At 71.4% G+C, this 56308-nt stretch carries 56 protein-coding genes, 1 pseudogene and 1 riboswitch (2 of these 58 running past the window's edge); of the genes and pseudogenes, 29 read left to right on the top strand and 28 right to left on the bottom strand.

Annotation, left to right across the window (positions count from 1 at the left end; all coding sequences use genetic code 11):
* The 3 genes in view from FB453_RS15000 to FB453_RS14990 are tightly spaced (each overlapping or abutting the next) and all read left to right on the top strand, a layout consistent with a single transcriptional unit that may run on beyond the window.
* Positions 1-606 carry the 3' portion of an ABC transporter substrate-binding protein gene (locus FB453_RS15000; RefSeq protein WP_145790722.1) on the top strand. The gene continues 447 nt to the left of window position 1, outside the view, so only the last 606 of its 1053 coding nucleotides appear in the window; its start codon lies off the left edge, out of view; the stop codon is at positions 604-606.
* A complete protein-coding gene (locus FB453_RS14995; protein WP_145790720.1) occupies positions 606-1424 on the top strand; it encodes an ATP-binding cassette domain-containing protein in 819 nt (272 codons plus the stop codon). The genes FB453_RS15000 and FB453_RS14995 overlap by 1 nt, the downstream gene beginning before the upstream one ends.
* Positions 1421-2440 (top strand): aldo/keto reductase, encoded by a 1020-nt coding sequence (locus FB453_RS14990; protein ID WP_486480272.1) that lies wholly within the window; start codon positions 1421-1423, stop codon positions 2438-2440. The genes FB453_RS14995 and FB453_RS14990 overlap by 4 nt, the downstream gene beginning before the upstream one ends.
* Before the next feature lie 10 nt (positions 2441-2450).
* On the opposite strand, the gene FB453_RS14985 is transcribed toward FB453_RS14990, so the two are convergent.
* Both FB453_RS14985 and FB453_RS14980 read right to left on the bottom strand, forming a co-directional pair.
* Positions 2451-3173 carry a FadR/GntR family transcriptional regulator gene (locus FB453_RS14985; protein WP_112589820.1) on the bottom strand — a complete coding sequence of 241 codons (723 nt, stop codon included), beginning with the start codon at positions 3171-3173 and terminating at the stop codon, positions 2451-2453.
* Positions 3174-3184: 11 nt separating this feature from the next.
* Complete coding sequence (locus FB453_RS14980; protein WP_112589817.1) at positions 3185-4582, bottom strand: enolase C-terminal domain-like protein; 1398 nt, start codon at positions 4580-4582, stop codon at positions 3185-3187.
* Positions 4583-5012: 430 nt separating this feature from the next.
* Positions 5013-5229: riboswitch (cobalamin riboswitch) on the top strand.
* A gap of 192 nt (positions 5230-5421) precedes the next feature.
* Here FB453_RS14980 and FB453_RS14975 point away from each other — a divergent pair.
* Both FB453_RS14975 and FB453_RS14970 read left to right on the top strand, forming a co-directional pair.
* On the top strand, positions 5422-7743 hold the full coding sequence (locus FB453_RS14975; RefSeq protein ID WP_486480292.1) for a ribonucleoside-diphosphate reductase subunit alpha: 2322 nt from the start codon (positions 5422-5424) through the stop codon (positions 7741-7743).
* Positions 7744-7799: 56 nt separating this feature from the next.
* Entirely contained in the window at positions 7800-8795 is a 996-nt protein-coding gene (locus tag FB453_RS14970; protein WP_112602787.1) for a ribonucleotide-diphosphate reductase subunit beta, read from the top strand.
* On the opposite strand, the gene FB453_RS14965 is transcribed toward FB453_RS14970, so the two are convergent.
* A complete protein-coding gene (locus tag FB453_RS14965; protein ID WP_145790716.1) occupies positions 8792-9706 on the bottom strand; it encodes a MerR family transcriptional regulator in 915 nt (304 codons plus the stop codon). The two genes, FB453_RS14970 and FB453_RS14965, sit on opposite strands and share 4 nt — an antisense overlap.
* A 118-nt stretch (positions 9707-9824) precedes the next feature.
* On the opposite strand from FB453_RS14965, the gene eno reads away from it, so the two are divergent.
* Positions 9825-11090, top strand: coding sequence for a phosphopyruvate hydratase (eno, locus tag FB453_RS14960; RefSeq protein ID WP_145790713.1), 1266 nt, complete (start codon positions 9825-9827; stop codon positions 11088-11090).
* Here the strand turns inward: eno and FB453_RS14955 are convergent.
* Positions 11072-11248: a hypothetical protein gene (locus tag FB453_RS14955; protein WP_186718282.1), complete on the bottom strand. Its 177-nt coding sequence runs from the start codon at positions 11246-11248 to the stop codon at positions 11072-11074. The genes eno and FB453_RS14955 overlap by 19 nt on opposite strands.
* Between FB453_RS14955 and FB453_RS14950 the strand changes: the two are divergent.
* Positions 11230-12312, top strand: a pseudogene (locus FB453_RS14950) (FAD-dependent oxidoreductase); the annotation flags it as partial. The gene FB453_RS14955 and the pseudogene FB453_RS14950 overlap by 19 nt on opposite strands.
* A 195-nt stretch (positions 12313-12507) precedes the next feature.
* On the opposite strand, the gene FB453_RS14945 reads toward FB453_RS14950, so the two are convergent.
* Positions 12508-12861, bottom strand: coding sequence for a TraR/DksA family transcriptional regulator (locus FB453_RS14945; protein WP_091406793.1), 354 nt, complete (start codon positions 12859-12861; stop codon positions 12508-12510).
* Positions 12862-12979: 118 nt separating this feature from the next.
* Between FB453_RS14945 and FB453_RS14940 the strand changes: the two genes are divergently transcribed.
* Together FB453_RS14940 and FB453_RS14935 are read left to right on the top strand one after the other, a co-directional pair.
* The gene (locus FB453_RS14940; protein WP_186718280.1) at positions 12980-13570 is read left to right on the top strand and encodes a TetR/AcrR family transcriptional regulator; all 591 of its coding nucleotides are present in this window, start codon (positions 12980-12982) and stop codon (positions 13568-13570) included.
* 122 nt (positions 13571-13692) lie between these two features.
* Positions 13693-14043, top strand: a complete 351-nt coding sequence (locus tag FB453_RS14935; protein WP_112697721.1) for a DUF1330 domain-containing protein — start codon at positions 13693-13695, stop codon at positions 14041-14043.
* Positions 14044-14106: 63 nt separating this feature from the next.
* Here FB453_RS14935 and FB453_RS14930 read toward each other — a convergent pair whose 3' ends face one another.
* The 4 genes from FB453_RS14930 to FB453_RS14915 form a co-directional block, all read right to left on the bottom strand.
* Complete coding sequence (locus FB453_RS14930) at positions 14107-15318, bottom strand: ferritin-like domain-containing protein (protein WP_145790707.1); 1212 nt, start codon at positions 15316-15318, stop codon at positions 14107-14109.
* Complete coding sequence (locus FB453_RS14925; protein WP_145790704.1) at positions 15315-16160, bottom strand: PhnD/SsuA/transferrin family substrate-binding protein; 846 nt, start codon at positions 16158-16160, stop codon at positions 15315-15317. Before FB453_RS14925 ends, FB453_RS14930 begins: the two co-directional genes overlap by 4 nt.
* On the bottom strand, positions 16160-17329 hold the full coding sequence (locus tag FB453_RS14920) for an acyl-CoA dehydrogenase family protein (protein WP_145790702.1): 1170 nt from the start codon (positions 17327-17329) through the stop codon (positions 16160-16162). Before FB453_RS14920 ends, FB453_RS14925 begins: the two co-directional genes overlap by 1 nt.
* 90 nt (positions 17330-17419) lie before the next feature.
* The gene (locus FB453_RS14915; protein ID WP_112602543.1) at positions 17420-18367 is read right to left on the bottom strand and encodes an ion transporter; all 948 of its coding nucleotides are present in this window, start codon (positions 18365-18367) and stop codon (positions 17420-17422) included.
* Between the two features lie 220 nt (positions 18368-18587).
* On the opposite strand from FB453_RS14915, the gene FB453_RS14910 reads away from it, so the two are divergent.
* On the top strand, positions 18588-19274 hold the full coding sequence (locus FB453_RS14910; protein ID WP_145790700.1) for a helix-turn-helix domain-containing protein: 687 nt from the start codon (positions 18588-18590) through the stop codon (positions 19272-19274).
* A 90-nt stretch (positions 19275-19364) separates the two neighbouring features.
* Here the strand turns inward: FB453_RS14910 and FB453_RS14905 are convergent, their stop codons facing one another.
* On the bottom strand, positions 19365-19829 hold the full coding sequence (locus tag FB453_RS14905; RefSeq protein WP_222431352.1) for a GNAT family N-acetyltransferase: 465 nt from the start codon (positions 19827-19829) through the stop codon (positions 19365-19367).
* Positions 19830-20008: 179 nt separating this feature from the next.
* Positions 20009-20866 carry an SDR family oxidoreductase gene (locus FB453_RS14900; RefSeq protein ID WP_145790696.1) on the bottom strand — a complete coding sequence of 286 codons (858 nt, stop codon included), beginning with the start codon at positions 20864-20866 and terminating at the stop codon, positions 20009-20011.
* Positions 20867-20962: 96 nt separating this feature from the next.
* Here FB453_RS14900 and FB453_RS14895 point away from each other — a divergent pair, with 96 nt between their 5' ends.
* Positions 20963-21358, top strand: coding sequence for a winged helix-turn-helix transcriptional regulator (locus FB453_RS14895; protein ID WP_196924914.1), 396 nt, complete (start codon positions 20963-20965; stop codon positions 21356-21358).
* Here FB453_RS14895 and FB453_RS14890 read toward each other — a convergent pair.
* A complete protein-coding gene (locus tag FB453_RS14890) occupies positions 21355-22311 on the bottom strand; it encodes a DMT family transporter (RefSeq protein ID WP_145790694.1) in 957 nt (318 codons plus the stop codon). The genes FB453_RS14895 and FB453_RS14890 overlap by 4 nt on opposite strands.
* Between FB453_RS14890 and FB453_RS14885 the strand changes: the two genes are divergently transcribed.
* The gene (locus FB453_RS14885) at positions 22310-23698 is read left to right on the top strand and encodes an aminotransferase-like domain-containing protein (protein WP_145790692.1); all 1389 of its coding nucleotides are present in this window, start codon (positions 22310-22312) and stop codon (positions 23696-23698) included. The two genes, FB453_RS14890 and FB453_RS14885, sit on opposite strands and share 2 nt — an antisense overlap.
* 42 nt (positions 23699-23740) lie before the next feature.
* Here FB453_RS14885 and FB453_RS14880 read toward each other — a convergent pair whose 3' ends face one another.
* Entirely contained in the window at positions 23741-24703 is a 963-nt protein-coding gene (locus FB453_RS14880; protein ID WP_145790690.1) for a helix-turn-helix transcriptional regulator, read from the bottom strand.
* 420 nt (positions 24704-25123) lie between these two features.
* On the opposite strand from FB453_RS14880, the gene FB453_RS34880 reads away from it, so the two are divergent.
* Both FB453_RS34880 and FB453_RS14870 read left to right on the top strand, forming a co-directional pair.
* Complete coding sequence (locus tag FB453_RS34880) at positions 25124-25786, top strand: hypothetical protein (protein ID WP_486480271.1); 663 nt, start codon at positions 25124-25126, stop codon at positions 25784-25786.
* A gap of 234 nt (positions 25787-26020) precedes the next feature.
* On the top strand, positions 26021-27532 hold the full coding sequence (locus FB453_RS14870) for a CehA/McbA family metallohydrolase domain-containing protein (protein ID WP_145790688.1): 1512 nt from the start codon (positions 26021-26023) through the stop codon (positions 27530-27532).
* A 92-nt stretch (positions 27533-27624) separates the two neighbouring features.
* On the opposite strand, the gene FB453_RS14865 is transcribed toward FB453_RS14870, so the two are convergent.
* Entirely contained in the window at positions 27625-28227 is a 603-nt protein-coding gene (locus tag FB453_RS14865) for a MarR family winged helix-turn-helix transcriptional regulator (protein ID WP_145790686.1), read from the bottom strand.
* 114 nt (positions 28228-28341) lie between these two features.
* Between FB453_RS14865 and FB453_RS14860 the strand changes: the two genes are divergently transcribed.
* The 3 genes from FB453_RS14860 to FB453_RS14850 all read left to right on the top strand — a co-directional run bounded on the left by FB453_RS14860 (position 28342) and on the right by FB453_RS14850 (position 31860).
* Positions 28342-29913, top strand: a complete 1572-nt coding sequence (locus FB453_RS14860) for an LLM class flavin-dependent oxidoreductase (RefSeq protein WP_145790683.1) — start codon at positions 28342-28344, stop codon at positions 29911-29913.
* 64 nt (positions 29914-29977) lie between these two features.
* Positions 29978-30598: a helix-turn-helix domain-containing protein gene (locus tag FB453_RS14855; protein ID WP_145790680.1), complete on the top strand. Its 621-nt coding sequence runs from the start codon at positions 29978-29980 to the stop codon at positions 30596-30598.
* Entirely contained in the window at positions 30595-31860 is a 1266-nt protein-coding gene (locus tag FB453_RS14850; protein ID WP_145790678.1) for an MFS transporter, read from the top strand. Before FB453_RS14855 ends, FB453_RS14850 begins: the two co-directional genes overlap by 4 nt.
* 231 nt (positions 31861-32091) lie before the next feature.
* Here FB453_RS14850 and FB453_RS14845 read toward each other — a convergent pair whose 3' ends face one another.
* The 5 genes from FB453_RS14845 to FB453_RS14825 form a co-directional block, all read right to left on the bottom strand.
* Positions 32092-32787: an alpha/beta hydrolase gene (locus FB453_RS14845; protein ID WP_145790676.1), complete on the bottom strand. Its 696-nt coding sequence runs from the start codon at positions 32785-32787 to the stop codon at positions 32092-32094.
* Between the two features lie 40 nt (positions 32788-32827).
* Positions 32828-33208, bottom strand: a complete 381-nt coding sequence (locus FB453_RS14840) for a VOC family protein (protein ID WP_145790674.1) — start codon at positions 33206-33208, stop codon at positions 32828-32830.
* 75 nt (positions 33209-33283) lie between these two features.
* The gene (locus FB453_RS14835) at positions 33284-33883 is read right to left on the bottom strand and encodes a DUF4291 domain-containing protein (RefSeq protein WP_112589848.1); all 600 of its coding nucleotides are present in this window, start codon (positions 33881-33883) and stop codon (positions 33284-33286) included.
* Positions 33884-33984: 101 nt separating this feature from the next.
* Positions 33985-35022 (bottom strand): L-dopachrome tautomerase-related protein, encoded by a 1038-nt coding sequence (locus FB453_RS14830; RefSeq protein WP_145790672.1) that lies wholly within the window; start codon positions 35020-35022, stop codon positions 33985-33987.
* A gap of 152 nt (positions 35023-35174) precedes the next feature.
* A complete protein-coding gene (locus tag FB453_RS14825) occupies positions 35175-35597 on the bottom strand; it encodes an MmcQ/YjbR family DNA-binding protein (protein WP_145790670.1) in 423 nt (140 codons plus the stop codon).
* A gap of 148 nt (positions 35598-35745) precedes the next feature.
* Here FB453_RS14825 and FB453_RS14820 point away from each other — a divergent pair, with 148 nt between their 5' ends.
* Entirely contained in the window at positions 35746-37548 is a 1803-nt protein-coding gene (locus tag FB453_RS14820; RefSeq protein ID WP_145790667.1) for an acyl-CoA dehydrogenase, read from the top strand.
* A 16-nt stretch (positions 37549-37564) separates the two neighbouring features.
* On the opposite strand, the gene FB453_RS34215 is transcribed toward FB453_RS14820, so the two are convergent.
* Both FB453_RS34215 and FB453_RS14815 read right to left on the bottom strand, forming a co-directional pair.
* Entirely contained in the window at positions 37565-37741 is a 177-nt protein-coding gene (locus FB453_RS34215) for a hypothetical protein (RefSeq protein ID WP_167457781.1), read from the bottom strand.
* A gap of 96 nt (positions 37742-37837) precedes the next feature.
* A complete protein-coding gene (locus tag FB453_RS14815) occupies positions 37838-38557 on the bottom strand; it encodes a polyamine aminopropyltransferase (protein ID WP_112697686.1) in 720 nt (239 codons plus the stop codon).
* A 183-nt stretch (positions 38558-38740) separates the two neighbouring features.
* Here FB453_RS14815 and FB453_RS34875 point away from each other — a divergent pair, with 183 nt between their 5' ends.
* Genes FB453_RS34875 through eccB form a run of 3 tightly spaced genes read left to right on the top strand, consistent with a single transcriptional unit; the run spans position 38741 to position 41649 of the window.
* The gene (locus FB453_RS34875; RefSeq protein ID WP_266302799.1) at positions 38741-38869 is read left to right on the top strand and encodes a hypothetical protein; all 129 of its coding nucleotides are present in this window, start codon (positions 38741-38743) and stop codon (positions 38867-38869) included.
* On the top strand, positions 38866-40239 hold the full coding sequence (tnpB, locus tag FB453_RS14810; RefSeq protein ID WP_145790665.1) for an IS607 family element RNA-guided endonuclease TnpB: 1374 nt from the start codon (positions 38866-38868) through the stop codon (positions 40237-40239). The genes FB453_RS34875 and tnpB overlap by 4 nt, the downstream gene beginning before the upstream one ends.
* A 24-nt stretch (positions 40240-40263) precedes the next feature.
* Entirely contained in the window at positions 40264-41649 is a 1386-nt protein-coding gene (gene eccB / locus FB453_RS14805; protein ID WP_145790662.1) for a type VII secretion protein EccB, read from the top strand.
* Between the two features lie 121 nt (positions 41650-41770).
* On the opposite strand, the gene FB453_RS14800 is transcribed toward eccB, so the two are convergent.
* The 4 genes from FB453_RS14800 to FB453_RS14785 are packed head-to-tail and all read right to left on the bottom strand — an operon-like array spanning position 41771 to position 45644.
* Complete coding sequence (locus tag FB453_RS14800; protein WP_112589720.1) at positions 41771-42376, bottom strand: class I SAM-dependent methyltransferase; 606 nt, start codon at positions 42374-42376, stop codon at positions 41771-41773.
* 54 nt (positions 42377-42430) lie between these two features.
* Positions 42431-43297, bottom strand: coding sequence for a carbohydrate ABC transporter permease (locus FB453_RS14795; protein WP_091406739.1), 867 nt, complete (start codon positions 43295-43297; stop codon positions 42431-42433).
* Positions 43297-44253, bottom strand: a complete 957-nt coding sequence (locus FB453_RS14790; protein ID WP_091406737.1) for a carbohydrate ABC transporter permease — start codon at positions 44251-44253, stop codon at positions 43297-43299. The genes FB453_RS14795 and FB453_RS14790 overlap by 1 nt, the downstream gene beginning before the upstream one ends.
* Positions 44250-45644: an extracellular solute-binding protein gene (locus FB453_RS14785; RefSeq protein ID WP_145790660.1), complete on the bottom strand. Its 1395-nt coding sequence runs from the start codon at positions 45642-45644 to the stop codon at positions 44250-44252. The genes FB453_RS14790 and FB453_RS14785 overlap by 4 nt, the downstream gene beginning before the upstream one ends.
* Before the next feature lie 116 nt (positions 45645-45760).
* On the opposite strand from FB453_RS14785, the gene FB453_RS14780 reads away from it, so the two are divergent.
* From FB453_RS14780 to FB453_RS14755, 6 genes are all read left to right on the top strand, one after another.
* Positions 45761-46801 (top strand): zinc-dependent alcohol dehydrogenase, encoded by a 1041-nt coding sequence (locus tag FB453_RS14780; RefSeq protein WP_145790657.1) that lies wholly within the window; start codon positions 45761-45763, stop codon positions 46799-46801.
* A complete protein-coding gene (locus tag FB453_RS14775; protein WP_112589707.1) occupies positions 46798-47619 on the top strand; it encodes a sugar phosphate isomerase/epimerase family protein in 822 nt (273 codons plus the stop codon). The genes FB453_RS14780 and FB453_RS14775 overlap by 4 nt, the downstream gene beginning before the upstream one ends.
* A 92-nt stretch (positions 47620-47711) precedes the next feature.
* A complete protein-coding gene (locus tag FB453_RS14770; RefSeq protein WP_145791068.1) occupies positions 47712-49067 on the top strand; it encodes an MGH1-like glycoside hydrolase domain-containing protein in 1356 nt (451 codons plus the stop codon).
* A gap of 51 nt (positions 49068-49118) precedes the next feature.
* The gene (locus tag FB453_RS14765; RefSeq protein ID WP_091406729.1) at positions 49119-49517 is read left to right on the top strand and encodes an NUDIX hydrolase; all 399 of its coding nucleotides are present in this window, start codon (positions 49119-49121) and stop codon (positions 49515-49517) included.
* A 40-nt stretch (positions 49518-49557) separates the two neighbouring features.
* Positions 49558-50109 (top strand): DUF2267 domain-containing protein, encoded by a 552-nt coding sequence (locus tag FB453_RS14760; RefSeq protein ID WP_145790655.1) that lies wholly within the window; start codon positions 49558-49560, stop codon positions 50107-50109.
* Positions 50110-50222: 113 nt separating this feature from the next.
* On the top strand, positions 50223-52997 hold the full coding sequence (locus tag FB453_RS14755; RefSeq protein WP_145790653.1) for an ABC transporter permease: 2775 nt from the start codon (positions 50223-50225) through the stop codon (positions 52995-52997).
* A 19-nt stretch (positions 52998-53016) separates the two neighbouring features.
* Here the strand turns inward: FB453_RS14755 and FB453_RS14750 are convergent, their stop codons facing one another.
* A complete protein-coding gene (locus tag FB453_RS14750; protein ID WP_145790651.1) occupies positions 53017-54258 on the bottom strand; it encodes a serpin family protein in 1242 nt (413 codons plus the stop codon).
* Positions 54259-54284: 26 nt separating this feature from the next.
* Complete coding sequence (locus FB453_RS14745) at positions 54285-54800, bottom strand: NUDIX domain-containing protein (RefSeq protein ID WP_145790649.1); 516 nt, start codon at positions 54798-54800, stop codon at positions 54285-54287.
* A gap of 50 nt (positions 54801-54850) precedes the next feature.
* Between FB453_RS14745 and FB453_RS14740 the strand changes: the two genes are divergently transcribed.
* Positions 54851-55342, top strand: coding sequence for a type II toxin-antitoxin system PemK/MazF family toxin (locus tag FB453_RS14740; RefSeq protein WP_030336385.1), 492 nt, complete (start codon positions 54851-54853; stop codon positions 55340-55342).
* A 97-nt stretch (positions 55343-55439) separates the two neighbouring features.
* On the opposite strand, the gene FB453_RS14735 is transcribed toward FB453_RS14740, so the two are convergent.
* Positions 55440-56084: a flavodoxin family protein gene (locus tag FB453_RS14735; protein WP_091406723.1), complete on the bottom strand. Its 645-nt coding sequence runs from the start codon at positions 56082-56084 to the stop codon at positions 55440-55442.
* 125 nt (positions 56085-56209) lie between these two features.
* Here FB453_RS14735 and FB453_RS14730 point away from each other — a divergent pair, with 125 nt between their 5' ends.
* Positions 56210-56308, top strand: the beginning of a protein-coding gene (locus FB453_RS14730; RefSeq protein WP_145790646.1) for an aminoglycoside phosphotransferase family protein. Its footprint extends 924 nt past the window's final position; 99 of the gene's 1023 nt are visible here — the first part of the coding sequence; the start codon lies at positions 56210-56212; its stop codon lies beyond the right edge, outside the window.

Genomic DNA, 56308 nt, shown 5'->3' with positions numbered 1-56308 from the left:
CCGTCGAACGTGCCCCTCTTCGCCACCGACAACCGCGCGTCGGCGACCGAGGCGGCGAAGCTGCTCGCCACCGAACTCGGCCCCGGCAACCACGAGGTGGCGCTCGTCGAGTTCCAGCCCGGATCGCAGACCAACACCGAGCGGGTCGACGGCTTCAAGGCCGGCCTCGCCCAGTACCCCAACCTGAAGCTGGTCGGCCAGCAGCCGAGCCGCAGCGACGTCAACGAGGCCCGACGGGTCACCGAGAACATCCTCACCGCCAACCCCAAGCTCGCCGGCGTCTTCGCGGCCAACGAGCCGAGCGTGCTCGGTGCCGCCCAGGCCATCCAGGCCGCCGGCAAGTCCGGCAAGGTGGTCATCATCGGCTGGGACGCGGCCCCAGACGAGATCGCCGGGGTGCGCAACGGCCAGATCTCCGCGCTGGTCGTGCAGAACCCGTTCAAGATGGGCTACTTCGGCGTCGACAAGATGGTCAAGCACCTTCGGGACAAGGCGCCGCTGGCTTCGGCCGACACCGGCGTCACGTTCGTCACCAAGGAGAACATCGACTCGGCGGAGATCAAGGCGGTGCTCGAGCCCAGCTGCGCCAACCCGCCGGTGCAGTGATGGGCGCGCTCCCCACTGCCACCGCGGACAGCCATCGGCAACCCACCGACGCCGAACCGCCGGTCCTCGAAGCCCGCGGCATCGTCAAGCGGTTCGGGCACGTCGAGGCGTTGCGTGGCGCCGACTTCACGGTCCGTCGAGGTGAGGTCGTCGCGCTGATCGGTGACAACGGCGCTGGCAAGAGCACCCTGATCAAGACCCTGTCCGGTGTGCACCCACCCGACGAGGGCGAGATCCGGGTCGGCGGCCGCCCTGTCCAGTTCTCCACTCCGGTCGATGCCCGACGGGCGGGAGTGGAGACGGTCTACCAGGACCTCGCCGTCGCCGACGACCTCAGCGTGGCCGCCAACCTGTATCTCGGCCGGGAGATCCTCCGCTCCGGACCACTCGGCCGGCTCGGGCTGCTGGACAAGCGCGCCATGCGCCACGGCGCTGCCGCCGCCCTCGACGAACTCGGCGTACGGATCCCCCGGGTCACCACCCCGATCGCGATGCTCTCCGGTGGGCAGCGGCAGTGCGTGGCGGTGGCCCGCGCCATCATCTGGGCAACCAACGTGGTCATCCTCGACGAGCCCACCGCGGCCCTGGGTGTGGTCCAGACCGGGCGGGTGCTCGACGTCGTTCGGCGTGCCCGTGACGCCGGCATGTCGGTGGTGCTGGTGAGCCACAACATGCCGCAGGTGCTCGAGATCGCCGACCGGGTCGAGGTCTTGCGCCTCGGTCGGCGCGCCGCCCAACTCCGCGCCGACGAGGTCACCACCGACGATCTGGTCGCGGCGATGACCGGCAGCACCAACGTGGATCGGGACGAGCGGTGACGGCTGTCGCCCAGCGGGGCGCGCGCGATCCCGCCCGTCCGGCGACCCGCAGCGGCGTCGGTTCGCCGCTGCGGCTGAGTCCACTGGGCTTCGGCGCCTCCCAGGGCGGCAATCTCTACCGCGCGACGTCGGACGAGCAGTTCGCCGCCGCGGTGGACACCGCGTGGGCAGGCGGCGTCCGATACTTCGACACGGCACCGCACTACGGGCTGGGCCTGTCCGAACGGCGCCTGGGCGCGGCCCTGCGCGCCCGCCCGCGCGGCGAGTACGTGGTCTCAACGAAGGTCGGCCGGCTGCTCGTGCCGTCACCGGAGACGGCGCACCGGCGTGATCCGGAGGGGTTCGACGTTCCCGCCGACCATCGCCGGGTCTGGGACTTCAGCCGCGACGGCGTACACCGTTCCCTGCAGGCCAGCCTTCGGCGCACCGGCCTGGACCGGATCGACGTGGTGTATCTGCATGACCCGGACGAGCACTGGGAGCAGGCCGCGCGCGAGGCGATCCCGGCATTGGTGGAGCTGCGGGAACAGGGCGTGATCGGTGCCGTCGGGGCCGGGATGAACCAGTCCGCGATGCTGGCCCGCTTCGTGGCGGAGACCGACGTGGACGTGGTGATGTGCGCCGGCCGGTACACCCTGCTGGAGCAGGGCGCCCTGACCGACCTGCTGCCCCTCGCGCAGGCCCGCCACGTCGGCGTGGTGGTCGCCGGCGTCTACAACTCCGGGCTGCTGGCCCGGGACATGCCGCCGACCGACGCCGTCTACGACTACCGGCAGGCGCCGGCAGAGGTGATTGATCAGGCCCGCCGGATAGCGCGGGTCTGTCAGATGTACGGCGTCACGCTGCCCCAGGCGGCGTTGGCGTTCGTCCGTCGTCACCCGGCCGTGGTCTCGACGGTGGTCGGCATGCGCGACGAGGCCCAGGTGACCGAAACCCTGCGTCGATCTGCTGTCGACGTCCCGGATCAGCTCTGGACGGCGTTGTACGACGAGGGGCTGCTCGACGTGCAGCCGTGAGGATCGGCCGTCACGACCGGGCCGTCTCGATGCTGGCGTCAGCGTCGTCGGGTAACCCCTGCAACGACTCCTCCACGCCGATCAGGTGGTTGGCCATCCGGGTGCGCGCCCGCTCCGGGTCGCGCGCCACGAGGGCCTTCAGGATCGCCACGTGTTCGTCATGGGTCCGCAGGTCCGCGCCCTCCTCGTGCAGACTCCGCCAGAGCCGGCCACGGATGGTGCGCCCGGCGAAGGCTTCGATCAGGCCGACCAGCACCGGATTCTCGGCGTGCACCGCGATGATCCGGTGAAAGGCGATGTCGATCTCCATGATCCGCTCGTGGTCCGGCGGTGACTGGCCGATCAACCGGGCCGCCTCGTCGAGCAGGTCACCCGCCTGGGTCAGGGCCTCGTCGGTGATCCTGGTCGCCGCCAGGCAGGCGGCCTCGCACTCCAGCAGACGGCGAACGGTGTGGATGTGGCGGGGGTCGCCCTGGCCCTGGAAGTCCACCACGAAACCCATCGGGGCCAGCAGTTGTGGCGCGTCGAGGTTGGTGACGTAGGTGCCGTCGCCCTGGCGGATGTTGACGATGCCGAGGATCGACAGGGCCGACATCCCCTCGCGCAGGGACCCCCGCGAGACACCGAGCTGCTCGGCGAGGTCCTTCTCGATGGGCAGCCGGTCCCCGGGCCTGAACTGCCCTTCGAGGATCATCCGCTTGATGCCGTTGACCACTTCGTCAGTGCGAGACATGACCGACCCCCCTAGCGGCCGGCGGGGGTGGCCTTCCCACCCGCGATCACGTACGCCGCCTCCGGAGATGACACGGTAGTCGGGTCTGTCGCCGCCCAGTAGTGGCCGTCGGGAAACCGGTAGAGCGCCACCGACTCCTGACGCATCCGGGTGGAGTAGCCGGGCTGGCTGGGCAGGACGTATCCGCTGCCGGAACCGGTGTCCCGGATGATGCAGGGATCGGTGAAGTGCTCGTGCAGGTGGTCGACGAACTCGGTGACCCGGTTGGTGAGGTCCCCCGAGATCGCGACGTAGTCGAGCACCGACACGTGTTGGACCATCTCGCACAGCCCGACACCGCCGGCGTGCGGGCACACCGGGACGTCGAACTTCGCGGCGAGCAGCAGCACGGCGACGATCTCGTTGATGCTGGCCAACCTGCCGGTGTCGAGCTGGCAGAAGTCGATGGCCTCGGCCTGGAACAGCTGCTTGAACATCACCCGGTTGTGGCAGTGTTCGCCGGTGGCGACGCCGATCGGCGCGACGGCGCGGCGGACGGCCGCGTGGCCCAGGATGTCGTCGGGGCTGGTCGGCTCCTCGATCCACAGTGGCGTGAACTGGGCGAGGGCGGTGACCCACTCGATGGCCTGACCGACGTCCCACACCTGGTTGGCGTCGATCATCAGGTTGCGATCCGGCCCGAGGATCTCGCGCGCGATCGCGCATCGGCGGATGTCGTCGTCGAGGTTGGCGCCCACCTTGAGCTTGACGTAGCCGTAGCCGGTGTCCACCGCTTCCTGACAGAGCCGGCGCAGCTTGTCGTCGCCGTAGCCGAGCCAACCCGCGGATGTGGTGTAGGCGGGGTAGCCGGTCCGGTCGAGCTCGGCGAGGCGGGCGGCCTTCGTGCCCTCCTTGGCCCGCAGGATGGCCAGTGCCTCGTCGCGGGTCAGCGCGTCGGAGAGGTAGCGCAGGTCCGCGATGTCGACGAGTTGCTCGGGGGACATGTCGACGAGCAGCCGCCACAGCGGCTTGTCGGCGAGCCGGGCGACCAGGTCCCACGATGCGTTCAGCACGGCGGCCAGGGACAGGTGGACGACGCCCTTCTCGGGGCCGAGCCAGCGCAGTTGCGAGTCGGAGGTGAGGAGGCGGTAGACCGCGCCCATGTCCGCTGCCATCGTCGCCACGTCCAGGCCCACCAGGAGCTGTGCCTGGTGGACCGCCGCCGCCGCGACGATGTCGTTGCCTCGACCGATGGTGAAGGTCAGGCCGTGCCCTGCGAGTGGCGCGCCCACGCCGTCGACGCCGTCGGTGTGCAGGACGACGTAGGCCGCCGAGTAGTCGCCGTCCTTGTTCATGGCGTCTGACCCGTCAGCGGTCAGGGAGGTGGGGAAGCGGACGTCTTCGACGGTGACGGCGGTGATCTGCGGCATGCGCTCCTCGCCCGGCTAGGCTAAAGATCAGATGATCACTGGGAGTATACGGAGGGCCGCTCCGGCGCGTCAACGATGTCGATCATCGCAGGCCCGCAGACATATGATGTTTGCCTCGCCGTGCTGATCCGCCTTGCCGCCCATCATGCCGGTTGACGGGTGAAGGTGGCGGGAGTGGCGGTCCGTGGAGATTGGATGTTCCATCCCATCACGGGGCATTGACGGTGGCGTATGAGTGCGGCCTGCGCCACCCTGGTCTCGATACGTCAAATCTCTGTCGACTGTCGACACCCGCCCGAAGAGCCCGTCTCCGGTGCCGGGCGTCGGTCGGCCTGGCGTGGCCGGCCGGGGTGGTGACGGTGGTCACCGAGTCGGCACCGACACGCCCGAGAACGACATGTGGGGTGTGACAACGGCTGCGTCCCTATATATGGTGTCGAGCGCAGCTGGTTCGGCCGCTCATCCGGGGTGGTCGAGGCAACAGGGAACCCGGTGGAAATCCGGGACTGTCCCGCAGCGGTGAGTGGGAACGACCGCCGTCAACAGCACTGGGCCACCAATCGGCCTGGGAAGCGACGGCCAGTAGGAGACCGGCGACACCGGTCGTGCCCGCGAGTCCGAAGACCTGCCAGCGCGCCGCGTACCCGTACCCGGGTGGGCGGCGGTCCGAGGCCGCGTGGGACGGCTGACGCCCCCTGACCCACGCCGGGCTGGCGTGGCGTCCGTTGGTGTCTGTCCCCTCGCGTCCGGGCCACCAGGTCTCGAACTCCGAGGAGCGAGTGGTGACAGTCACCGAGGTAGTCCCGACCAGCGGCGACGCGACAGTGCGGCGGACGCCGATGCAGGTCCGCAAGCGCGACGGCGGCACCGAACCCGTGGACGTGAACAAGATCGTCCGAGCGGTTGAACGGTGGGCCGACGACCTGACCGACGTCGACCCGATGCGGGTGGCCACCCGTACCATCAGCGGCCTCTACGACGGCGCGACCACTGCCGAACTGGACCGGCTGTCCATCCAGACCGCGGCCGAGATGATCGGTGAGGAGCCGCAGTACTCGCGCCTCGCCGCGCGGCTGCTGGCCGGTTACGTCGACAAGGAGGTGCGTCGACAGGGCATCACCTCGTTCAGCGCGGCGATCCGGGTCGGCCACGCCGAGGGCCTGATCGGTGACGACACCGCCGCGTTCGTCGCCGCGCACGCCGCGACCCTCGACCACGCCATCGACCCGGACGGCGACCGCCGGTTCGAGTACTTCGGCCTGCGCACCGTGTACGACCGCTACCTGCTGCGCCACCCCACCAGCCGACTGGTGCTGGAGACCCCCCAGTACTGGCTGCTGCGGGTGGCCTGCGGTCTGTCCCGGACGGCCGACGAGGCGGTCGACTTCTACCGGCTGATGTCCAGCCTGGCCTACCTGCCCAGCTCACCGACCTTGTTCAACTCCGGCACCCGGCACACCCAGATGTCCTCCTGCTACCTGGTCGACTCCCCGCTCGACGAGCTGGACTCGATCTACCAGCGGTACGCCCAGGTCGCCAACCTGTCCAAGTTCGCCGGTGGCATCGGCATCGCGTACTCCCGGGTCCGCTCCCGGGGCGCGCTGATCCGGGGCACGAACGGGCAGTCCAACGGGATCGTGCCGTGGCTGCGCACGCTGGACGCGAGCGTCGCCGCGGTGAACCAGGGTGGCCGGCGCAAGGGCGCGGCCTGCGTCTATCTGGAGCCGTGGCACCCGGACATCGAGGAGTTCCTGCAACTGCGGGACAACACCGGCGAGGACGCCCGACGTACCCACAACCTCAACCTGGCCAACTGGATCCCGGACGAGTTCATGCGCCGGGTCGAGGCCGACGAGCTGTGGTCGCTGTTCGACCCGCACGAGGTGCCCGAGCTGCCCGACCTGTGGGGGGAGCGGTTCGACGCCGCGTACCGGGAGGCCGAGGCGCACTGTCGCTACGTACGACAGGTCCCGGCACGGGAGCTGTACGGGAAGATGATGCGGACCCTCGCCCAGACCGGCAACGGCTGGATGACCTTCAAGGACGCCGCCAACCGGCTCTGCAACCAGACCGCCGAGCCCGGCAACGTGGTGCATCTGTCGAACCTCTGCACCGAGATCGTCGAGGTGTCCAGTGACACCGAGACCGCCGTGTGCAACCTCGGCTCGGTGAACCTCGCCGCCCATCTCACCGACGGCGGCATCGACTGGGAGCGACTACGCGCCACGGTGCGGACCGCGGTGACCTTCCTCGACCGGGTCATCGACATCAACTACTACCCGACCGCGCAGGCGGCGGCGAGCAACCCCCGCTGGCGGCCGGTCGGACTCGGGCTGATGGGCCTCCAGGACGTCTTCTTCGCGCTGCGGCTGCCGTTCGACTCGCCGGCCGCGCGGGAGCTGTCCACCCTGATCAGCGAGGAGCTGTACCTGACCGCACTGGAGACCTCCGCCGACCTGGCGCGCGACTTCGGCGCGCATCCGGCGTATCCGCAGACCCGGGCCGCGCGGGGCCAGCTCCAGCCCGACCTGTGGGGTGTCGAGGGTACGCAGACCGCGCGGTGGGACGCGCTGCGCGAGCGGGTCGAGGCGTACGGGCTGCGCAACTCGCTGCTCGTGGCGGTCGCGCCGACAGCGACCATCGCCTCGATCGCCGGGTGCTACGAGTGCATCGAGCCGCAGGTGTCCAACCTGTTCAAGCGCGAGACTCTGTCGGGGGAGTTCCTCCAGGTCAACACCGCTCTGGTACGCGAGCTGAAGGCCCGCGGTCTGTGGACCGAGCGGATCCGTTCGGCGATCAAGCGGGCGGAGGGTTCGGTGCAGGACATCGCCGAGCTGCCGGCCGGCGTACGGGAGCTGTTCCGCACCGCGTGGGAGCTGCCGCAGCGGGCGCTGATCGACCTGGCCGCCGCCCGCGCCCCGTTCATCGACCAGTCCCAGTCGCTGAACCTGTTCCTGGCCGCGCCGACCATCGGCAAGCTCTCCTCGATGTACCTGTACGCCTGGAAGGTCGGGCTGAAGACCACCTACTACCTGCGCTCGCGCCCCGCGACGCGGATCCAGCAGGCCACCGTCAGCGCTGTCGCGCCCGCCGTCGCGGTTGACGCGGAGGCGCTGGCCTGCTCGCTGGAGAACCCCGAGTCGTGCGAGGCCTGCCAGTGACTCCCGCCGACAGCGCCACCACCGACGCCACCACCGCCGACACGAGGACCACGCACATGCTGCTCGACCCCGGGATGGACCTGACTCTCCGCCCGATGCGCTACCCGCACTTCTTCGACCGGTTCCGCGACGCGATCCGCAACACCTGGACGGTCGAGGAGGTCGACCTGCACGCCGACCTCGCCGACCTGGACAAGCTGTCGCCGGCCGAACGGCACCTGGTCAGCCGCCTGGTGGCGTTCTTCGCCACCGGTGACACGATCGTCGCCAACAACCTGGTGCTCAACCTCTACCAGCACGTCAACAGCCCGGAGGGTCGCCTCTACCTGTCCCGTCAGCTGTTCGAGGAGGCCGTGCACGTCCAGTTCTATCTCAACCTGCTCGACACGTACGTGCCCGACGAGACGGAGCGCTTCGAGGCCTTCGCCGCCATCGAGAACATCCCCTCGATCCGTCGCAAGGCCGAGTTCTGCTTCCGATGGATCGACTCCCTGAACGACCTGCGGGAGCTGCGGTCCCGCGAGGACCGGCGGACGTTCCTGCTCAACCTGATCTGCTTCGCCGCCTGCATCGAGGGGTTGTTCTTCTACGGCGCGTTCGCGTACGTCTACTTCCTGCGCTCCCGCGGCCTGCTGCACGGCCTCGCCTCGGGCACCAACTGGGTGTTCCGCGACGAGTCCATGCACATGGCGTTCGCGTTCGACGTCGTCGACACCGTCCGTGCCGAGGAACCGGACCTGTTCGACGACGACCTCGCCGACCAGGTTCGCCGGATGCTCACCGAGGCGGTCGAGTGTGAGGTGCAGTTCGCCGAGGACCTGTTGGGCCATGGTGTGCCCGGTCTGACGTTGGCCGACATGCGGGAGTACCTCCAGCACGTCGCCGACCGCCGCCTCGCCCAGCTCGGCATCGCCCCGCACTACGGGTCGAGCAACCCGTTCGGCTTCATGGAGTTGCAGGACGTCCAGGAGCTGTCCAACTTCTTCGAGCGGCGGGTGTCGGCGTACCAGGTCGGGGTGACCGGCACTGTCGCCTTCGACGACGATTTCTAGGCGGCAACCGATCCGGGGGCCTGGCGTCGCTTGGTGAGCCACCGCATCACGTGCAGTGGGTGCGACGCCGGGTCCGGGATCGGGTGGAAGACGTGTTCGACAGCGCCGTCGGCGACGATCAGCGTCAGCCGCTCGTAGAGCGTCATGTCGCTGGCGGTGCGGGTCGGCAACCGCAGCGCGTCGGCCAGGGTCAGCCTCGGGTCGGGGATCAGCGGGTAGGGCAACCGCAGTCGGTGCGCGAGTTCTCGCTGGTACCCGGTCGACTGCGCGGACAGGCCGTACACCCGGGCGGCGCCGGCCGCGCGGAGCTCGGCGTGGTGGTCGCGGAACCAGGCGGCCTGCTCGGTGCTGCCGCGCGCGCCATGGATCTCCAGCAGCCCGTTGGGCAGGTCGACGCCCGGTCGTCCGGTCAGCGGGTAGACGAAGATGACGCTGCGGCCGGGGCCGAGCGCGCCGAGATCGACCGGGCGGCCGTCGGTGCCGTAGAAGGACAGCGGTGGCAATCTGACGCCGACCAGCGCGATGGGGTCGGCGCCTTCGGCGGGACTGCCGGGTACGACCTGGGTCGCGGCGGCGTCCAGGCGCGCGTCCAGCGCGTCCCGCTGGGCGGTCAACTTGCCGATCCGCTCCTGGAGGTTGGTGATGGTGCTGCGGTACGTGGCCACCGCCGCCGCGCACACGTCGGTGTCGTCGGAACCATCGGCGATCGACTCGACGAACGGGCGGGTCTCCTCGACGGTGAGGCCGAGCGCCATCAGCTCCCGGATCTGCGCCACCAGGCGCACCGCGATCGGGTCGTACTCGCGGTAGCCGTTGCCCAGCCGCCGGGGTACGACCAGCCCGGCCGACTCGTAGTACCGCAGTGCCCGGACCGTAGTTCCGGTCCGGCGTGCCAACTCACCCACCCGCATCCCGCGACCCTAAACCCGCACCCCGGGGTACGGGTCAACGTGTCCATCGTCGCGGTGTCAGGGCCGCCGTTTCCTGCCAGTCTGGCTGCGAACAGGCAGCTTGAGCAGGGAGTGTGTGATGACGGCAATCAGTCGGGTGCGTGCTCGGCAGATCCTCGACAGCAGGGGCAATCCGACAGTGGAGGCCGACGTGGTCCTCGCCGACGGGTCGACCGGCCGGGCGGCGGTTCCGTCCGGCGCGTCGACGGGGGCGAACGAGGCGGTCGAGCTGCGTGACGGGGACCGGACGCGTTTTCACGGCAAGGGCGTCAGCACGGCCGTCGCCGCGGTCAACGGCGAGATCGCCGACGCGGTGCTCGGGCTCGACGCGGAGGACCAGGCCCTGATCGACGAGACGATGATCGCTCTCGACGGTTCCAAGGACAAGGGTCGACTGGGCGCCAACGCGATCCTGGCGGTGTCCCTGGCGACTGCGAAGGCGGCGGCGTTGGCCCACCGGCAGCCGCTGTACCGCTACGTCGGTGGCGTCGGCGCCCGCCTGCTGCCGGTGCCGATGATGAACATCATCAACGGTGGCGCGCACGCCGACAATCCGCTCGACTTCCAGGAGTTCATGATCGCCCCGGTCGGAGCGCAGACCTTCGCCGAGGCGGTCCGGATGGGCGCGGAGGTCTTCCACACCCTCAGGGCGTCCCTGGCCGCCGCCGGGCACAACACCAACGTCGGTGACGAGGGCGGCTTCGCGCCGAACGTCACGGACGCCGACGAGGCGCTGCGGTTCGTGCTGCGCGCCATCGAGGACTCCGGTTACCAGCCCGGCGTCGACGTGCGGATCTGCCTCGACCCGGCCAGCTCGGAGTTCTTCCGCGCGGGCGTCTACGACTACGTCGGCGAGGGACGCCGGCGCACCGTCGAGGAGCACATCGACTACCTGCTCGACCTGGTCTCCCGGTACCCGATCAGCTCGATCGAGGACCCGATGGCCGAGGACGACATCACCGGCTGGAAGCGGCTGACCGCGGTGGCGGGGGAGCGCGTGCAGCTGGTCGGCGACGACGTCTTCTGCACCGACGTCGACCGGCTGCGCGACGGGATCGACGGCGGCTACGCCAACGCGATCCTGGTCAAGGTCAACCAGATCGGCACCCTCACCGAGACCCTGGCGACGGTGGACGCCGCGCACAAGGCGGGGTACCGGGTGGTGATGTCGCACCGATCCGGGGAGACCGAGGACACCACCATCGCCGACCTGGCTGTGGGCGTCGGCTGCGGTCAGATCAAGACCGGCTCGCTGTCGCGCTCCGACCGCACGGCCAAGTACAACCAGCTCATCCGCATCGAGGAGGAGCTGGGCGAGCGCGCCCGCTACGCCGGAGGCCGCTGAGGGGTCTGCCTCGGTCCGGTGACGAGGTTCAGGTCGGTGAGGAGCTTCTCCACCCGGTCCCGGATCTCGTCGCGGATCGGGCGCACGGCGTCGACGCCCCTGCCGGCCGGGTCGTCGAGCTTCCAGTCCTCGTAGCGCTTACGTGCGGTACGGGGCACGCGTCGAGGCGATCAGCCGGCTCGGCCTCGACCGGCTGCGTACCGCCGGACGCGACACCGCACCGTTCCTGCTCCGCCTCGCCGACGGCGACGAGCTGGTCGCCCGCGCCGTCATCGACGCCTCCGGCACCTGGAACACGCCGAACGTCCTCGGCGCGTCCGGTCTGCGCGCGCGAGGGGAGGCCGACGCGGCGGCGTACCTGGAGCACGCGCTGCCGGACGTCCTCGGCGCCGACCGGGGTCGGTTCGTCGGACGGCACACCCTGGTGGTCGGCGCCGGTCACTCGGCCGCGAACACCCTGCTGTCCCTGGCGGAGCTGGCCGCCGTCGAGCCCGGCACCGAGGTGACCTGGGCCATCCGGGCCGCCGCGCCGACGCGTACCTACGGCGGCGGGGACGCCGACGCCCTCCCGGCGCGGGGCGCGCTCGGCGTACGGCTGCGTGCGCACGTCGACGCCGGACGGATCCGGCTGCTCACCGGCTTCTCCGTGCAGACGCTCACCCCGACGGGCGGCCGGGTGAGTGTGGCCCTACGGCACGGCGACGGCAGGGTCGAGTCGATCACCGTCGACCGTGTGGTCGCGGCCACGGGCTTCCGCCCCGACCACAGCATCGCCGCCGAGCTGCGGCTGGACCTCGACCCGGTGCTGGGTGCCACCCGTGCCCTGGCACCGCTGATCGACCCCAACGAGCACTCCTGCGGCACCGTGCCGCCGCACGGCGTGGACGTACTCGCCCACCCGGAGCAGGGCTACTACGCCGTCGGCATGAAGTCCTACGGCCGGGCACCAACGTTCCTCATGGCCACCGGCTACGAGCAGGTCCGCTCCGTGGTCGCCGCGCTGGCCGGTGACTGGGCCGCCGCCCGCGACGTCCAGCTCGACCTGCCCGAAACCGGTGTGTGCAGCAGTGACTCCGCCGTCTCGGCGGGCGGCGACGACTGCTGTGGGCCGCAACCGACAGGGCGCGGACTGTCGACCGGCATCTCCGGAGGGCTGCTGTCCGCACCGATCAGCCTCATCGCCCTCGACGCCGCGCCCGCAGGAGGTTGTTGCGCCAGCTGATCACCGGTTACGACGGTGCTCCTGGAGGTTGCACCGTGATGAGCGGTATACCTGTGGGTCATATTTATGAGCCAGAGGTATACCGCTCGGCAGAGCGAGACGCCGGGCAGCCCGCGCAGTCGGACGGTTCCCCCGAAGTGAGACTCCCTCCCGCCGGCGGCGCGGCCGGGCGGACCACCGCCAAGGCAGGCACCGTCACCGTCGGCTGGCACAGGCGACACACGTACGCGCGGACGGGCGGGCGACGAGTCGCTCGGCGGGAATCGGCCGGGCGCACCGTTCGCACACGCCGTAGCTGCCGTCGTCGACCCGTCGCAGCGCGACGTCCAGCTCGGCCAGGCGTCGGCGGGTGGCGTCCAGGACGGCGGTGAGCTGCGCGCGTTCGAAGGCGATCGTGCTGCCCTCGGGGTCGTGCTCGTCATCGGCGTTGGACGACCGGGACGCCTCGAAAAGACTCCGAAGGTCGCCGTCCAGGGCGGTGGCCTGGATTTCGGTCTGCTCGCGCAGCCGCAGCAACTCCTCGCGCACGGCGCTGGAATCCCTGTTCATGGCCGTTCCACAGTACCTGGGGGATGACCGTGGTCACATCACTGGCATTCCGAGACGACCGGTCATATCGTGGTGTCTCTCAGTCAGCCGGAACCCCGGGCGAGAGGAGTGCCACGAGATGCCACGAACGAAGTCGCCGGCCTCCGCCGGGACCCGGCAACGATTGTCCGACGCCGCGTTGGATCTGTTCCACCTGCGGGGCTACAACGGGACGAGCGTCCAGGACATCGTCGCTGCGGCCGGGGCGCCCAAGGGCACCTTTTACAACCACTTCGCCAGCAAGGAGGACCTCGCCCTCGACTCGGTGGCGAGATACTCCGCGGCGATGGGGCTCGAGATGCTCGACGAGAAGCGGGGCGGCACCCCGCTTGAGCGGATCACCGCTCATCTGAGGTACATCACCGGCCTCGGCGACACCATGGGTGACCGCGGATGCCTGCTCGGCAACTTCGCCACCGAGATCCCAGCGCACAGCGATCTCCTGCGCAACGCCGTCGACGCCGGCTTCGGCCGCTGGGTCGCCGCGCTCGCCACGGCGATCGAGCAGGCGCGGGCTGCTGGTGAACTGCACGGCGACGAACCCGCCACTGATCTCGCCGGCTTCGTCGTCTCCAGCTACGAGGGCGCGGCAGCGCGGGCGAAGGCATCCGGTGACCCGGCCGCCCTCCGGGAGTTCTTCACGATCACCACGGCCCGGATCCTCACCTGATCCGCGTCTGGTCCCCTCGGTAACAGTCCGCGTCGTTCCTTTCGACCCGGCCCGTACCCAATCCAAGACGACCGGTCGTACGCCCGCGACCGGGAAGCAGCACCTGCAATGAGGAGTGAGACATGAGCACGTACCTGATCAATCATTTGCGTATCCCGGGCGGAGTGCCGACCGAGGAGTCCCTGCGTTACCTGGAGCAGGTGCAGGCCACCACCGAGGCGTACGGCGCCAGGTGGCTCGTCCTGGATGCCCAGGTGCAGGTCCTCGAGGGCAGCTGGCCCGGTTCGGTCGTGCTCATCGAGTTCCCGGACGCGGAGACCGCCATGACCTGGTACAACTCGCCCGAGTACCAGGCGATCCTGGCGCTGCGCGTCGATCACACCATCAACGACCTGGTCCTGGTGGACTCCGTCGGCCCGGACTTCACTGTGGCCGGCTACGCGCGTCAGATCCGCACCCTGCTCGGCCAGTGACCAGCGCCCGCTGACCTGCCGTACCGCGATCCCCGCGCACGCCGCGCCGTGCGCGGGGATCGGCTACATGAAGTTGCGGGTGTGCAGGGCGGAGAGCGCCGCCGCCTCGTCGGGCCGGAAACCCAGGCGGACGAGGCGGCGCTGACGGCCCTGATCCATCGCGTGTTGCAGAGCCTGCACCCGGTCGAAGCCGGCGGACACGTCGTCCGGATGCCAACCACCCGCCGCGAGCAGCACCAGCGCGTCGAAGACGTCCGCGTTGAGCCCCGCCGTGTCGACCAGCGCGTCGTGGCGGCGGTGGATGGCCGCCCGCAGCCGGTCCCGCAGCAGCGGATCCAGCCGCGCCTGATGCTCCAGGTGTGCCATGCCGAACACCACGTGCCGGCGCTCGTCCTGCATGGCGAGCCAGCAGATCCTGCGGGTGACCGGGTCCGGGGCGTTCTCGTGCAGGAACGAGAGCAGGTCGACGAAGCTGCCCTCGCCGAGCACGGAGAGCAGGAACGACGCCAACGCGAAGTCCGACTCCGCGACGAGGGTGAACAGCGACTGCCGACCGCCCGCGGATGACGTGCCCATCTCGGCGCCCCGTAGCAGCGCCCGCCGGCTGAAGACCTCCATGTGCCGGGCCTCGTCGGCCATCTGCACGGCGAGAAGCTGCACCACCTCCCGAAAGTGCGGATGGATGCGCCCCACGAAGCGGGCCGGCACGACGAGGGCGGCCTGCTCGTTCTCGACCAGGTAGGTCATCACCTGCACCACCGCTGCCTCGACGTCGGCCGGCAGCGCGAACGGGTCGTTCCACGGCACCGCGGTCTGCGGGTCCCACTGTCGGGCGGCAGCCTGCGCGTACAGGTGGGGGACGATGTCGGCCCAGACCAGGTCGCGGTCGTCCAGGTCGAACCGGGCCTCCGGACCACCGGCTTCGAGCAGCGCGCCCCGGGCGCCGAGCCCCCACCTTGCGGGTGGACGACTGCTGAGCGCCGACGGCAGGGCCGGCCCGGCCCGCTCCGCGCCGAACCAGCGGTCGTCATCCGCCGACCCCCGGACCACCACCGCCACCAGCTCGTTCGCCTCGCCCCGATCCGGCCATTCGACCCGATGGCCCCGGCCACGACACCAGGCGGGCAGGTGGACGCGCAGCGCCGGGTCGCGTCCGGAGACCGCCAACCGGCCGCCGGGCGGCAACCCGGCCAGGGCGCGCTGCACGAGCAGGTGCGCGCCCCGGCCGAAACCCAGGTCACCCAGGTCGACAGCGGCACCCGGTGTCGCGCTCACGGCCGGTAGTCCGTGGCCGTCACCCGCCCGTCGGGGGAGTAGAAGCCGCTGGTGTCGACCGCATCGGCGAGGGCGTCATACCCCGTGGTGCGGCCCTCCCGCCAGGCCGTCAGCCCCTCCAGGTCGAGCAGCGGACGCACCTGCGGATCGGCGTACGACATGCCGAGCAGCAGCGTGCCGAAGAGCCGGACCCCGTCGGACTCCGGCGCGCGGACCGTCATGTTGCAGTGGTCGTAGCGTGGGGTCTGCGCCACGATCCGGGTGCTCTCGGGCGGTAACGTGCCCTCCTGGACGAACGCCAGGTGGTTGGCGTCGATCATGCAGGCGGCGTCGACCTCCCCGCCCACCAGGGCGCGGGCCGCGTCGCGCTCGCCGCCGATGTGGTCGCCGTGCAGGCCGACACCCACGTCGAAGCGGCGTACGTCGACAGTGACCCCGGCCGCCGCGAGGTGGTCCAGCGGAATCAGCGTCGCCTGTGGACTGTCGACCGCCCCGACGGCGACCACCCGTCCGGTGAGGTCCGCGATCTGGTGCACCGGTGAGTCCGCGCGAACCACCACGACCGAGGTGAGGTCCTGGTCGGTGTCGCGCATGGTGAGCGCGCGTACGGCCGTGCCGTTGGCTGCCGCCAGCCGCTCGGCCCGTACCCAGGCCAGGGGAGAGTTCCAGGCCGCGTCGAGCCGCCCGGCGAGGAGGTCCTCGACCTGTCGCTCGTAGTGGGAGTAGAGGACGAAGTCGAAATCCAGGCCCCGCCCGCGCAGCCAGGTGCGGAAGCCCTCCCAGATGGTCACCACCTTTGGGTCGTACGCGACCGCGCCCATGAGTACGGTTGGCGCGGGCATCAGCGGTTGGCCTCGTCCAGCAGCGGCAGCCCGGTGGCGAGCCGACCGACGAAGTCGTGCAGCGCGTCGGTGGTCGGCGCCATCACCCGGGCCGCGCGGGCGTCCCGGAAACGGCGCTCAAGGCCCAGCTCCTTGCGGAAGGCGCTGCCGCCGCAGAGCTGCATCGCGCCATCGGTCACGTCGGCGACGGTCTCGCCGGCGAGCGCCTTGACCTGGAGCACCCGCAGCATCGCGTCGTCACGGCCGGTCTCCAGTGCGGTGAGCGTGTCGCCCAGGAAGGCGCGCAGCGCGTCGGTGCGGATCATCAGCCGGGCGAGGTCGCGTCGGGTGACGGGCGCGTCGCGCAGGGCGGCGCCGGTGTGCGTGAGCGTGGTCCGGGTGAGATGTCGGCCGGCCTCGGCCACCGCGCTGTCGGCGAGACCGAGGCAGAAGGCGGCGTTGAGCACCAGGAACCAGGGCAGGACCGCACCGAGCGCGGTGTCGAGCCCGGCCCCGTCGGCCGCCATCCTCGCCGTCGCCGGCACCCGGAGTCCGTCGGCGGTCATCGGCCGGGAGCCGTTGCCCCGCAGGCCCAGCCCGTCGAAGTCGCCAGTCACGCTCAGGCCGGCGCTGTCGGCCGGCACCAGCCACAGCGTCATCGGGCCGGCGTCGCGGGTCAGCGGAAGGCTCGACCAGACGTAGCTGTTGGCCTCGCCGGCCGAGGTGACCCAGCTCTTACGGGCGTCCAGGCGGACGGTGTCGTCGTCGGCGGCTGTCGCGGTGCCGGTCGGCGACCAGAAGTGGCTGCGCGAGCCGTACTCGGAGAACGCCAACGTGGTGAGGTGATCGCCGGTGGCGATGGCCGCGCGGACGTCGTGCGGGCCGTGCGCCTCGATGACGGCGGTCGCCGCGTAGTGCATGAGCACCACCATCGCGGTGGACCCGCACTCGGCGGCCAGCCGCTCGATCACCTCGGCGACCGTCCGGATGCCGTGGCCGGCGCCGCCGACCTCGGTCGAGGAGGCCAGGCCGAGCAGGCCGGCTGCGGCGAGAGCGTCGACACCCGGACGGGGGAAGGCCCCATCCCGGTCGACGATCGGCGCCTGTGGGCGGATCACGTCGTCGATCACCGTGCCGAGCGTGTCCGCGGGATTGGTGGCGGTCTGGGCATTGTCGACAGTGGTCGTCATGCTCGGAACCCCTCAAGGCAGGCCGATGGGACCGCCGTCGACACTATCCGAACCCGAACCCGAACCCGAAGACGCAGCGCGAGCGTCGGATCACCGTCTGGCGCGGGCGTTGTCCCGGTGGGGTCGGCCGTGCCCGTCGTCCCGGTCGATGCGCAGCTCGCGCTCCAACTCGGTGATGACCGCCCGCAGGTCGTCCAGCCGTTGGGTGAGCGCGATCCGGTCCACCTCGTCCGGTACGCCGTCGCCGTCCTCGTCGTACCCGGGAGCCAGGCGCTCGGTCATCTCCAACCGGCGGGCCTCCTCCATGGAGTTCACGATGACCGCGATGAGGATGTTGAGCAGCAGGTTGACGGTGATGACCACGTAGCTGACGTAGTAGAGCAGCGTCCATGGTGAGATCGCCATGCCCTGCTCGATGAGGTCCGGCAGCGTCTCCAGCGACAACAGCACGAACAACGTCAGCAGCGATCGGCCGATGTCGCCGTACTCCTCCGGATACCTGTTGCCGAAGATCAGCCAGCCGGCCATGCCGTACACGTAGAGCGTCACCACGGCCAGGGCGAGGAACCCGGTGACGCCCGGCAGGCTGCGCCACAGCGCGGAGACGATGGTCCGCAGACCCGGTGAGAACCGGACCAGGCGGACCATGCGGGCGACCCGGACGACCCGCAGCAGCGCCGGGTCGCCGTGCAGGCCCGGGATGAAGATCGCCGCGATCACCACGAAGTCGAAGACGTTCCAGCCGTGCCGGAAGAAGTCCTGTGGGCGCCTGCCGTAGGCGGCCAGCCGGACGGCGATCTCGACGACGAAGACGGCCCGGAAGAACAGCTCCAGCGCGTGCAGCGCGGTGCCCGCCGGGCTCAGATCGTCGTACGTCTCCAGGCCGAGAACGATGCCGTTGGCGAGGATGACCACGACGATGGCGACCTCGAAGGGCCGCGACCGGGCGAGCCGGTCGCAACGGTCGGTCCAACCCGAGCGGTGCGGCGGCGGTGTGGACGGACCACCCCGCTGGGCGGGCGCGGGTGCGTCACTCACCAGGCGGCCGGCTCGATGGGGCGCGCCGGGGCCGGGGCCCACCTCCGGCCGTCGTCGTGGCGGTGCGGCTGGTGTGCGGGCATGCCCACCAGCCTAGCCAAGATCAACGACGCTGCGCGACCACGCCGTCCGTGCAGCGTGACTCGTTCGCTGCGCGTCGGTGCCATCCGTGCGGCGACGACACAAATCGCGAACGACGTTTGCGGTTTACAGTAAATCAGTGAGTGACACAGCCCCGAGCGGCCCCGAGCGGCAGCCGATCTGGAGCAGGCCCGAGCGCGGCAGCCGCGGCCCCGCTCCGGCGCACAGCCGCGACGCCATCGTCGTGGCCGCCATCACCCTGGCCGACACCGAAGGGCTGGCCGCGGTGTCGATGCGCGCCGTGGCCGCCGCGCTCGGCACCGGCGCCGGTTCCCTCTACCGCTACCTGTCGTCCCGCGACGACCTGCTGGACCTGATGACCGACCGGGCCGTGGGGGAGCTGCGCCCGTACCCGCAGGTGGAGGGCGACTGGTTGGAGACGATGGTGCTGCTGGGGCGCCGGCAGTTGGCGGTGTTCGGTGCCCACCCGTGGCTGCTCGACGTGATCCACCGGCCGTCCGGCATCGGCCCGCAGAGCCTGGCCTGGTTCGACAACTGCATCCGGATCCTGGAACCCGTGCGCTGCCCCGTCGCTGCCAAGTTCGAGACCATCGCGATGATGACCGGCGTGGTGAGCCTCTTCGCCCGCCGCGAGTCCGCCGCCGGGGCGTTCAGCTTCGCCGGAGTGGACCTTGCGGCATACCCGCACCTGGTCGCGGCGTTCAGTCAACCCTCCGGACCGGCACCCCGGGCGGACCTCGTCGAACGGACCCTGCGCAGTCTGCTGACCGGCCTGCTGCTCGGGGAGTCGACCGAGGCGGGCTGACCGCCTCCGGCGTACCGGTGGAGTCTGCCGTTCTTCGAACGCCGTTTCGTTGGCGGCGGAAGCGGGACGCGGGAGCGCCCGCGCCCGGGGTCACGTCGCGGTGGTGAGATATCGGCGGTAACCGAGAGCGGACTGCGCGAACCCGATGGACGCGTAGAACCGGTGGGCGTCGACACGCGCGGCGTTCGACACCAGTTGGACCTTGTAGCAACCGGCCGCCGTCGCCTCGTCGAGCGCCGCCAGCATGAGGGCCCGGGCGACTCCACGACGGCGCCAGCCGGGCGCGACCACAACGTTCTCCACCACCATGTACGGTCGCGCGCCATGGGTGAGGTTGGGGGCGACGAGGGTGTCCAGGGTGCCCACGAAGGTGTCCCCGGCGACGGCCAGCAGGAGGCGGCGGCCGGCTTGGGCGTGCAGGTCGCGCCAGGCGGTGGCGAGCCGAGCGGTGTCCGGCCGTGCGTCGTCGGGAGCGAGTTGCCACAGCACGTCGAAGACCAGCTCGGGGTCGTCCTGCGCCACGGCGGCGCGGACGACGAAGTCGCCGCCGCTCACCGGGCCGACGCCGCAGTGTCCAGGTCGGACCGCATAGCGTGCCGACATGGTGACCCGACGGGCCGGGAGAGCTGCTCATCGACGTGCCTCACCATGGCGTCGAGGATACGTGTGCGGCTTCAGCGCTTGGCGGGCGACGGCGACCGGGGCCCCGCCGCCCGCTTCGGCGATGAACCCGGTCAGGCCCGCGCAGCCCGGATGGCGTCGCGCAGCGGGGTGCTCGGCCGGCCGAGCAATCGGCTGAGGTCGTCGCTGTCGGTTGCCAGCTCGCCATTGGCGATCGAGTGGTCGAGCGCGGCGACGAAGCCGGCGGTGCCCGCGTCCAGGCCGACGTTCTCCAGGGCCGAGGCCAGCTCGGCGGCGGACATGTCCTGGTGGACGACGGTGGTGCCGGTCACCTCGGTGACGGCCTCGGCCAGCTCGTCGAAGGTGAACGCGGTGCCGCCCAGTTCATAGACGGCGTTGCCGTCCTCCTCCCGGGTCAGCGCGGCCACGGCCGCCCCCGCGTAGTCGGCCCGGGTCGCCGCGGAGATCTTGCTGCCGCCGGTGGCGCCGAGGATCGTGCCGGACCCCAGGTACTGCGGGAGCTGGTCGGTGTAGTTCTCGGTGTACCAGCTGTTGCGCAGCACGGTGTAGGTCAGACCGGACGCGGCGAGGACCTCCTCGGTGGCCTTGTGCTCCGGGGCGAGCGGGTTCGCGGTGGTGTCGGCCCTCAGGATGCTGGTGTAGACGAGACGCTCCACCCCGGCGAGCTTGGCGGCGTCGATGACCGCGGTGTGCTGCGCGACGCGCTGACCGGGAGTGTCGCCGGAGATGAGCAGCAGGCGGTGTACGCCGGCCACGGCGCCGGGCAGCGTCGACGGGTCGTCGTAGCTGGCCTTACGGATCTCGACTCCGCGTGCGGCCAGGTCGGCGGCCTTCTCCGGGCTGCGGACGATGGCGGCGATCTCGGCGGCGGGTACGCCGCTGTCGAGCAACTGCTCGATCACCAGGCGGCCCAGCCGGCCGGTGGCGCCGGTGACGGCATAGGTGGGCATGGGAACCTCCGGAGGGTGGGAACGAATCAGTAAGCACTTACGAATCTACAGCACTAACCGATAGGCGGCGTGAGATAGGCTGGTGAGGTGAGCGACATGCCGGCCCAGGACCCGGCGGGGCCTACCCAGGAATTCGTCAGCGATGTCTTCGCGCGGGGTTGCACCTCCCGTGCGGCCTTCGAGGACGTCACCTCGAAGTGGGCCTCGCTGGCCCTGTTGGCGCTCGGCGAGGGCCGCTACCGGTTCAACGCGCTGCGTCGCCGCATCGACGGGGTCAGCGAGCGGATGCTCTCCCAGACCCTGCAGACCCTCGAACGCGACGGAATGCTCACCCGCGAGGTGCTCACCGCGATCCCACCGCGCGTCGAATACTCGCTGACCCCGCTCGGCGCCCGGGTCGCCGAGCAACTGCGTGGCCTCGCCGATCTGCTGGAGGCCTCGGTGCCCGAGTTGCAGACCGCCCGCGACAGCCGCGAGCGCGACCGGGGCTAGGACGCTCCCGCGCCGGCTTCGCTTCGCGCCACGACCGTCCGTGGGCTCTGGCGGATGCGCTGGCTCGCCACGACGCATCCCAGCACCACCAGCGCCGCCGCGATCGAGGCGGGGGAGACCACCTCGCCGAGCAGCAGCGCCGACCACCCCAGGGTCAGCACCGGTTGGGCGAGTTGGACCTGGCCCACCTGCGCTATGCCGCCCCTGGCCAGGCCCGCATACCAGGCGAAGAAGCCCAGGAACATCGAGACCCCGGTGAGATAGCCGAACGCCGACCAGCCGAGAGCGTCGGCCCGGGGCGGACTGGCGGCGGCGGCAACGGCCGTGATGGGAACGGTGATGGGCAGCGAGAGCAGCAACGCCCAGCAGATCGTCCGAGCGCCGCCCAACTCGCGGGCGAGCGCGCCGCCCTCGGCGTAGCCAAGGCCGCAGAGCACGACCGCCGCGAGTAGGAACAGGTCGGGCAGGGTGAGGGCCCCGCCTACCGCGCCGCTGGCGCCGAGAAAGGCGAGCACCGCCAGCAGTCCGCCGGCGCTCACGATCCAGAACAGCGGCGGCGGGCGTTCGCCGGCCCGCAGCACCGCGAACACGGCCGTCATCGCGGGCAGCGCGGCGATGACGACCGCGCTGTGCGCGGAGGTCTGGGTGAGAAGCGCCATCGAGGTGAACAGGGGAAAGCCGACGATGACTCCGAGGGCGACGATCGGCAGCCGTTGCCACTGACCGCGGGTAGGCCGCGGTGCGCCGGTGACACGCAGGTACGCCCATGCCAGCAGCCCCGCGCCGACAGCCCGGCCGAAGGCGACGAACCACGGGTCGAGTTGCTGCACGACGATGCGGGTGGCGGGAAGCGACAGGCTGAAGCCGAGCACGCCCAGGGCGCCGAGGCCGAGCCCGACGATCCGATCCGCTGTTACCGTGGTTCTGGCAGTAGCGCTACTCTTGTCCCTCATGGAAAACGGTAACGCAGCTCAGCGCGTTATCCAAGATCTGCGGAGTCTCGCGGCCGCCGCCGGTCCCGGTGCCCGGCTGCCCTCGGTACGCGAGCTGACCGCCCGACATCAGGCCTCGCCGGTCACCGTCGCCGAGGCGATCCGTCAGTTGGCGGCCGAGGGGCTGATCGAGGCGCGACCCGGCCGAGGCACCTTTGTGGCCACGCCACCGGAAGAGCCGGGCGTACCCGACCTGTCCTGGCAGACCGTTGCGCTCGGGCCCCGCCGGTTCGGTCAGGATGAGATGCAGGCGCTGTTGGCGCTGACGCCCGCCGGAACGATCCCGCTGTCCGGTGGCTACCTCCACGCCGACCTGCAGCCTGCCGCTGCGCTCGGTGCCGCCCTCACCCGAGCCGCCCGCCAGCCCGCGAGCTGGCAGCGTGGGCCGGTCGAGGGTCGCGCGGACCTGCGCGCCTGGTTCGCCCGCGAGGCCGGGGCGGGGCTGCACGCCGAGGACATGATGATCTGCCCCGGTGGGCAGGCCGCCCTGTCGTCGGCGTTGCGGGCGCTCACCGCGCCCGGCGACGCCCTGCTCGTCGAGTCGCCGACCTACCTGGGTGCGTTGGCCGCGGCCCGCGCGGCCGGGCTGCGGGTGGTGCCCGTGCCGGCTGACGCCGACGGGGTACGGCCCGACCAACTCGCCGCCGCGTTCGCCCGCACCGGCGCCCGGCTCTTCTACTGCCAGCCCCTGTACGCCAACCCGCACGGCGCGACGCTGGCGGAGCACCGTCGGGCGCAGGTCGCCGAGGCCGTACGCGACGCCGGGGCGTTCCTGATCGAGGACGACTACGCCCGTGACCTCACCATCGACGATCCGGCTCCGCCACCACTGGCCAGCGATGATCCCGACGGTCACGTCATCTACCTGCGTTCGCTGACCAAGTCGACCGCCCCCGGGCTGCGCGTCGCCGCCATCGGAGCCCGTGGCCCGGCCGGGGCGCGACTGCGCGCTGCGCGGCTGCTCGACGACTTCTTCGTCGCCGGACCACTGCAACAGGCGGCGATCGACTTCCTCACCTCTCCGGCGTGGTCGCGGCATCGCCGGGCACTGCGCACAGCCCTCCGGACGCGCCGTGACGCGTTGCTGACCGCACTACGCCGGCATCTGCCAAGCCTCGCTCCACAGTCGATCCCACGCGGCGGCATGCACCTCTGGGTGCGCCTCGCGGCCGGCACCGACGACGCGGCACTGGCCGCTGCCGCGGCGGCCGAAGGCGTCGCCGTCTTTCCGGGCCGGCCCTGGTACGCGGCCGAACCGCCGGCCCCGCACCTACGCCTCACCTACGCGGCAGCCGCGCCCGAACTCATGGACGAGGCCGTTCGACGCCTCGCCCGCGTCCTCCGTTGAACACTGGGGACGCCTGGCTGGGTGGCGTCGTGCGCGCGGGTCTCAGGTGTTCAGCGTCTCGCGTGGCGGCACACCGAAGCTGGCGTGGTATCGCGCGGTGAACCTGCTGTGGCTGGCGAATCCCCACCGACTGGCGATCGCCGAGACCGTCTCCTGTCTCGGGTCGGCGCGTACCAGGTCGTGGTGTGCCCGCACGAGCCGGACCCGACGCAGGTAGGCCATCGGGGTGGTGCCGAGGTGACGGCGGAAGGCGAGTTGCACGGCCCGGAGGGAGACGCCGGCGGCGCCGGCGATGTCGGCAGCGCTGATGTCCCGGTCGGCGTGTTCCTCCAGAAACGTGATCGCCCGTCGCAGCGTGGCGGTGGTGGCGTCGTTCCGGTCCGCGGCGGTCGGTTCGGTGAACGCGGTGTTGGGGAAGATCGCCAGCGCCGCCGCGGCCAGCATCCGGGCGGCGTTGCCGATCACCAGCGACTGCGCCCCGGCGACCGGGCTGTTCAACACCACGTCGCGGACGAAGCTGGTGGTGTTGCGCCACTGCCGGGCGAGGGCAGTGTTGGCGGCACCCAGCTCGGTGAACTCGATCCGACCGGGCCGGCGAGCCGGCGCGGTGGTGGCCACCTGCGCCAGCACCGACAGGTCCAGCACGCACAGCTCCACCTCACCGGGATGCCAGTGGACGGTGCACGGCTCCTCCGGCCTGGTGACGAGGAAGACCTCGCCGGGGCCGAACCGGTGGGCCGATCCGGCGCAGGAGCGATCAACGTGCGCGGTGCGGGTGCGACCGATGACCAGCCCGCCGAGGGTGCTGGCATCGATCTCGAGGTACCCGGTCTGGCGGGTGGTCGCGATGGCGAAGGGGCCGGTGTCGACGCGGTGGTGGGTGAGCCGGTATCCGTTCCTGCTCTGAATGCGCAGCTTCGGGTCGTACGTGGCGGACAGGAATTCCTGGATCGTCGCCGGGTCACGGCTGTCGAACTCGTGGGTCTGCACTGGCGATGACGTCATCCGCTGTCTCCGTCCGGTGGAGGTGCCGCCGGGTGCTGGAACGGGTGCCGACGGCAGGTTCGGGACGTGCCGGGGTGCTCGGCGGTGACCCGGCACATCGTTGGCCGGCGGCGCGGTGGGATGGAACGTCGCGAGCGGGACGGCAGCGACCGGTTGAGCGTGTCGGATCTGGTCTGACCATTAAGCGACTGGGACGCAATATCTGTAGATGGGAATGTCACCATACGACAATCACCGACGCGCCGTCCTGCGAATCACTGTGCTGTGTCGGCAGCTCGACTTCGTTTTCCGGCTAGCGCGCCAAATGGCTCTACGTCTGCTGTCCTAGCCACCCTCGTGGCCGACAGCGAAATCTTGTTCATGATTCGTCGGAGGACGACCGGGTCACTGCCGGGAGGCCGACCCACGGAGGGGGAAGCGTTGGACAGTACCGATCCTGACCGCGTCGCTCGGCTGGCCGTCGCCGAGGCGCTGGCCCGGGTGGCGGACGAGGACAGCCTGGGTCTGGGCGAGGGAGACGCGCTGGAGAGGCTCGGGCGTGGGCTCCGTGAGGTGCTGCGCCGCGCACTCGACGACCGGGTGCCAGTGACCACACCCGAGTTCGTCGACCTCTGCCGCGACCTGGGTCTGCACCGTGACGCCTTCGACCTGCTGGGGCACTATCTGATGACCGCGTTGCTGACCCAGCACGTCGGACCGGACGCCCTGATCCGCGTCGGGGTGCTCTTCGGCACCGTCGGGCGTTACCTGCCCGGTGCCCGTCCGGTGGCCCACCACAACGAAAGTCCCGCGGCACGGCGACGCGACGTGCGCTCGGACAACAGCGTCGTCGGTCGGTACCGCCGGACCAAGCTGCCGGAGCACCTCCCCAACCCGCCGAGCTGGACCTGTACCGGATGCGGCCGAGAATGGCCCTGCGCCACCAAGCAGAGCCAACTGCTCGCCGAGTTCGGTGGCGCGCGCGCCTCCCTCGCGGTCTATCTCGGTTCCTGCCTCGTCGCCGCCGCTGAGGACCTGCCCACGTTGCCGCTACCCCGGGTCCGGCTCCGATTCCTGGGCTGGTTGCCGCGCGCCCGGATCTGACCGGGTCGTCGACAGGCACCGGTCGTCCGGTGCCCTGAACCGGACAGCTCGGTGCCGGTGCCGACTGGACACTGCGCGAGCACGGGGTGACCCGCTGCTGCCCGACCCGGCGTTGCACGCAGGTCGGGGCAGGGTGTTCATCGTGCGCACCCGCTGCGTACGGCGGCTGTTCACCGCCTTCTCCGAGGCTCCTTGATCGAAAGAGCATTCGCTTGATCGAGGAGAGGCTCTCAGGTGAGAGACAAGCATCCCGAAGAGACCGAGCACGCGCAGCTGTCCCGGCGCAAGCTGGTCAAGTACGCGGGCGTCGGCGCGACGCTGGCTGCGGCCAGCCCACTGGTCGGGGCGGGCGCGGCCTGGGCGGACGAGGACCGCCGGCCGGGTGACGACGACAAGACCGACCGGGGCAACTCCAAGAACCGGGCGTGGCGTGCGGGCGACCACCACATCCACTCCGAGTACAGCGGCGAGTTCGACACCACGAAGTCCCCGATCGTCTTCCACAAGGGCGCGGACGCGGTCTACCCGATCGTCACCAACGCCATCATGGCGAAGAACTTCGGTCTGACCTGGGCGATGTGCACCGACCACGGTGGACCGACCCACTCGAAGGTGAACATCGAGCAGGCTTACCCCGACCTGCTGCGGTCCCGCAAGCTGGTCCCCGAGGTGCTCCAGTTCTGGGGCATGGAGTTCGACGCGCCATCGCTGGACCACCACACGCTGATGATCCCGCGCCACGAGGACGAGGCGAAGCAGCTCTTCGAGCTGGAGAGCCGGTTCGCCAAGTACGACGCGTTCCCCACCGATCCGGCCCGCGACACCGAGGCCAAGATGGTGGAGTTCCTCAAGGTCGCCCGGGGCATGCCGCACAAGCCGCTGGTGATCGCCCACCACGCGTCCCGTTCGGCGCCCGGTCTCGGCGTCTACGGCCAGGACACCCCGCGCGAGTTCCGCAACGGCAACAACGCCGCGCCGGACGTCTACATCGGCTTCGAGGGCGCGCCCGGTCACCAGGCCGGCCCGCTCAACAGTGGCAAGCGGGGCGGCTACGGCAACCACCCCACCTACGGCGGCTTCGACCAGATGACCGCCCGGGTCGGCGGCCTGTGGGACTCACTGCTCGGCGAGGGCCGGCGCTGGTGGATCACCGCGACCTCGGACTCGCACGTGCACTGGACCCGGGGCGGCTCCGACTTCTGGCCGGGCGAGTACAGCAAGACCTACGTGCACGCCCGCCAGGACTACGGCGACATCATGGACGGCCTGCGCAACGGCCGGATCTGGGTCACCACCGGTGACCTGATCCGCAGCCTCGACGTCACCGCCACGTCCCAGGGCAGGACCGCCGAGGTGGGCGAGACGATCACGGTGAGCCGTCGCAGCCGTACCGATGTCGAGATCGAGATCACCTTCCGCCCGCTGGGTGGGGTGAACGCGAACGGCGACCGGCCCGAGGTCCGCAGGGTCGACCTGATCGTCGGCCAGATCACCGGCCCGAGCGCCAGCCTGGACGCCGACACCAACCCCAGCACAACTGTGGCGGCCCGGTTCGGCCCGCGCGACTGGCGTCGGCAGGGCGACACCTACGTCATCCGGCACACCTTGCGCAATGTCGAGGCGGACACCTACGCGCGGGTGCGTGGCACCAGCACCGACGAGGCCGAGCCGCTCGCCGACGGGCTGGAGAGCCCGTGGGACGACCTGTGGTTCTACTCGAACCCGGTCTTCGTGCACGTGCGCTGACCGAGCTCGGTAGCGACATCGCTGGCCTGTCCGGCACCGCTCGACGGGCGACGTCGGGCGGTGCGGGGCGGCCCCGCCCCGCCGCATCCAGGTCAGTCGGGCCTGCTGCGGCGGGCTCGGGGGGTGGCGGTTCGCCCGCTCCGCGCCGTCGCGGCGCCGGTCCGGCGCGCAGCGGGCGCCGCCGTCGCCGAATCGGCCTGGACCTGTGTCACCACCTCGCAGAGGTCGCGCAACGGGTCCACCGCCTGGGCCGAACAGGCGACCTTCTGGAGCAGTGACCGCAGCGTCGCCGACTCGGTCGGAGTGAGCGCCCCCAGCAGGTGCGACTCGACCTGCCGCAGTGCCAACCGCCGCTGCTCCCACGCGGCACGGCCGGCGTCGGTGACATCGACCAGCCGGTTGCGTCGGTCGGCCGGGTCCGCGCGCCGGGCGACGAACCCGGGCCGCTCCAGGTCATCGATCAGGTACGTGAGGACGGTGCGGTCGATGCCGATCTCCTCGGCGATCGCGCCCTGGTTTCGGGCCGGCCCGTTGCTGGCCGCGGTGAGCAGTTGGTAGCCGCGCGGGCCACCGGGGAAGTCGGCGAGCGCGTGCTCGGCCGCCCGGACGTAGCCGCGGAAGACGATCCCGAGCATCCAGCCCAGGTCGTCGTCGAGCGGATCGGGCCGGTCCGGCCGGTGAGAGGCACCCGTCATCCCCCGACAATAGCGCAGTGAGCCAGACCTTGTTGGCAGAAGATGTTCTGTGTGGCATAAGGTTAAGGTTGCGACGCATCGTCCGAGGCGTCGGGGAAATCGGGAGGCTCGCAGATGAGCGACTACGGCCACGACCTGGTCTTCGGCTCCTTCGTCACGCCCAGCGCTGACAATCCGGGCCGCGCGGTCGGTGTCGCTGTCCTGGCCGAGCAGGTCGGGTTTGACCTGGTCACCTTTCAGGATCACCCCTACCAGCCGGCGTTTCTCGACACCTGGACGCTGCTGAGCTTCGTGGCGGCCCGCACCAACCGGGTGCACCTGGCGGCGAACGTGACGAACCTGCCACTGCGTCCGCCGGCGGTGCTCGCCCGCAGTGTGGCCAGCCTGGACCTGCTCAGCGGTGGCCGGGTCAACCTCGGCCTCGGGGCGGGGGCGTTCTGGGATGCCATCGAGGCGATGGGCGGCCGGCGGCTGACCCCCGGCCAGGGCGTACGAGCGCTGGAGGAGGCCATCGAGGTCGTCCGTCAGCTCTGGGACGTCGAAACGCGCGGCGGAGTGCGGGTCGACGGCGAGTTCTACCGGGTCGTCGGCGCCAAGCGTGGTCCCGCTCCCGCCCACGCGGTGCCGATCTGGCTGGGTGCGTACAAGCCCCGGATGCTCCAGCTCACCGGTCGTCGGGCCGACGGTTGGCTGCCCACGCTGGGCTACCTCCAGCCCGGTGACCTGACCAAGGGCAACGCGATCATCGACGACGCCGCGCAGCAGGCCGGCCGATCCCCGCGGGACGTGCGTCGGCTGCTCAACGTCACCGGAGAGTTCTCGACCGTCGGGCGCGGCCCGCTGAACGGGCCTGCCGAGCAGTGGGCCGAGGAGCTGGCCGAACTGGCACTGGAGGAGGGCGTCGGCACCTTCATCCTGGGCAGCGACGACCCCGACGACCTGCGCCGCTTCGCCGGCGAGGTGGCCCCTGCCGTCCGCGAGCTGGTCGCCGCCGAACGTGACCGGGGCGCGACTCCGGAGCGTACGCCGGAGCCGGAGCCGGTCGTTGCGCCGCCGGTCCGGGCGAGCCGCGCCACCGCGACCGGTGGTGCGTTCGCCGTGGTGCCGACCCCGGACGACGGCGTACGGCGAAGCGAGCAGCAGGTGTGGGACGAGTCGACCCGGCCGACCGGGCCCGCGCCCGACCCGGAGCGCACCTACACCCCGCAGGAGCAGGCCACCGGCGCGCATCTCGTGCAGATCCACGACGGCCTGCGCGCCGAGCTGGCCCAGATTCACGACCTGATCGAGCAGGTGGCGGCCGGCGAGATCGACGCCGACGCGGCGCGGTCCCACATCAACACGATGACCATGAGGCAGAACCGGTGGACCCTCGGCGTCTACTGCGAGTCGTACTGCCGCATCGTCACCACCCACCACACGATCGAGGACCAGTCGTTCTTCCCCAGATTGCGGGCACGTGACCCCCGACTCGGCCCGGTGGTCGACCGGCTGGAGCAGGAGCATCACGTCATCCACGACGTGCTGGAGGGTGTCGACCGGGCCCTGGTCGCGTACGTCGGGTCTCCGGACGGCCTCGCCGAGCTGCGGGCCGCGGTGGACCTGCTGACCGACGCCCTCCTGTCGCACCTCAGCTACGAGGAGCGGGAGCTGGTCGAGCCGTTGGCGCGGTTGGGCATCGCCTGATCAACGCGCCGGAGGCGGTGGCTCGGGGTTGCCCCGATCCAATCTGAGAGACTACTCTCGAAACATGTCTCTCAAGAATCCGTATGGGGATTTCGAGATCAGCGAGCCGCAGGCGCTTCGGGCGTTGGCCCACCCGGTCCGGCTGGCGATCCTGGAGCACCTTCAGCGGCACGGCCCGGCCACGGCCACCGGGCTCTCGCCGCACGTCGGCGCCACACCGTCGGTGGTCAGCTGGCATCTGCGGCACCTCGCGACGTTCGGCCTGGTCCTCGACTGGGACGGTGCCACCAGCAAGCGGGAACGTTGGTGGCAGGCGGTAGCCCGAGGCTTCCGCTTCACGGTGCCCGAGGGCACCGAGGGGCAGTCCGCCAGCCAGCAGCTACGCGGCGAGATGTTCGCCCGCAACGCCGAGGCACCTCAGCAGTGGCTGTTGCATGAGGAGCCCCGACTGGACCCCGAGTGGCGCACGCTGGCCGGCATGGCCGACACGCGGTTCGTGGCCACCGCCGACGAGCTGCGGCAACTGGAGGAGTCCATTGAAGAGCTGATCGCCCCGTACGTGCGGCGCAAGGAGGGGTCGGCTCCGCCCGACGCGCGGATCGTCCGGATGCTGCGCTACCTGCTGCCCGAGCCGGGGGACGAAGCCCCGGCCGAGCCCGGCGACGACGACACGGCCACGTCGTGACCGCCGCCACCGACGCCGCCACCGACACCGGGCCCCCGCCGGCCCTGCACCGTGACCGGCGGTTCCGCACCTTCTGGATCAGCGAGACGATCTCCCACTTCGGCGATCGGATCAGTGAGCTGGCCCTACCGCTGATCGCCGTAACCCTGCTCACCGCGACACCCGTGCAGGTCAGCGTCCTCACCGCGCTGATCTGGTTGCCCAACCTGCTGGGCCTGTTCCTGGGCGCCTGGGTGGACCAGCGCACCCACAAGCGGAGACTGCTGATCATCGCGGATCTGATCCGCGCCGCAGTGCTGCTCAGCCTGCCGGTGGCCTACCTGTTCGACGCGATCACCCTCACCCAGCTCTACCTGGTGGCACTGCTCACCGGCTTCGGCGCGGTGCTCTTCGCCATGGCGCGTCAGGCGTTCTTCGTCGGCCTGGTGCCGCGATCGGCGTACGTGGACGCGAACAGCAAGCTGAGCATGAGCCGCTCGCTATCCTTCATCGCCGGCCCGGCCGTCGGCGGTGGGCTGGTCCAGGCGCTCAGCGCGCCGGTCGCGATCGTCGTCGACGCGGTCTCCTTCCTCGGCTCCGCGCTGCTGCTCAGCCGCATCCCGGTGACCGAGCCCCCGCCCCCGCCGCGTCGGACGTCCACTCTCGGCCTGGTCCACGAAGGGCTCGTGCTGGTGCTGCGGCACCCGGTGCTGCGGGCCGCCCTCGGCTGCACCAGCACTGTCAACTTCTTCACCTTCATCGCCGGCGCGCTGCTGGTGCTCTACGCCAGCCGCGAACTCGACCTGTCAGCCGGCGCGATCGGCATCGCCCTCGGTTTCGGAGCGCTCGGCGGATTCGCGGGCGCGGCGCTCGCACCTCGGATCTCACGCGCCATCGGCCTGGGCCGTACCGCCATGATCGGCGCGGTGCTCTTCCCCGCGCCGCTGGCGCTGACCGCGCTGGTTTCCGGACCGACCTGGACGAAGGTGGCCATGCTGGCGGCCATCGAGCTGGTCTCCAGCGTCGGCGTGATGCTGATGGACGTGAACCTCAACGCCCTGCTCATCGCCGTGACACCCGAAGACGCGCTGGCACGCCGGGCCGGTGCCTACAGTGCCGTCAACTACGGCATCCGACCGCTCGGCGCGCTGGTCGGCGGTGCGTTGGGCACCACCATCGGGCTGCGACCCACCCTGGCCATCGCCGGCCTGGGTGGCATGCTCGCCGTGCTGTGGTTGCTCGCGTCACCGGTGCGCCACATCCAGACCCTCGACGCCGCCTGAGGGCTGCGGCGGCGCTTGACCGTGCCGCGGTGGGCGGCAACCACCCGGACGAGCGACATACCTCTGAGTCACAAATATGCCACTGAGGTATACCGCTCGTTGGACTGACCGTGCGGCTGCCCTGTCAGCAGCTCGCTCCGTGTCGGCCCGGCCGTGCGGCCCGGCCGGCGCGGGTCAGCCGGCGCGGGTCAGGCAGCGCGGCCCTGCCGGCCCCGGGTCAGGCGGCGCGGGTCAGGCGGCCTCGGCCAACAGGATCCGGGCCAGCTCGGCGGGCTGGGAGAACATCGGCCAGTGGCCGGTGTCCATGGTGACCAACCGCCAGTGGTCGCTGGTCAGCAGTTTCGCCACCGTGTCGTTGGGCTCAGGCCCGTCGAGCAGACACTTGACGTACGTCGCCGGCAGTTCACCCAACGGCCGGGTCAGCACGGCCGGCTCGGTCAGCGTGGCCCCCGGATGCGGCGTGGAGCCCTCGATCAGCCGGGCGACCTGCTCGTCGGTGAGACCCTGACCGTCGAGGTCGGCCGCACCCAGCGGAGCCCAGTAACCGTTGTTGCCGGCGATCTGCGCCTCGAAGGCCGCCTGACCCTGCCACCAGCCGGAGGCGAACGACCCACCGTCGACCGGCACCTCGGAGTCCACGAAGACCACCCGGGCCAACCGCTCGCCGATCCGCTCGGCGGCCTGACCCACCGGAATGCCCGAGTAGCTGTGCCCCACCAGCACCACGTCGCGCAGGTCGCCGCGCTCGATCTCGTCGACGATGTCCTGCACGTGGGTCTGCTGCCCGGCGGGCACACCCCGCTTCTCGGCGAGGCCGGAGAGGGTCAACGCGTGGGTGCCGTGGCCGGCCGCCCGAAGTGGTGCCACCACCTCGTCCCATGCCGACGATCCCAGCCACGCCCCCGCCACCAGTACGAATTCAGCCATGGGCGGGACCCTAGCCGCACCCTCCGACAGCCCCGATGCGTCAGGACCAGGTGCGGGCCTCGGCCGCGAACACCTCCGGTGGACTCTCCACCGGAAGCACACAGAGCAGGTGGCCACCGGGCGCCCGCAGGATCCGGCACTCCAGCCACTGCGCCACCTCGGTGGCACCCAGGGCCATCAACCGTTCGGTCTCAGCAGGCACGTCGTCGGTCTCGATGTCGAGGTGGAAGCGCGGCGTATCGTCGACCGCCTGGACCGCGGTGACCAGCCCTGGCAGCGCCTCGTGCAGGGCGACGAACTGCGGCTCGGCGGGATCGGACCGGGTGCTGACGCCGAGCGCCGCCGACCAGAACTCCGCCGCCCGGGCGGCCTCCGCCTTGGGAGCGTCGATCAGTAGCGCGTACACGCGGCTTCGGTGCATGCCGGCCAGGATATCGAGAATGTAAATGTGTTGCTGGACGGCGCGTGGCATCCGAGGGCCGTTGACCGCGCGGACTCAGCCGGTGGCGTCGAGGTGGGCCGCGATCTGCCTGGGCAGCGGATAGCTTCGTTCGGCCGGCAGGTGGTCCGCGGCCGCCCGCACGTCCTTGGCCCGCACCAGTTCCCGTACGCGGTGGACAGTGGGGGTGATGTCCGTGACGCTGACCGTCCAGTCGTCGACGTACCGGGCGACGGCTTCGCCGGACAGTCCGACCTGCAACGACCGGTGGGGCAACGCGCTCAGGTGCAGTGTCCGTTCCGGATCCCACTGCACCCGTACCGGGCTGGCCTTGAGTTGCCGCGACCACGTCGCCCGGTCACCGTGCAGGCCCTGGTCGTAGTGACTCAGACAGGCTCGCGCCAGCGCCCACTCGAAGCCCTCCCGCGTGATGTCGATGGACAGCACGCGCTCCTGCCCGGGCTTGGTGGCCCAACCGCAGCGGTACATCATCCACAGGAACGACGGCTTGATCCAGGTCATCCTTTCACGCTTGAAGGGGGCCACGAAGCGACCGGCGGCCACCGCCGGCAGCGCGATCTCCGGTGGGTACGCCTGGTACACGGTGATCGTGTCGGCCGAGAATCGAGCACGGATCTGGCGGGCAGGAACGGACACCCTGCGATCTTCACCCATCGGAGCGCACCCCCTCCACCGGGATTTCGTACCCCGGGCCGGGGGAGAGCCGGTGCGGACCCGGCGGCTGCCGGATTGAGGACTCAGGCGTGGTCCCGGGCGGGCGGCCCGATCTCAACGGGCATCCGGTAGATCTGGACCGGGTATTCGACGGTCGAGATCCCGCCGTTGAGCCCGGCGGTCAGGTGCAGCTGGGCCGCCGGCATCCACAGCCGGGCATCGGCGTCGAGCCACATCGCGTCCACCCAGGCCAGTCGGGGGTCGGCGACGAGCGTCCGTACGCCGCCGTCGGGTGCGAGGACGAGGACGCGCCGTCGTTCCAGGTCGCTGAGGTAGATGCTGCCGGCGGCGTCGATGGCCGTGCCACCGGTGCTGGGTGTGTCACACCAGCGTTCGACCCCCCGGGCCAGCTCGTCGGCGGGCACCAACGGGTCGTCCAACCAGCGGGTGGCGATCCGGGACATCCCGCCGGAGGCCGGCTGGTAGTAGAGCCAGCGACCGTCCGGCGACACCTCCAGCTGGTCCACGTGCAGGCGTACCTCGGTGCCGTCCGGGTCACGCAGCTCGCGACCGTCGGCGACCACCGGGCCGCCCGCCGTGCTCGGATGCCCGTCCAGCACCCGTCTCGCCCGACCGGAGTCGAGGTCGAGCACGATGAGGCCAGCCGCCCCGGCGTCGCTGAAATACGCCACCCGGCCGTTGAATCGGACGTCGTCGACGTAGCTGCCCGGGTGCACCGCCTCGTCCAGGTGGTAGACCCGCTCCACGCGGTCGTCGTCCGGGTCGACCGCGATCAGCCGAGCACCGCCCGGCACCTGCGCGCCGCCAATCCGCGGCGAACCCGAGTCGACGATCCACAACCGACCATCCGGGCCGGCGCGCAGCCCGTTGACGTGCACGAACGCCCCGCTCGGCGGCTGGTCGGCACGGTTCCACGCGGCGTCGGGGTAGGGGACACGACGGCCGTCCGGCAGCGCCTCCACCACCTGCACGCCGGGCCGATCCGCCGACGGGTAGCTCAGGAACACCCGCCCGCGCACTGTGGTCACGCCCGTGCACACCCGGTCTTCCTGGAACACCGGCGTCAACCGGTGATCCTCCTCGGTGGGCAGCGACGACATCGACCTGCTCCTCACCCGCCCGGCGGCGCCTCGGCTTCAGCCGGTAACCGACGGCTACGGCCGTCCGGCGCGGTATCCCCGGAGCGTGCCGGCCGAAACCGCCGGTCGCAGGACCCGCCGGCGCTCAACCGGCGGCAGGGTGCCCTCGGCGCTCAGCCAGTCGGCGGTGCCGGGGGGCCGACCCGGGCGGCGAGCCGCTTCGGGGCCATGACGCGGTAGCTCTCGGTGAGCAGCTCACCCACCTCCTCCCAGTCGGTGTTTCCGTCCAGGACCATGCCCATCACGTTCGGGCTCCAGTCCGGTTTGTAGAAGGGGTGCCCCGTGGCGAGGAGCCCGGCGATCTCGTCGAGTGGCGACCGGAAGGTCAGCAGGCAGGCGGGCTGGTCGACTGCGGCAGCCCGCGCGTGCACCGGCTGGCGATCGGGGTCGACGGTGAGCACATGGGCGATGGTCCGCTTGCGGATCCGCCAGCGGATGCCAACCCAGGCGGGCTCCTCGTAGGTCTCCGGCAGCCCGAGACAGATCGGCCGCAGCCGGTCGAGGACCTCGGGCGGGACGTCTCCGGGTGCGGTCACGGACAACGACGCTAACCGGTCGGTGTGACAAGTTCCGCTCCTCGAACGCCACCCAGGCCGGTGGTGCCCGCCCTGCCGATCCGCGAGGATGGGCGGGGCGACAGTGGGCCGTCGCCCCGGCCCGACCCCGTGCCCGCTGAGGAGTGCCGTGCCGTCAACCCTGCTCTCCCGCCGTGACCTCGACTTCCTGCTGCACGAGTGGCTACGGGTGTCCGAGCTCGTCGAGCGCCCCCGCTACGCCGAGCACTCCCGGGAGACCTTCGACGACGCCCTGGATCTCGCCGAGCGGGTGGCCACCGAGCAGTTCGCCCCGCACAACCGCGCCGCCGACCTGGCCGAGCCCACCTTCGACGGGCAGCAGGTGCGGCTGATCCCGCAGGTCCGCGCGGCGTTGGACAGCTTCGCCGAGACGGGCCTGCTCACCGCCGGGCTGGACGCCACTGTCGGTGGCCTGCAACTGCCGCACGCCGTCGCGGCCGCCTGCTTCACCTGGTTCCAGGCCGCCAACGTGGCCACCTCGGCCTACCCGTTCCTCACCCTGGGCAACGCCAACCTGCTGCTGGTGCACGGCAGCCCCGAGCAGGTGGACACCTACGTCCGGCCCATGCTGGACGGCCGGTTCTTCGGCACCATGTGCCTGTCCGAGCCGCACGCCGGCAGCTCGCTGGCCGACATCACCACCCGCGCCGAGCCGCAGGCGGACGGCACGTACCGGCTCTTCGGCACCAAGATGTGGATCTCCGGTGGCGACCACGAGTTGGCCGAGAACATCGTCCACCTGGTGCTGGCGCGCATTCCGGGCGCGCCGCCCGGGGTCAAGGGCATCTCGCTGTTCATCGTGCCGAAGGTGCTGGTCGGCCCGGACGGGTCGCTCGGCGAGCGCAACGACGTGGCGTTGGCCGGGCTCAACCACAAGATGGGGTTCCGGGGCACCACAAACACCCTGCTCAGCTTCGGCGACGGCGCGCACACCCCGGCCGGCCGCGCCGGAGCGGTCGGTCACCTGGTCGGCGCGCCGCATCAGGGCCTGGCGCAGATGTTCTACATGATGAACGAGGCCCGGATCGGGGTCGGGGCAGGCGCCACCGCGCTGGGTTACACCGGCTATCTCAAGAGCCTGGCGTACGCGAAGGAGAGGCCGCAGGGCCGGCCGGTCGGCGCGAAGGACCCGGCCGCCGCGCAGGTGCCGATCATCGACCACCCCGACGTACGACGGATGCTGCTGGCTCAGAAGAGCTACGTGGAGGGGGCACTGGCGCTGGTGCTCTACTGCGCGCGGTTGCTCGACGAGCAGAAGACCGCACCGGCCGAGGCCGACCGCGAGCGCGCGCACCTGCTGCTGGACGTGCTCACGCCGATCACGAAGAGTTGGCCGTCGCAGTGGTGCCTCGCCGCCAACGACCTGGCGATCCAGGTGCTCGGAGGCGCCGGCTACACCCGCGACCACGACGTGGAGCAGCACTACCGGGACAACCGGCTCAACCCGATCCACGAGGGCACCCACGGCATCCAGGCACTGGATCTGCTGGGGCGCAAGATGATCATGCAGGGCGGCGCTGGTCTCACCCTTCTGACCACGACGATCGGTGACACGGTCGAGCGGGCCCGCAAGGTCGGGGGAGAGGCGTCCGAGTTGGCCGACCGGCTGGCCGCCGCGGTGGACCGGGTCACCCTTGTCACCCGTCGACTGTGGGCCGACGGTGACCCGGTGCTCGCGCTGGCCAACGCCAGCGCCTACCTGGAGGCCGTCGGGCACGTGGTGATCGCGTGGATGTGGTTGGAGCAGGTGCTGGCGCTGCCGGCGGAGAGCGCCGGCGACGCGTTCCACGCCGGCAAGCGGCAAGCCGCCCGCTACTTCTTCACCGTCGAGTTGCCCCGGACCGGCCCGCAGTTCGACCTGTTGGAGAGCCGGGACCGAACCACGCTCGACATGCGCCCGGACTGGTTCTGACCGGCCCCGCCGCCCGTCACCGTCGGCGGGACTGGTGGTTCATTGCCTGCCGCCCCTTGACGACGCCCCAGACGATCACGATCACCAGCGCGATCACACCGATGATGATCAGCCAGCGGGCCGCCTCGAGAATCAACCCGAGCAGGATCAGCACGCCGGCGACCACGCCGACAACCCAGAGCAGTGCACGCATGTCGACCTCCCGTAACCGGCCGCGCCTGGTGCGGCCGGCCCGGCTCCTCGTTCCCCGTCCGGCCGACACCATGCGCGATCGGCCTACCGGAGTCGATCAGGGGCCGGTACGCGCCACGTAGACGGTGTTGGCCGACTCCCCGCCGGTCAGCGGGTTGGCGAACGGCACGACATGCGCGCGTACGCTCGCGAACACCTCGGTGAGCGCGGCGGTGAACTCGGCGTCCGGCGGGTCGTCCGACCAGAGCGCGAAGACGCCCTCGGGGCGCAGCAGGGCGGCCAGGCGACGCAACCCGGCCGGCGGGTAGAACGCCGCGTGGCTCGGGTGCAGGACGTTACGCGGGGAGTGGTCGACGTCGAGCAGCACCGCGTCGAACCGCCGGCCGGGCACCTCGGTGTCGAAGCCGGTGTCACCGGCCACCGCCGCGAAGAAGTCGGCCTGCACGAAGCGGGTCCGGGGGTCCTCGGCGAGCCCCGCCGCGAACGGCAGCAGCCCTCGTTGGTGCCAGTCGATCACGTCCTCGATCGCCTCCACCACGAACAGTGAGCGCACCCGGGGGTCGCCCAGCGCCGCGCAGGCGGTGTAGCCCAGCCCGAGACCGCCCACCACCACGTCGAGCGAGTCACCGGCCACCTCGGCGAGGCCGAGCCGGGCCAGCTCGATCTCCGCGACCGGGAAGAGGCTGGACATCAGGTACTCGTCGTCGAGCTTGACCTCGTACACCTCGACCTGGAGTGCCGGGTCTCGGCGTCGGCGCAGGCTGATCGCGCCGATCGGGGTCTCCCGCCAGGCCAGCTCTTCGAAACGCGCGCCCACGGGTGCCCTCTCGCCGCCGGATTCGTCCACGGATGGTACCGGTTGCCCCGCGACGGGCGGCCACGCAGGGTCCGCAGGAGATCGACGCAGCGCATATCCTGTGCCCGGCCGATCCACCGGAGGGGAAGTAACTGCTGGCGTTCTGACGGTCAGGAGTGTTCAGTGGTCGTCTAGAGGGGCGGTGTGAACTTGAAGGAGTGGGCGGCGGCTACCGGCGTCTCGTACGCGACGGCGGTACGAGTCCGGGACGTTGCCTGTTCCCGCGTACCGGCTCGCCGCGCGGCCGAGGTGGTCATCGAGGATCCGACGTGAAGACGATCCAGGCTTACCGGTTCGCCCTCGACCTCACCCCAGGCCAGGAACGCGCCGTGAGGGCGCATGTGGGGGCCGCGCGAGTGGCGCACAACTGGGCGCTCGCCCGGGTCAAGGTGGTCATGGACCAGCGCGCGGCGGAGCGCTCCTATGGTGTGCCGGATGAGTTGCTGACGCCGTCGCTGCCGTGGTCGCTCGCCGGGCTGCGTAAGGCGTGGAACGCTGCGAAGGCTGATGCGGCGCCGTGGTGGGGTGAGGTGTCGAAAGAGGCGTTCAACACCGGCCTGGACGCTCTCGCCCGCGGCTTGAAGAACTGGGCTGACTCCCGTCAGGGCGGGCGGGCCGGCAGGCCGGTCGGTTTCCCCCGCTTCAAGTCCCGCCGCCGTGGCACACCGGCGGTGCGGTTCACCACCGGCGCGATCCGCGTCGAGCCCGACCGCCGGCACGTGGTGCTGCCGAGGCTGGGTCGGTTGAAGCTGCACGAATCCGCCCGCAAGCTCGCCCGCCGTATCGAGGGCGGCACCGCGCGGATCATGTCCGCCACCGTGCGCCGCGACGGCGGACGGTGGCACGTCTCGTTCACCGTCGAGGTGCAGCGGACCGAACGGCAACCGGCCCGGCCCGCCTCGGTGGTGGGGGTGGATGTCGGAATCAAACATCTTGCGGTGTTGTCCACCGGCGAGCGGGTCGACAACCCGCGCCACCTCGTCGCCGCGCAGGCCCGACTGCGGGCGCTCGGTCGGGCGTCGTCGCGGAAGTCCGGCCCCCACCGGCGCACCGGCTGCCGCCCCTCGAACCGCTGGCAACGCGCCTCGGACCGACTTGGTCGCGCCCATGCGCGAGTCGCGAACCTGCGCCGCGACGGGCTGCACAAGCTCACCACGAGGCTGACACGCGAACACGGCACCATCGTTGTCGAAGACCTGAACGTCGCGGGCATGCTGCGCAACCGGCGGCTGGCCCGGCACATCGCTGACGCCGGGTTCGCCGAGATCCGCCGTCAGTTGGCATACAAGACCGGATGGAACGGCGGCCGGTTGCTCGTGGCCGACCGCTGGTATCCGTCCTCGAAAACCTGCTCGGGTTGCGGCGCGGTGAAAGCCAAGCTCGCCCTGCACGAGCGTGAGTACGACTGTGAGGCGTGCGGTCTGGTCATCGACCGTGACCGCAACGCCGCACTCAACCTGGCCGCCCTCGCGGCTGAGCTCAGCACCACCGCCGGGAGTGGCTCGGTGGCAGCACGCGGAGCCGACCAGAAGACCCACACACAAGGGCAGGTGGCTGTGAAACGTGAACCCGGCACGGCATCCGCCGGCAAGACCGGGACCGCCCCCACCGCAAGGCGGGGCAACCAATCACGCGCTCACTAGAGCGCACCGAAAGGTAACGGACTCATGCCGTCGCGGCAGGACCAGCTGCACTCCTACCAGTTCAGCGTCCAGCGGGCAGTCGCCGCCCTGGTCATGCGGGAGACCGACCCCGCGCAGTCGCCGTTTCGGCGGCTGGCCGGCGCCGGCTTGGCCAGCGTCCTGGTCGCGGCGATCGGGCTCGGTGGTTTCGCCCTCTACGGCCTGTTCGCCGGCGGCGGCAAGGGGTGGCGTGACCCGGGCGCGGTGATCGTGGAGAAGGAGTCCGGCGCCCGGTTCGTCTACCGCGAGCAGAAGCTGCACCCGGTGCTCAACTACGCCTCGGCGCTGCTCATCGTCGGTGCGGACCGCTCGAAGACCGTTCTGGTGTCCCGACGCACGATCGACGGAGTGCCGCGCGGGCTGCCGTTGGGCATCGCCGACGCACCCGACTCGCTGCCCGCCCCGGGCCGGCTGGCCGCCACGGCGTGGACGGTCTGCTCGACGGTCCCGGCCAGCGCGGGCGTCGAGGCGCCCCGCTCCGCGTTGCTGATCGGCACCGAGCCCGACGGCGGTCGACCGTTGGGCGATGACGCGCTGCTGCTGCGCCACCCCGACGGCGGGCTGCACCTGGTCTGGCACCAGCGCCGCTACCTCGTCCGTGATCCGAGCCGGGTGCTGGCGGCGCTCGCCACCACCCGGGCCCAGGCGGTCCGGGTGGCGCCGGCACTGCTCAACTCGCTGCCCGCCGGCACCGACCTCGCCCCACTCGACCTGCCCGCGCTGGGTCGGCCCGCCACCCGGGTGCCGGGTGCGGCGATCGGCACTGTCTATCTGGTGAGCAACTCCGGTGGCGGCAGGCAGTACGCGGTGGCGCTCGACGCCGGCCTGGCCGGCATCACCGAGTTGCAGGCGGGGCTGTTGCTGGCCCGCACCGGGCAGGTCGAGCCGGTGCCGATGACGTTGGGTCGGTTCGCCGCGCTGCCCACGGTGCCTGACCTGGCCCCGACCGGCCCGAACGCCCCGCCACCGACCCCGCCCCGGCTCGCGGCCGGCGACGGCGGAGCGCTCTGCACCCGCATCGGCGACGACGGCGGGGTTGGTGAGGTGCGCTGGGGCGTACCGCTGCGGGACCTGACGGCCGTGCCCCGCACCGCGCCGACCGGCGGAGCGGTGCTGGCCGACCACGTGGTGGTGGAGCCGGGCCGCGGCGCGGTGGTCGAGGCCGCCGCGGCGCCCGGCGCGACCGGCGGCGCGGTCTCCGTGGTCACCGACCTGGGCCGACGGTACGTGCTGGCCGACCGGGAGGTGCTCCCGATGCTGGGCTACCGCGACGTGCGGCCGGTGCGGCTACCGGCCGGGCTGGTCAGCCTGGTGCCTGCCGGTGCCACCCTCGACCCGGCCGCCGCCCGCGCCGTCGCTGCCCTGGACTGAGGGCGACCCGCGTGCCGGCGGTGAGGCGTGCCGGCGGTGATCAAGAGGTTTGCGTCAGAACGTGGCGCGAGCCTGACGCAAAGCTCTTGATCACCGGGAAGCAACGCGCGGCGGGCGGTGCTCAGTCGGCCGGGCGGCGCAGGACGGTGACCGCGAACGGGGCGTCGTCGCGCCACGGGCGCAGGTCCCAGGTGGCGAAGCGCTGCTCCACGCGCAGACCGGCGGCCACCGCGTCGGCGTCGAACGCGGTCAGCGGGTAGCCGCGCTCAGTGCCGAAGCCCACTGTCAGCACGCCATCGGGCCGCAGGTGCGCTGCCACCCGGCGCAGCACTTCCGGTTCGGTGCCGACGGCGACGAAGGCGAGCACGTTGCCGGCCAGCACCGCCGCGTCGAACGGTTCCGCCTCACCCAGCGCCGGTAGATCCAGCTCGGCGAGGTCGGCAACCAGCCACGTCGGGCCGGGATAGTCGGCGCGGGCGGCATCCACCAGCGCGGGGTCGGCGTCCACCCCGACCACCGTGTGCCCCCGCTCGGCCAGCGCGGCACCGACGCGGCCGGTGCCGCTGCCGGCGTCGAGAATGCGGGAGCCGGGCGCGACGAGGGCGTCCACCAGTCGGGCCTCGCCGGCCAGGTCCGCGCCCTCGGCCGCGAGCTTGCGGAACCGGTCGATATACCACTGTGAGTGCTCAGGACCGGTGTCGGTCGCCCAGCGGGTCGGGTTGGCCATGAGGCCACCGTATCCGGGCCGGTGGGGGCCTGGCGGGCGACCCGGACGAGACCATCATCCCTTCTCCGCGCCGCTGGTCAGCCCCTCGGTGAGCAGGCGTTCGCTGGCGAAGAAGAGGATCACGATGGGCAGGGTGAGCACGACCGACCCGGCCATCAGCACCGTCTTGGGGACCTCCACCCCGTCGGCGAGCAGGGACAACCCGAGTGACACCGTCCACCGGTTGGGTTTGTCGACCAGGAACAGCAGGGCGAAGAGGAACTCGTTCCAGGCGATCATGAAGTCGTAGAGCGCGACCGCCATGATCGACGGCATCGCCAGGGGCAGGCTGACACGGCGGATGATGCCGAGCCGGCCGGCGCCGTCGATGGCGGCGGACTCCTCCAGACTGACCGGGATGGTCTCGAAGTAGTTCTTCAGCATGTAGACCGACACTGGCAACGTCTGCGAGATGTAGACCAGCACCAGACCGAACAGCGAGCCGCGCAGCCCGGCCCGGGTGAAGACCACGAACAGCGGGATCGCGATGACGATCGACGGGAACAGGTAGACCGCCAGGAACAGGAAGTCCACCTGCCTCCGGCCGAAGAACCGCAGCCGGGCCACCGCGTACGCGCCGGGGATCGCGACCAGGAGAGTGAGCACGGTCGCCGCGACGGCGACCAGCCCGCTGTTGCGGATGAAGGTGAGAAAACCCTGGCCGCCGTCGTCGGTGGCCTTGAGCACCTCCGCGTACGTGGCCACTGTCAGCTCACCGAAGCCGACCACCAGCGCCCCGGGGTCGAGCAGCAGCCGCTCGATGGGGCGCACCGAGAGCACCAGCATGTAGTAGAAGGGGAAGACCGTGATCACCAGGAACACGGCGATCACCAGGCGGCGCAGCCAACGCAGGCTCACCGTCTCGACAACGTCCCGGTCCATCAGCTCACCCTCCGTCCGAAGAAGCGCAGATAGATCAGCACGAACACGATGAGCACCACGGCCAGCACGACCGCCTGCGCGGCCGCGGCCCCGATGTCGGTACGGGCGGTGAGGAACTCGTACACCCTCACGCTGACCACCTCGGTGCCGGCCGCACCACCGGTGAGCAGGTAGACGTCGTCGAACTTGTTGAACGTCATGATGAAGCGCAGCACGCCCAGCAGGGCGATCACCGGCAGTAGTTGCGGCAGCAGGATGTGCCGGAAGCGCTGGGTGGGCGTGGCGCCGTCGACCCGGGCGGCCTCCTCCAACTCGCCGGGCACCGCCTGGAGCCGGGCCAGCAGGAACAGGAAGGCGAACGGGAAGTACCGCCACGCCTCGAAGACGATCACCGTGGCCAGCGCTGTCGACTCCTGGGTGAGGAACGGCACCGGGGCGTCCCAGCCGAGCAGGCGTTGACCCCAGGCGTTGACGATGCCGAGCTGTGGGTCGAGCATCACCTGCCAGACGAACGTCACGGCGACCACCGGCGCCACGTACGGCAGCAGCATGGACGCCCGGACCAGGGTGCGACCCCGGAACGGCCGGCGGACAACCAGTGCGGCCACCAGGCCGAGCAGGATCGACCCGACGGTGCCGCCGATGCTGTAGATCAGCGTGACCCACAGCGTTTCGGCGAAGCCGGGGGTGTGCAGCACCCGGTCGATGTTGTCCATGGTGAACTCGCCGAACAGGCCGGTCTTGCGCAGCGTGGCCAGCCGGACCCGCTGGAAGGCGAGCACCACTGTCCACACGATCGGGATGCCGATGACCGCGATGGTGACGAGCAGGGTCGGTGCGACCAACGCGAGCCCGGCCCGGGATTCGCGGCGGCGCAGGGTCAACGGTCGGCGCCGGGGTGGCGCCGGCCGCTCCCTGGTGGGGGAGCGGCCGGGGCCGGGCGCGGTGGTGGTCAATTGACGCCCGCCTTGATGGCGTCCACGTCCTTCGTGGCGCGGTTGGCGGTGGCCGCCGCGTCGGACTTGCCGGAGACGAGGTCGCCCAGCACCTTGGGCACCGGCAACTCGCCGAGCATGGCGCCGACGAGTTTGCCCTGCCCCTGACTGAGGCCCCAGCGCCCGAAGGTGTCCGGGCTGCGGCGCAGCGTGGCCAGCACCTCGTCGCCGTACACGTCGGTGAGGGGCTTCTTCGCGTCCACGCCCGCCTGGCTGGTGTTCCAGGCGGTCAGGTACGCCTCCGGCTCGGTCGGGGTGCCCTTGCGCACCGGGAAGCGGCCCTCGGGGGACATGCCGAACCAGCGCGGGTAGCCGTCACCGAGCATGTACTCCACGAAGGACTTCGCCGGATCGGTCACCGCGCCGTCGAGAACCGCCCACGAGCTGATCTCGCCGTACTGGGCCGGTTCGGTGCCGTTCGGGCCCTTGATCGCGGTGACGAACCCGCTGTTCTTCGCGAGGAACGCCGGGTCCGCCTGGCACTGCGGGCAGGTCGGCTTGGCGTCGTTGCGCAGCCCGGCCAGCTCGTCGAGGATGAACGGTGACCAGATCACCATGGCGGCCTTGCCCGCGAAGTAGGTGGCCCGGGTGGTGTCCACGTCCTGCGCGCCCTTCACCGAGCTGGTGCGGATCAGGTCGCCGTAGAAGCGGAACGCCTCGACGCACTGGGGCGAATCCAGTGTCACCTTCCCCGAGTCGTCGGTGAGCTGGCAGCCGTTGGCCAACGCCAGGTGCTCGAAGGTCTGCTGGGTGAACACGTCGCTGGGGGCGGTCGCCGCGGTGATGCCGGCGACGCCGCCGGTGTTCAGTCGGGCCGCGGCGGCGGTGATCCGCTCGTACGTGTCGGGGGCGGCAAGGCCGGCCGCGGCGAACAGGTCCTTGCGGTAGAGGAGCAGCTGCCCCCACCCGTCGCTGGGTACGGAGAGCTGTTTGCCGTCGTCGGAGGTGAGCTCCAGCGCCCGGGGGGAGAACGTCTGCTTGCCCAGCTTGTCGACGACCTCCGCGTTCGCCGAGGTGTGCAGCAGCTCGTTGCCGGCGAGCGTGCGGATGCCGGCGAGGGAGACCGACCCGACCACGTCGGGCAGGTCGCCGGCGGCGGCGTTGGCGGCGATCAGGGAGGGGAACTGGTCCTCGTTGACGGTCACGAGATCGACCTGGATCCCGGTCTTGGCGGTGAAGTCGGCGATGATCGCCTTGGTGGCGGTGACCCGGTCGGCCACGTCCTCCAGGCTCCACACGGTGATCTTTTTGCTGTTGCTGTCGGATTGGTCGTCCCCGCAGGCCAGCAGGGTGGACGTTGCCAGTGCCATGATCAGGGTGGTGGCGAGTATCCGCCTCGGAGGTGCTGACATCGGTGGCACTCCTCTCGAAGGGTACATGCCGGATTCAACACCTTCGATTGATCAATAACAAGACATATCGCGATTTTGTGTCTATCCTGGAGCCCAGTGCTACCGGGATGTGACACATGGGCAACTGGGTGGTCTCTCTCGCCGGGCCTCGACGCATCAGCCTTGAGCCCTGCCCGCCGGATCTGCTCGGCCCCGGCCAGGTCCGGGTCCGCACCTGTTACTCGGGCATCTCCGCCGGCACCGAGCTGACCCTCTACCGGGGCAGCAATCCCCGGCTCAGCAAGGACTGGGACGACGCCGCCCGGATGTTCGTCCCCCGACAGACGCCGGTGCCCTACCCGTTGATCGGTTTCGGCTACGAAGAGGTCGGGGAGGTCGTCGAGGTCGCGCCGGAGGTCACCGACCGGCATCCGGGGCAGCTCGTCTGGGGCATCTGGGGGCACCGGGCCGAGGCCGTGCTCGCCGCCAACGCGGTCCGTGTGCTTCCCGCCGGGTTGGATCCGCTCGCCGCGGTCTTCGCCCGCCCCGGCGCCATCGCGCTGACCGCCGTGCTCGCCGGTGACCTGCACCTCGGCGACTGGGTCGGCGTCTTCGGCCAGGGCGTCATCGGGCTGCTCGCCACCCGGCTCGCGGTGCTCTCCGGGGCCCGGGTGGTGGCCGTCGACCCGGTTCCCGACCGGCTGGAGTACGCCGCCCGGTACGGCGCTTACTCCACCGTGGACGCAACTGTCACCTCCGCCGCCGCCGTGCTGCGCCAGGCCACCGGCGGTCGGGGGGCCGACGTCTGTCTGGAGTTGTCCGGCGCGTACCCGGCGCTGCACGAGGCGATCCGCTCCACCGCCCACGCCGGCCGGGTCGTGGCCGCCGGCTTCTACCAGGGCCAGGCCGACGCGCTCGGCCTCGGCGAGGAGTTCCACCACAACCGCATCCAGTTGGTGGCCGCCCAGGTCTCCGGGCCCACCCCCGCGCCGAGCATGGCCGGCCGGTGGACCGGAGACCGGGTCGCGCAGACCTTCATGGACCTGGTGGCCGACCGCAGCGTCGACCCGCTGCCACTGGTCAGCCACATCGTCGACGCCAGCGCGGTCGCCGACGCCCTCGCGCTGCTCGACCGCGGCGCCGGTGACGTCCTCCAAGTCGTGCTGAGGTTCTCATGACCACCATCGCGCTGGCCTGTCAGGAACAACTCCTGCCGGGCACCAACCTGATCCAGAAGTACGCCCTCGCGGCCGCCCTCGGCTACCAGGGCATCGAGCTACGCGGCCGGGGCGACCTGGCGTTCGCCCGCCGGCTGCCCGAGCTGCGCCGGGCCCGCGCCGCCGGGGTGGTGATGCCCACCGTGTGCGTTGAGATGGACCACTTCATCGGCGACTTCGACCCCGCGCGGTCCGCCGACGCCGTCCGTAACCTGCGCTCCCAACTCTCGGTGATCGCCGAGCTGGGCGGCGTCGGGGTGATGACCCCGGCCGCCTGGGGGATGTTCTCCCGACGACTGCCGCCGTTCGAGCCGCCCCGGGCCCCGGACGGCGACCGGCAGGTGCTCCTCGACGCCCTCGGCGAGCTGGGCGAACACGCCCGGGCCGAGGGGGTCACCCTCTTCCTGGAACCCCTCAACCGGTACGAGGACCACATGGTCAACCGTCTCGACGAGGCGGTGGCGCTCTGCGCCGCGCTCGGGTTGCCGTCGGTCCGGGTGGTCGCCGACACCTTCCACATGAACATCGAGGAGGACGACGTGCACCGCGCGCTGCGCGCCGCCGCGCCGTACCTCGGGCACGTCCAGGTCAGCGACTCCAACCGCTACCAGCCCGGGGCCGGGCACCTGGACTGGCCGGCGCTGGTTCGTACCCTGCTGGAGCTGGACTACCGGGGTTGGCTGGCGCTGGAGTGCCGGCTCCGCGGTGACCCGGTCCGGGCCCTGCAACAGGCCGCCACGGTGCTGCGACACGCGCTGCCCCGGCGGGCCGCCGCGTGAGCGCCGACGCGAGGCTGACCAGCGTCGGCGCGCCCGCTGACGCCGAGCCGACCAGCGTTGGTGCGCCCGCCGACGCCGAGCCCAGCGTCGGCGTGGCCGCCGACGCCGGAGCGACGCGCGCCGACGCCGCCGGCACGGGTGGCCCGGCTGACGCGGCCGGGCTGCGTCGACTCGCTGTCGACACGCTCGACGTCAACTGGGAGCACGACCACACGGTGCCCTCGCGCACGCTCTACCCGCACCAGTGGAGCTGGGACTCCGCGTTCATCGCGATCGGGTTGGCCCAGGTCCGTCCCGACCGCGCCTGGCGGGAGCTGGCCGGCCTGTTCCGGGCGCAGTGGGCCGACGGACGGGTGCCGCACATCGTGTTCAACCCGGCGCTGCGGGTCGGCGCGTACTTTCCGGGGCCGGAGATGTGGCGTTCGGCCGACGTGCCGGGCGCGCCGATGGTGGCCACCTCCGGCCTGGTCCAGCCGCCGGTGCACGCGCTCGCCGCGTTGCTGGCGTACCGGCGGGCGCCCGACCCCACCGCCCTGGCCGCGCTGCGTCGGCTCTACCCCGCGCTGGTCGCCCAACAGCGCTACCTGGCCGACCGACGGGACGTGGCAGGTGACGGGCTGGTCTGCATCGTGCACCCGTGGGAGTCCGGGTTGGACAACAGCCCTGCGTGGGACGAGCCGATGGCCGCGGTGCCGGCCGAGGCGGCAGTGATGCGGGCGTACCGTCGACACGACACCACGCACGCTGACGCCGCGCACCGCCCCACGGACCTGGACTACGCGCGCTACCTGGCGATCGTCGCCGCCTACCGCGACCACGGCTACTCCGACCGCGACCTGACCGCCGGGCACCCGTTCCTGGTGGAGTGCCCACTGTTCAACGCGGCGTTCGGGGCCGCCGAACACGCCCTCGCCGAGATCGCCGCGCTCGTCGGCGACGACCCCGGGCCGCACCGGGCCCGCGCGGCCCGCATCACCGAAGCTCTCCTGCGCCGGTTGTACGACCCGGACACCGGCACGTTCCAGCCCCGTGACCTGCGCACCGACCGCCTGGTGAGCGCCCGTACCGTGCTCGGGCTGACCCCCCTGATCCTGCCCGACCTGCCGACCCGGCAGGCCGACGCGCTGGTCGTCGAGGCCCGGTCGGCGCGCTTCGGGGTGGCCAGTCTCATGGACCGGCCGCTGCCCACCTACGACCGCACCGCACCCGACTTCGAGCCGCTGCGTTACTGGCGCGGGCCGAGCTGGCTGAACATCGGCTGGCTGGTCCGGCGTGGACTGCTCGGCCACGGGCACCCGGAGTTGGCCGCCGGGCTGCGCCGCTCGATGATCGGTCTGGTCGCCGGGGCCGGCTGCCACGAGTACTTCCACCCGGACACCGGCGCCGGGCTGGGCTCACCGGCGTTCAGCTGGACCGCCGCACTGCTGCTCGACCTGCTCGCCGACTGAGCGCGCCGCCGGGTGGTAGCGTCCCCGATCCCGGCGGCGGTAAGGAGCATCGTGCGCGAGATCGACAAGGTGGCCTGGATCCTCGTCGAGGACGGTCGGGTGCTGAGCACCCGGTCGGTGGGCAAGGACGTCTGGTACCTGCCGGGCGGAAAGCGCGAGCCGGGCGAAACCGACCTGGAGACCCTGCGTCGGGAGATCGACGAGGAGTTGAGCGTCGAGGTCGACGTGCCCGGTGCCGTGCACCTGGGCACCTTCACCGCTCAGGCGCACGGCCACACGAGCGGCATCACCGTCCGGATGACCTGCTACCGGGCGGGCTATCGAGGACAGCTGCGGCCGGCCAGCGAGATCGCCGAGATGGCCTGGCTCGGGTACGCGGACCGACACCGCACCTCGCCGGTCGACCAGATCATCTTCGACCACCTGCTGGCCGAGGGTCTGCTGGGCTAGCAACAGTTTGTTGCGGCCGGCCAGGGGTAACCGGCCGAGCGTGACCGACGGCGACGGGTTCCCGTACTTCATCGACGCGGTGTCCCAACGGTCCGGCCTGCCGGCCGAGGAGGCCGCCGTGCTCGCCCGCGCCGTGCTCCAGACGTTGGCCGAGCGGGTGACCGGCGACGCGCCCGGCGATCTCGTCGGGCACCTTCCGAACGAGGTCGGCGGCTACCTGAGCGGCCCGGCCCCGGATGCGGCCGGGGCCTCCGGTCCTGCCTCGGATGCGGCGGGGACGGCCCTTCCGGCCCCGGATCCGGCCGGGGCCCTCGGCCCGGATGCCGGTGCCGATGGCTTGACCAGCGGGGTGGGCCTGGAGGTCGGCGGTGCCGGCGCGACCCCGATGGAGGCTGGCCCGACGGAGTTCCTTCGTCGGGTGGAACAGCGTGCCGGGGTGGACCCGGCCACCGCCCGGGCCGGAACCGGCGCCGTCTTCGCGACGTTGCGGACGGCGATGACGGTGCGGGAATTCCAGGAGATGGTCGCGCGACTGCCGCGCGACGGCGGAGGTGGGGCCGCGCCCACGCCGCCGGCCGACAGAGCGGGTTGAGGGATTGACGCTCTGTCAGGTACTTTCGCCTCCTCATGCGAGCAATACCGGGCTGGGCGACGTTGCGGATGGTCCGATCGCAGTTGCGGAACACACCAGGCCGGAGCATCGCAGTGTTCTCCGCTGTACTGGTCGCGACCACCGGATTCACCGTGCTCACGGGTGCCGCGAGCACGTCCCGGCTGGTCGCGAGCGGTTCCGTCGACGGGCAGTTCCGTCCGTCGTACGAGATCCTGGTCCACCCCGCGGCACCGGCCACCGGCCTCCTCCACCAGGACCGGCCCACCGCGGCCTACGGCGGCATCGGGCTGGACCAGTGGCGGCTGATTGAAGGGATCTCCGGCGTCGAGGTGGCTGCCCCACTGGCGGTCCTCGGCATCGCCGATCTCCGAGTCGAGCCGCGGGTGGACCTGACCGACCAGGTCGACAGGTCGGCTGAGCGGCAGGTCATTGAGGTCGCTCCCCGGATCAGCGGAGAACGCGGGTTGAGCACGTTGACGGCGGCGCCAACCTACGTCTACGTGTCGCGACGACCGCTGGTGCCGCTGGCGGACATCAGCGACCAACGGTTCGTATACGCCGATGGCACCCGGGTCCGCCAGGCCACGTCCGCCGCCGAGTGCCCCGGCACCGGTGGCGGCGGCACGTTGGAGGTGCAGCCCGACGGCCAGCGTCGTCAGGTGTGCGACATCGCCGCCGGCAGCTTCGATCCCGACGTCCGGCGGACCCAGGTCAGTGACATCGAGACATACCAGTTGCTCTCGGACGGCACCTTTCGGCAGGCCTCCGTCTTCACGTCCGGCCGCCCGGCGTCCGCGGTGCCCGCCACCGCTCGGCTGGAACTCCGGCTGCCAAAGGTGGTGCCGATGCTCGTCGCCGCGATCGATCCGGCGGCTGAGGCGCGCCTGGTCGGCCTGGACCGAACGGTACGCCAGGGTCGCTACCTGACCGGCGCCGATGCCGTCGCTTCGGCGGCCCCGGATGCCGTGTCCTCCATCCTGCCCACGAGCAGCCCGGCCGGCCGGGCGCTGCCGGTACTCGCCGCCGACGACATCGCGATCGACGAGCGGGTGGACATTGCCGTGTCCCGGCTGACCGGCCGGGCGGCCGACCAGGTGCCCGGCACCGCGACTCAGGCGCTCTGGCCGCTGCTGCACAACTCGGCGACGGGCCCGCCGCAGGCGCTCCAGCACGATCTGGCGCAGGTCTACCGCGACCGGCTCGACTCCGCACTGTCCGAGCAGGTCCCACTGACCGGCATCATGGCCCTGCTCCGGCCCGGGCCGCCGGCCTACTCGCCGCAACCCGACGGGCGCGATCGGATGCTGCCCCGATCCGACGGAGTCGAATCGGCCGACCCCACTATCGACGACGTGTGGCGAGACTCGTGGTTCAGTACGGGCGGTGTCGGGACGGCGGATCCTGTGAGTCTGCTCGAGCAGTCGTCGTGGTCGGTCACCGCGGTGGGCAGCTTCGCACCGGATGCGCTCGAATCAACCGCCGGCGCCGCGCAACAGGCCCTCGACCTCTACCGTCGGACCCCGCCGGTGGGCGCCGACGCGCGCTCCCGGGGTCTGCTCGGCGACCGCCCACTGCTTCCCGGAGACGACCCGCTCGGTTACCCGCGTCGCGCGCCCAGTCTGGTGACCAACCTGACCGTGGCCGGTGAGCTGTACGCCAGCGTCGCGCCCGCGTTCGCGGCCGCCCCGGTGAGTTCGGTGCGGGTCCGGGTCGCCGGGATCGACCGCTTCGACGAGGTGACCCGGGAGCGGGTCCGGATGGTGGCTGACGAGATTGTCCGACAGACCGGCCTGACCGTCGAGATCGTGCTGGGCGGTTCGACGGTACGGAGCCCGGTGCTGCTGCCTGCCGGCGAGTTCGGTCGCCCAGAGCTGGACCTGTTGGAGGCGCGTACCCGCAAGGGCGTCGCGACCGAGGTCGTCACCGCCGTGGATCGCAAGAACATCATGCTGCTCGGGCTGCTGCTGGTGGTCTGTGCCCTGCTGGTCGGCAACGCGGTGTCCACGGCGGTCCGGGTTCGTCGACGTGAACTCGCCGTACTGGCCTGCATCGGGTGGCCTGGCTGGCGGCTGAGCCTGCTGATCCTCGCCGAGACCGCAGCACTCGGGCTGACAGCCGGGCTGCTCGGCGCGGGGTTGTCGGTGCCGCTCGGTCGGCTGGCCGGCGTCCAGATCTCCGGCCCGGTGACCCTGCTGTGCGTGCCGATCGCGGTGCTGCTGACGGCAGTGGCCAGCGCCCTGCCCGCAGTGCGAGCCGCGCGTACCCGTTCGGCGGAGGCGCTGCAGGCCAGCGCGGCACCGGCCCGGCGAGCCACGGCGCGGAGCCTTGCCGGGCTCGCGGTGGCCAATCTCGTACGAACGCCCGCGCGTACCTTCGCCGGGGCGACGAGCCTGGCGGCCGGCGTCGGCGCGGTGACACTGATCGCCGCCGCGCTCTGGGCGTTCGACGACGGCATGGTCGGCTCGCTGCTCGGCGAGGCGGTCTCGGTGCGGGTGCGCGGGGTGGACCTGGTGGCCGTCGGCGGAGTGCTGCTGTTCGGGGTGCTCGGCGTGGCCGACGTGCTGTACCTCAACGTGCGGGAGCGAGCGGCCGAGTTCGCCACGCTGAGGGCCATCGGCTGGCCCGATTCCGCGCTCAACCGGCTCCTGATCTACGAGGCGCTCGGCGTCGGAGTGCTCGGCTGTGTCCTCGGGGTCGCCGCCGGCCTCGGCTCCGTCGCCCTGCTGGTCGGCAGGGTGGATGGCCGGCTGGCGATGCTGGCGCTGGCCGTGACCGGGGCGGCGCTGGTGCTCACCGTGCTCGCCGCGTTGGTCCCGGCGATCCTGATCCGGCGACTGCCGACCGCCGCTCTGCTGGCCGACCAATGAGACCGCAGGACTGATCGGGCTACGACTCCTCGGCCACCGGCACCTCCTCGGGCTCGGCGACCCAGGCGGAGAAGACCGGCACCCCGTGCCACGGGCCGGTGGTGCCGTCGGCCCCGGCGTCGATGGCGACGGCCACCACCGCGTACGGGTGGCCGAAGCGCAGCTCGGCGGTGCGGGCCACGCCCTCCGGTGGCAGGCTGGTCAGCCCGAACATGGCGGTCACGGCGGCCGCCTCGAAGCCGTACCGGTCGAATCGGGCCACCGCCGTCTGTCGTGCCTCGAAGCGCTCCACCGGCAGCATCATCGCCGTCGCCAGCGTGGCCGCCACGGCCGGAAAACCGAGCGCCGGGGCGGTCAGGTCATGCTCGTTCCGAGCGGACCAGCAGGGCAGGACGGCATTGTGCCGCTCTTCGCGGCCATCGCGGGCCCAGGTGTGTACCCGTTCCTCGGTCAGCGTCCACAGCGGAGTCTCACCGAGCGGCAGGTCGAACAGCGAGCGGCTGCTCGCCGGTGGCGGGCCGTCGGCCGCGCCGGCGCTCAGGTCGTACGCAATGGCCAGCACCTCGGCCGGTGGCACCTGCGGCGCGGCGGCCACCGAGAGGACGACCAGCCCCGCGCCGTCGGTCGTCTGGGCGGGTGCGGCGTGCACGATCACATCACCGGCCCGCGCGGTGGACACGATGGCGCAGCGGTGGCCCCGGCTCGGGCTGCGCAGCGCTCGCCGCAGTCGACCGGCCCACGGGCTGTTGGCGCCGAGCGCGCGTGCGTCGGCGACGTCGAACGGGGTCGCCCAGGACACCCGGGTGGCCAACGCGCTGGCCAGGGCCAGCACCACGTCCGGCCCGACCCGCAGGGGAAACGTCTCGATCAGGCCGAGGGTGTGCTCGCGCGCCCAGGCGTCCAACCCGGCCTGATCGGGCAGTGCGCCGACAGCGGTCGTGCTGGGCAGCGCGGCCTGCCACGCCGCCGGCCCGCCGTCGCCCTGCCCCGCTCGGTGCCAGAGCGCGGTGGCGGACCCGACCAGCGGGTGCGGCGCGTCCAACAGTCTTCGGGCCACCTCGGCCGCGCTCGGCAGGTCGGTGCCCAGCGCCTGCGCAAGCTCCGCGGGGGCTCCCTCCGCGGTGGCCGGGTCGGCAGTCGTGGCAGTGACAGCGAGCAGCAGCCAGGCGCCGAGCGGGGAGGCGACGTGGTGTCGGTCGCCGGCCGTGGCGTGCAGCCGCGCGGCGTACGCGGAGAGCGGCCCGTGCAGATCGGTCCTCATACCCCCACTCTGCCCGCCGGCCCGGCTCACGACCACAGCTCGAACGGCTCGTCGATCTCCGTGCCGACGAGAAACGGGGTGATCAGCCGGGGGAGCTGCCCGGGATAGAACCGTTCCCGACTGGCCACCACCTCCGGCAACGGCCACCAGCGGAAGCCGAAGTAGTCCTCCCGCTCGTAGTCGAGCCGGTGCGCCTCGTCCACGTCCGGGCCGGGACCGGCCAGCCGTACGGCGACGACAACCTCGTCCTGGACGTGCCGCAACTGGCGGTGCAGGAAGCTCGCCCGCCGCCGCCAGTTCGGCGCACCAACCTGGTCGGCGGTGATCACGATGCCGGTCTCTTCCCGCAGCTCCCGCACCGCCGTGTCGCGATAGGTCTCACCGGGATCCATGCCACCGCCCGGCAGCTCCCACCAGGTGCCCAACCGGGGGTGGTCCGGGTCGCGGGTGTGGAACAGCAACACCCGGTCGGTGCCGTCGGTGACCACGACCCGCACCGCGCGTCGCTCCAGGATCGGCAGGTCACGGGGCAGCTCGTTCATCGGGCCAGTCTGTCGTACCGCCCCCTTCGGCGGCGGGTAGGCTGCCCGCCGTGGCTGGTCTGTTGAGGAATGTCGCGGCGCGTATCTCCCGGGTTGGCGCGGTGATCCCGTCGCCCCGGCGTACCGGGCCGGCGCCCGCGCAGGTGGCCCGCCGCCGTCAGGTGAGCGCGTTGCAGCGTCGGGAGCTGACCTACGCTCCGGAGCGGGACGGTCAGGCCGACCCGGGCGAGATCGTCTGGACGTGGGTGCCGTACGAGGACGACCCCCGCCAGGGCAAGGACCGGCCGGTGCTGGTCGTCGGGCGGCACAGCCGAACCCTGTTCGGGCTGATGCTGTCCAGCCAGAGCGAGCGGGACGGGCAGCGGCACTGGTTCGCGCTCGGGCCGGGGGAGTGGGACCGCGACAACCGGCCGAGCTGGGTCCGGTTGGACCGGGTGCTCACCATGCGCGAGGACAGCATCCGCCGGGAGGGCGCCGTGTTGGACCGGCCCCGGTTCGACCGGGTCGGGCAGGCGTTGCGCGCCGGCTACGGCTGGCGCTGACCGCGCCGGGTGCGACTGGGGCGGATCGGTAGCGGACCGCGCGCAGGGCTGCCCCGCAGTGGGGCAGCCCGGGCAGTGACGCACCTGGCGGTGAGGTCTATTCGCGGCTCGGGCCGACCGCGGCACTCTTCGCGTCCGGCGGCGGGTACGGCTGGTCGGCGAGGAGTCGGGCCAGGTGCGCGGTGTTGAGCGCCAAAGCCTTCGTGGTGCGGCCGGTGGTGTCGGGCTTGGGGCCGGCGTCGCGGTAGTCCACGGTGTGCAGCGCCTCGCCGACCCAGTAGGTCGCGGCGGCGGCGGCGATGGTGAACCCGACCTCGTTGAGTGCCTGCTGCACCTCGCCGATGGTGTGGTGGGCGCCATCCTCGTTGCCGACCACGGCGACACCGGCCACCTTGCCGTAGGTGCGGAGTCGGCCCTCGGCGTCGGTCTCGGAGAGCTCGGCGTCGAGGCGTTCGAGGACCATCTTGCAGACGCTGGAGGGCTGACCGAGCCAGATCGGCGTGGCGATGATCAGCACCTGGGCTGCCATCAGCTTGGCGCGGATCGCCGGCCAGCCGTCGCCGTCGCCCTCGTCCGTGGACACCCCGAAACGCACGTCGTGATCGACGACCCGGATCATTTCGCCCTCCACGCCCTGCGCGGCCAGCTCGGCGAGCACTTCCCTACCGAGCTGCTCGGCGCTCGACGGCCCGGGCGACGGCTTGAGGGTGCAGTTGAGTACGAGGGCGCGGATGGTCGCCACGTCGGGTCCTCTCGGCGGTCGTGATTCGAGTACTGGCTTGCCATACCCGGGTAGGACGTCTCAGAACACTCCGGCGACCGGCAAAACCGCTGGGTCGGTGGCCGGAGCGCTGGCATGGTGTCCGCATGGTGCAGGACGTCGCACGGCAGGTGGCCGAACAGGTACGGACGGGCTTCGGCCTGCAACTGTCCGCAATGGAGCTTGTCACCTCCGGTGCGGACCAG

Source organism: Micromonospora sp. CNZ322 (assembly GCF_007827755.1).
The sequence above is the reverse complement of the archived record's forward strand: the minus strand, read 5'-3'. Positions and strand labels throughout refer to the sequence as shown.

Coding starts and splice junctions, on each gene's coding strand:
- eccB (WP_145790662.1), top strand. CDS start 40,264: ATGCCGTCGCGGCAGGACCAGCTGCACTCCTACCAGTTCAGCGTCCAG.
- FB453_RS14855 (WP_145790680.1), top strand. CDS start 29,978: ATGTCTCTCAAGAATCCGTATGGGGATTTCGAGATCAGCGAGCCGCAG.
- FB453_RS14780 (WP_145790657.1), top strand. CDS start 45,761: ATGGGCAACTGGGTGGTCTCTCTCGCCGGGCCTCGACGCATCAGCCTT.
- eno (WP_145790713.1), top strand. CDS start 9,825: ATGACGGCAATCAGTCGGGTGCGTGCTCGGCAGATCCTCGACAGCAGG.
- FB453_RS14845 (WP_145790676.1), bottom strand. CDS start 32,787: ATGGCTGAATTCGTACTGGTGGCGGGGGCGTGGCTGGGATCGTCGGCA.
- FB453_RS14920 (WP_145790702.1), bottom strand. CDS start 17,329: ATGACGACCACTGTCGACAATGCCCAGACCGCCACCAATCCCGCGGAC.
- FB453_RS14890 (WP_145790694.1), bottom strand. CDS start 22,311: ATGAGGGACAAGAGTAGCGCTACTGCCAGAACCACGGTAACAGCGGAT.
- FB453_RS34215 (WP_167457781.1), bottom strand. CDS start 37,741: ATGCGTGCACTGCTCTGGGTTGTCGGCGTGGTCGCCGGCGTGCTGATC.
- FB453_RS14980 (WP_112589817.1), bottom strand. CDS start 4,582: ATGCCGCAGATCACCGCCGTCACCGTCGAAGACGTCCGCTTCCCCACC.
- FB453_RS14945 (WP_091406793.1), bottom strand. CDS start 12,861: ATGAACAGGGATTCCAGCGCCGTGCGCGAGGAGTTGCTGCGGCTGCGC.
- FB453_RS14940 (WP_186718280.1), top strand. CDS start 12,980: ATGCCACGAACGAAGTCGCCGGCCTCCGCCGGGACCCGGCAACGATTG.
- FB453_RS14865 (WP_145790686.1), bottom strand. CDS start 28,227: ATGACGGGTGCCTCTCACCGGCCGGACCGGCCCGATCCGCTCGACGAC.
- FB453_RS14795 (WP_091406739.1), bottom strand. CDS start 43,297: ATGGACCGGGACGTTGTCGAGACGGTGAGCCTGCGTTGGCTGCGCCGC.
- FB453_RS14965 (WP_145790716.1), bottom strand. CDS start 9,706: ATGCGGGTGGGTGAGTTGGCACGCCGGACCGGAACTACGGTCCGGGCA.
- FB453_RS14785 (WP_145790660.1), bottom strand. CDS start 45,644: ATGTCAGCACCTCCGAGGCGGATACTCGCCACCACCCTGATCATGGCA.
- FB453_RS14830 (WP_145790672.1), bottom strand. CDS start 35,022: ATGTCGTCGCTGCCCACCGAGGAGGATCACCGGTTGACGCCGGTGTTC.
- FB453_RS14750 (WP_145790651.1), bottom strand. CDS start 54,258: ATGAGGACCGATCTGCACGGGCCGCTCTCCGCGTACGCCGCGCGGCTG.
- FB453_RS14995 (WP_145790720.1), top strand. CDS start 606: ATGGGCGCGCTCCCCACTGCCACCGCGGACAGCCATCGGCAACCCACC.
- FB453_RS14935 (WP_112697721.1), top strand. CDS start 13,693: ATGAGCACGTACCTGATCAATCATTTGCGTATCCCGGGCGGAGTGCCG.
- FB453_RS14925 (WP_145790704.1), bottom strand. CDS start 16,160: ATGCCCGCGCCAACCGTACTCATGGGCGCGGTCGCGTACGACCCAAAG.
- FB453_RS14775 (WP_112589707.1), top strand. CDS start 46,798: ATGACCACCATCGCGCTGGCCTGTCAGGAACAACTCCTGCCGGGCACC.
- FB453_RS14745 (WP_145790649.1), bottom strand. CDS start 54,800: ATGAACGAGCTGCCCCGTGACCTGCCGATCCTGGAGCGACGCGCGGTG.
- FB453_RS14885 (WP_145790692.1), top strand. CDS start 22,310: ATGGAAAACGGTAACGCAGCTCAGCGCGTTATCCAAGATCTGCGGAGT.
- FB453_RS14840 (WP_145790674.1), bottom strand. CDS start 33,208: ATGCACCGAAGCCGCGTGTACGCGCTACTGATCGACGCTCCCAAGGCG.
- FB453_RS14975 (WP_486480292.1), top strand. CDS start 5,422: ATGCAGGTCCGCAAGCGCGACGGCGGCACCGAACCCGTGGACGTGAAC.
- FB453_RS14895 (WP_196924914.1), top strand. CDS start 20,963: ATGCCGGCCCAGGACCCGGCGGGGCCTACCCAGGAATTCGTCAGCGAT.
- FB453_RS14800 (WP_112589720.1), bottom strand. CDS start 42,376: ATGGCCAACCCGACCCGCTGGGCGACCGACACCGGTCCTGAGCACTCA.
- FB453_RS14880 (WP_145790690.1), bottom strand. CDS start 24,703: ATGACGTCATCGCCAGTGCAGACCCACGAGTTCGACAGCCGTGACCCG.
- FB453_RS14970 (WP_112602787.1), top strand. CDS start 7,800: ATGCTGCTCGACCCCGGGATGGACCTGACTCTCCGCCCGATGCGCTAC.
- FB453_RS14860 (WP_145790683.1), top strand. CDS start 28,342: ATGAGCGACTACGGCCACGACCTGGTCTTCGGCTCCTTCGTCACGCCC.
- FB453_RS14985 (WP_112589820.1), bottom strand. CDS start 3,173: ATGTCTCGCACTGACGAAGTGGTCAACGGCATCAAGCGGATGATCCTC.
- FB453_RS14900 (WP_145790696.1), bottom strand. CDS start 20,866: ATGCCCACCTATGCCGTCACCGGCGCCACCGGCCGGCTGGGCCGCCTG.